47 protein-coding genes and 1 pseudogene (1 of these 48 running past the window's edge) are annotated in these 57146 nt (G+C 71.6%); 23 read left to right on the top strand and 25 right to left on the bottom strand.

Features of this window, described 5'->3' with window-relative positions; translation table 11 throughout:
- The 3 genes from ACFFRH_RS35330 to ACFFRH_RS35320 all read right to left on the bottom strand — a co-directional run.
- Positions 1-392: the beginning of a GNAT family N-acetyltransferase gene (locus ACFFRH_RS35330; RefSeq protein ID WP_386161812.1), read on the bottom strand. It extends 406 nt beyond the left edge of the window; the window shows 392 of its 798 coding nt (coding positions 1-392); it begins with the start codon at positions 390-392; the stop codon falls past the left edge of the window.
- 48 nt (positions 393-440) lie between these two features.
- Positions 441-1871, bottom strand: a complete 1431-nt coding sequence (gene purB, locus ACFFRH_RS35325; RefSeq protein ID WP_386161810.1) for an adenylosuccinate lyase — start codon at positions 1869-1871, stop codon at positions 441-443.
- A gap of 281 nt (positions 1872-2152) precedes the next feature.
- Positions 2153-5431 carry an efflux RND transporter permease subunit gene (locus tag ACFFRH_RS35320; protein WP_386161808.1) on the bottom strand — a complete coding sequence of 1093 codons (3279 nt, stop codon included), beginning with the start codon at positions 5429-5431 and terminating at the stop codon, positions 2153-2155.
- A 118-nt stretch (positions 5432-5549) separates the two neighbouring features.
- On the opposite strand from ACFFRH_RS35320, the gene ACFFRH_RS35315 reads away from it, so the two are divergent.
- The 3 genes from ACFFRH_RS35315 (at position 5550) to ACFFRH_RS35305 (ending at position 8102) form a co-directional block, all read left to right on the top strand.
- Positions 5550-6029 (top strand): MarR family winged helix-turn-helix transcriptional regulator, encoded by a 480-nt coding sequence (locus ACFFRH_RS35315; protein ID WP_386161806.1) that lies wholly within the window; start codon positions 5550-5552, stop codon positions 6027-6029.
- A gap of 14 nt (positions 6030-6043) precedes the next feature.
- Positions 6044-6817, top strand: coding sequence for an SDR family NAD(P)-dependent oxidoreductase (locus tag ACFFRH_RS35310; protein ID WP_386161804.1), 774 nt, complete (start codon positions 6044-6046; stop codon positions 6815-6817).
- A 124-nt stretch (positions 6818-6941) separates the two neighbouring features.
- On the top strand, positions 6942-8102 hold the full coding sequence (locus ACFFRH_RS35305) for an MFS transporter (RefSeq protein WP_386161802.1): 1161 nt from the start codon (positions 6942-6944) through the stop codon (positions 8100-8102).
- A gap of 133 nt (positions 8103-8235) precedes the next feature.
- On the opposite strand, the gene ACFFRH_RS35300 is transcribed toward ACFFRH_RS35305, so the two are convergent.
- Entirely contained in the window at positions 8236-8739 is a 504-nt protein-coding gene (locus tag ACFFRH_RS35300) for a MarR family winged helix-turn-helix transcriptional regulator (RefSeq protein ID WP_386161801.1), read from the bottom strand.
- A 38-nt stretch (positions 8740-8777) separates the two neighbouring features.
- Here ACFFRH_RS35300 and ACFFRH_RS35295 point away from each other — a divergent pair, with 38 nt between their 5' ends.
- Entirely contained in the window at positions 8778-9788 is a 1011-nt protein-coding gene (locus tag ACFFRH_RS35295; RefSeq protein WP_386161799.1) for an EamA family transporter, read from the top strand.
- Here the strand turns inward: ACFFRH_RS35295 and ACFFRH_RS35290 are convergent.
- Entirely contained in the window at positions 9721-11646 is a 1926-nt protein-coding gene (locus ACFFRH_RS35290; RefSeq protein ID WP_386161797.1) for an APC family permease, read from the bottom strand. The genes ACFFRH_RS35295 and ACFFRH_RS35290 overlap by 68 nt on opposite strands.
- A gap of 749 nt (positions 11647-12395) precedes the next feature.
- Between ACFFRH_RS35290 and trxA the strand changes: the two genes are divergently transcribed.
- From trxA to ACFFRH_RS35270, 4 genes are all read left to right on the top strand, one after another.
- The gene (gene trxA, locus ACFFRH_RS35285; RefSeq protein WP_386161795.1) at positions 12396-12839 is read left to right on the top strand and encodes a thioredoxin; all 444 of its coding nucleotides are present in this window, start codon (positions 12396-12398) and stop codon (positions 12837-12839) included.
- On the top strand, positions 12823-14493 hold the full coding sequence (locus tag ACFFRH_RS35280; protein ID WP_386161794.1) for an FAD-dependent oxidoreductase: 1671 nt from the start codon (positions 12823-12825) through the stop codon (positions 14491-14493). The genes trxA and ACFFRH_RS35280 overlap by 17 nt, the downstream gene beginning before the upstream one ends.
- Before the next feature lie 27 nt (positions 14494-14520).
- Complete coding sequence (locus ACFFRH_RS35275) at positions 14521-14970, top strand: DUF1931 family protein (protein ID WP_386161792.1); 450 nt, start codon at positions 14521-14523, stop codon at positions 14968-14970.
- 202 nt (positions 14971-15172) lie between these two features.
- Positions 15173-16324, top strand: a complete 1152-nt coding sequence (locus ACFFRH_RS35270) for a glutathione-independent formaldehyde dehydrogenase (protein WP_386161790.1) — start codon at positions 15173-15175, stop codon at positions 16322-16324.
- A gap of 232 nt (positions 16325-16556) precedes the next feature.
- Here the strand turns inward: ACFFRH_RS35270 and ACFFRH_RS35265 are convergent, their stop codons facing one another.
- From ACFFRH_RS35265 to ACFFRH_RS35255, 3 genes are all read right to left on the bottom strand, one after another.
- Positions 16557-17177, bottom strand: coding sequence for a methylated-DNA--[protein]-cysteine S-methyltransferase (locus ACFFRH_RS35265; RefSeq protein ID WP_386161788.1), 621 nt, complete (start codon positions 17175-17177; stop codon positions 16557-16559).
- Positions 17174-17665 carry an RNA polymerase sigma factor gene (locus tag ACFFRH_RS35260; RefSeq protein WP_386161787.1) on the bottom strand — a complete coding sequence of 164 codons (492 nt, stop codon included), beginning with the start codon at positions 17663-17665 and terminating at the stop codon, positions 17174-17176. Before ACFFRH_RS35260 ends, ACFFRH_RS35265 begins: the two co-directional genes overlap by 4 nt.
- A 123-nt stretch (positions 17666-17788) precedes the next feature.
- The gene (locus tag ACFFRH_RS35255) at positions 17789-18289 is read right to left on the bottom strand and encodes a methylated-DNA--[protein]-cysteine S-methyltransferase (RefSeq protein WP_386161786.1); all 501 of its coding nucleotides are present in this window, start codon (positions 18287-18289) and stop codon (positions 17789-17791) included.
- A gap of 428 nt (positions 18290-18717) precedes the next feature.
- On the opposite strand from ACFFRH_RS35255, the gene ACFFRH_RS35250 reads away from it, so the two are divergent.
- Entirely contained in the window at positions 18718-19122 is a 405-nt protein-coding gene (locus tag ACFFRH_RS35250) for an ATP-binding protein (protein ID WP_386161784.1), read from the top strand.
- 142 nt (positions 19123-19264) lie between these two features.
- On the opposite strand, the gene ACFFRH_RS35245 is transcribed toward ACFFRH_RS35250, so the two are convergent.
- The 3 genes from ACFFRH_RS35245 to ACFFRH_RS35235 form a co-directional block, all read right to left on the bottom strand.
- Positions 19265-20146, bottom strand: a complete 882-nt coding sequence (locus tag ACFFRH_RS35245; RefSeq protein ID WP_386161782.1) for a hypothetical protein — start codon at positions 20144-20146, stop codon at positions 19265-19267.
- A gap of 15 nt (positions 20147-20161) precedes the next feature.
- Positions 20162-20665 carry a hypothetical protein gene (locus tag ACFFRH_RS35240; protein WP_386161780.1) on the bottom strand — a complete coding sequence of 168 codons (504 nt, stop codon included), beginning with the start codon at positions 20663-20665 and terminating at the stop codon, positions 20162-20164.
- A 576-nt stretch (positions 20666-21241) separates the two neighbouring features.
- Positions 21242-22288, bottom strand: a complete 1047-nt coding sequence (locus ACFFRH_RS35235) for an LLM class flavin-dependent oxidoreductase (protein WP_446697429.1) — start codon at positions 22286-22288, stop codon at positions 21242-21244.
- A gap of 396 nt (positions 22289-22684) precedes the next feature.
- Here ACFFRH_RS35235 and ACFFRH_RS35230 point away from each other — a divergent pair, with 396 nt between their 5' ends.
- On the top strand, positions 22685-23614 hold the full coding sequence (locus ACFFRH_RS35230; protein WP_386161778.1) for an alpha/beta fold hydrolase: 930 nt from the start codon (positions 22685-22687) through the stop codon (positions 23612-23614).
- A 361-nt stretch (positions 23615-23975) separates the two neighbouring features.
- Complete coding sequence (locus ACFFRH_RS35225; protein ID WP_386161776.1) at positions 23976-24998, top strand: aldo/keto reductase; 1023 nt, start codon at positions 23976-23978, stop codon at positions 24996-24998.
- A 30-nt stretch (positions 24999-25028) separates the two neighbouring features.
- Here the strand turns inward: ACFFRH_RS35225 and ACFFRH_RS35220 are convergent, their stop codons facing one another.
- Together ACFFRH_RS35220 and ACFFRH_RS35215 are read right to left on the bottom strand one after the other, a co-directional pair.
- A complete protein-coding gene (locus ACFFRH_RS35220) occupies positions 25029-26213 on the bottom strand; it encodes a sensor histidine kinase (RefSeq protein ID WP_386161775.1) in 1185 nt (394 codons plus the stop codon).
- Positions 26210-26863 carry a response regulator transcription factor gene (locus ACFFRH_RS35215; RefSeq protein WP_386161773.1) on the bottom strand — a complete coding sequence of 218 codons (654 nt, stop codon included), beginning with the start codon at positions 26861-26863 and terminating at the stop codon, positions 26210-26212. Before ACFFRH_RS35215 ends, ACFFRH_RS35220 begins: the two co-directional genes overlap by 4 nt.
- 88 nt (positions 26864-26951) lie before the next feature.
- On the opposite strand from ACFFRH_RS35215, the gene ACFFRH_RS35210 reads away from it, so the two are divergent.
- Positions 26952-28319, top strand: a complete 1368-nt coding sequence (locus ACFFRH_RS35210; RefSeq protein ID WP_386161771.1) for a S41 family peptidase — start codon at positions 26952-26954, stop codon at positions 28317-28319.
- A gap of 145 nt (positions 28320-28464) precedes the next feature.
- Here ACFFRH_RS35210 and ACFFRH_RS35205 read toward each other — a convergent pair whose 3' ends face one another.
- Positions 28465-29433, bottom strand: a complete 969-nt coding sequence (locus ACFFRH_RS35205) for a LysR family transcriptional regulator (protein ID WP_386161769.1) — start codon at positions 29431-29433, stop codon at positions 28465-28467.
- 136 nt (positions 29434-29569) lie between these two features.
- On the opposite strand from ACFFRH_RS35205, the gene ACFFRH_RS35200 reads away from it, so the two are divergent.
- The 3 genes and pseudogenes from ACFFRH_RS35200 to ACFFRH_RS35190 all read left to right on the top strand — a co-directional run bounded on the left by ACFFRH_RS35200 (position 29570) and on the right by ACFFRH_RS35190 (position 33337).
- The gene (locus ACFFRH_RS35200) at positions 29570-31066 is read left to right on the top strand and encodes an MFS transporter (protein WP_386161767.1); all 1497 of its coding nucleotides are present in this window, start codon (positions 29570-29572) and stop codon (positions 31064-31066) included.
- Between the two features lie 243 nt (positions 31067-31309).
- Positions 31310-32533 carry an SfnB family sulfur acquisition oxidoreductase gene (locus tag ACFFRH_RS35195; RefSeq protein ID WP_386161765.1) on the top strand — a complete coding sequence of 408 codons (1224 nt, stop codon included), beginning with the start codon at positions 31310-31312 and terminating at the stop codon, positions 32531-32533.
- 52 nt (positions 32534-32585) lie between these two features.
- Positions 32586-33337: pseudogene (locus ACFFRH_RS35190) on the top strand (LLM class flavin-dependent oxidoreductase).
- 59 nt (positions 33338-33396) lie between these two features.
- On the opposite strand, the gene ACFFRH_RS35185 reads toward ACFFRH_RS35190, so the two are convergent.
- Entirely contained in the window at positions 33397-34197 is an 801-nt protein-coding gene (locus ACFFRH_RS35185; protein WP_386161763.1) for an MBL fold metallo-hydrolase, read from the bottom strand.
- Between the two features lie 88 nt (positions 34198-34285).
- On the opposite strand from ACFFRH_RS35185, the gene ACFFRH_RS35180 reads away from it, so the two are divergent.
- Complete coding sequence (locus tag ACFFRH_RS35180) at positions 34286-34885, top strand: CGNR zinc finger domain-containing protein (protein ID WP_386161761.1); 600 nt, start codon at positions 34286-34288, stop codon at positions 34883-34885.
- 160 nt (positions 34886-35045) lie between these two features.
- Here ACFFRH_RS35180 and ACFFRH_RS35175 read toward each other — a convergent pair whose 3' ends face one another.
- Positions 35046-36089 (bottom strand): helix-turn-helix transcriptional regulator, encoded by a 1044-nt coding sequence (locus tag ACFFRH_RS35175; protein ID WP_386161759.1) that lies wholly within the window; start codon positions 36087-36089, stop codon positions 35046-35048.
- A 134-nt stretch (positions 36090-36223) separates the two neighbouring features.
- Here ACFFRH_RS35175 and ACFFRH_RS35170 point away from each other — a divergent pair, with 134 nt between their 5' ends.
- Together ACFFRH_RS35170 and ACFFRH_RS35165 are read left to right on the top strand one after the other, a co-directional pair.
- Complete coding sequence (locus tag ACFFRH_RS35170; RefSeq protein ID WP_386161757.1) at positions 36224-36982, top strand: DeoR/GlpR family DNA-binding transcription regulator; 759 nt, start codon at positions 36224-36226, stop codon at positions 36980-36982.
- A gap of 15 nt (positions 36983-36997) precedes the next feature.
- Entirely contained in the window at positions 36998-38167 is a 1170-nt protein-coding gene (locus ACFFRH_RS35165) for an MFS transporter (protein WP_386161755.1), read from the top strand.
- Positions 38168-38427: 260 nt separating this feature from the next.
- Here the strand turns inward: ACFFRH_RS35165 and ACFFRH_RS35160 are convergent, their stop codons facing one another.
- The gene (locus ACFFRH_RS35160) at positions 38428-41964 is read right to left on the bottom strand and encodes an AAA family ATPase (RefSeq protein WP_386161753.1); all 3537 of its coding nucleotides are present in this window, start codon (positions 41962-41964) and stop codon (positions 38428-38430) included.
- On the opposite strand from ACFFRH_RS35160, the gene ACFFRH_RS35155 reads away from it, so the two are divergent.
- Entirely contained in the window at positions 41861-43141 is a 1281-nt protein-coding gene (locus tag ACFFRH_RS35155; RefSeq protein WP_386161752.1) for a GTPase family protein, read from the top strand. The genes ACFFRH_RS35160 and ACFFRH_RS35155 overlap by 104 nt on opposite strands.
- Positions 43142-43458: 317 nt before the next feature.
- Here ACFFRH_RS35155 and ACFFRH_RS35150 read toward each other — a convergent pair whose 3' ends face one another.
- From ACFFRH_RS35150 to ACFFRH_RS35130, 5 genes are all read right to left on the bottom strand, one after another.
- Positions 43459-45024, bottom strand: coding sequence for a glycoside hydrolase family 13 protein (locus ACFFRH_RS35150; RefSeq protein WP_386161750.1), 1566 nt, complete (start codon positions 45022-45024; stop codon positions 43459-43461).
- A gap of 40 nt (positions 45025-45064) precedes the next feature.
- Positions 45065-46045, bottom strand: coding sequence for a carbohydrate ABC transporter permease (locus ACFFRH_RS35145; RefSeq protein ID WP_386161748.1), 981 nt, complete (start codon positions 46043-46045; stop codon positions 45065-45067).
- A 16-nt stretch (positions 46046-46061) separates the two neighbouring features.
- Entirely contained in the window at positions 46062-46979 is a 918-nt protein-coding gene (locus ACFFRH_RS35140) for a carbohydrate ABC transporter permease (RefSeq protein ID WP_386161746.1), read from the bottom strand.
- A gap of 71 nt (positions 46980-47050) precedes the next feature.
- Positions 47051-48424: an ABC transporter substrate-binding protein gene (locus tag ACFFRH_RS35135; RefSeq protein WP_386161744.1), complete on the bottom strand. Its 1374-nt coding sequence runs from the start codon at positions 48422-48424 to the stop codon at positions 47051-47053.
- A 434-nt stretch (positions 48425-48858) separates the two neighbouring features.
- Complete coding sequence (locus tag ACFFRH_RS35130) at positions 48859-49881, bottom strand: LacI family DNA-binding transcriptional regulator (RefSeq protein WP_386161743.1); 1023 nt, start codon at positions 49879-49881, stop codon at positions 48859-48861.
- 604 nt (positions 49882-50485) lie between these two features.
- Here ACFFRH_RS35130 and ACFFRH_RS35125 point away from each other — a divergent pair.
- The 4 genes from ACFFRH_RS35125 (at position 50486) to ACFFRH_RS35110 (ending at position 54751) form a co-directional block, all read left to right on the top strand.
- On the top strand, positions 50486-50953 hold the full coding sequence (locus tag ACFFRH_RS35125) for a hypothetical protein (RefSeq protein WP_386161741.1): 468 nt from the start codon (positions 50486-50488) through the stop codon (positions 50951-50953).
- Entirely contained in the window at positions 50950-52491 is a 1542-nt protein-coding gene (locus tag ACFFRH_RS35120; protein WP_386161739.1) for a multicopper oxidase family protein, read from the top strand. The genes ACFFRH_RS35125 and ACFFRH_RS35120 overlap by 4 nt, the downstream gene beginning before the upstream one ends.
- A gap of 250 nt (positions 52492-52741) precedes the next feature.
- Positions 52742-54118 carry an FAD-dependent oxidoreductase gene (locus tag ACFFRH_RS35115; protein WP_386161737.1) on the top strand — a complete coding sequence of 459 codons (1377 nt, stop codon included), beginning with the start codon at positions 52742-52744 and terminating at the stop codon, positions 54116-54118.
- A 345-nt stretch (positions 54119-54463) separates the two neighbouring features.
- Positions 54464-54751, top strand: a complete 288-nt coding sequence (locus tag ACFFRH_RS35110; protein WP_386161735.1) for a Fe-S cluster assembly protein HesB — start codon at positions 54464-54466, stop codon at positions 54749-54751.
- A 108-nt stretch (positions 54752-54859) separates the two neighbouring features.
- On the opposite strand, the gene ACFFRH_RS35105 is transcribed toward ACFFRH_RS35110, so the two are convergent.
- The 3 genes from ACFFRH_RS35105 to ACFFRH_RS35095 all read right to left on the bottom strand — a co-directional run bounded on the left by ACFFRH_RS35105 (position 54860) and on the right by ACFFRH_RS35095 (position 56810).
- Complete coding sequence (locus ACFFRH_RS35105) at positions 54860-55333, bottom strand: hemerythrin domain-containing protein (protein WP_386161733.1); 474 nt, start codon at positions 55331-55333, stop codon at positions 54860-54862.
- Positions 55334-55500: 167 nt separating this feature from the next.
- Entirely contained in the window at positions 55501-56448 is a 948-nt protein-coding gene (locus ACFFRH_RS35100) for a TIGR03557 family F420-dependent LLM class oxidoreductase (RefSeq protein WP_386161731.1), read from the bottom strand.
- A gap of 56 nt (positions 56449-56504) precedes the next feature.
- Positions 56505-56810: an alpha/beta fold hydrolase gene (locus ACFFRH_RS35095; RefSeq protein ID WP_386161729.1), complete on the bottom strand. Its 306-nt coding sequence runs from the start codon at positions 56808-56810 to the stop codon at positions 56505-56507.
- Positions 56811-57146: the final 336 nt, after the last annotated feature.

The raw sequence follows: 57146 nt of genomic DNA, 5'->3' as shown, positions 1-57146 counted from the left end.
GGGCCGGGGGCGGTGAGCGCGTCCGGCGGGGCGCCGGGCGGGGTGTCCATCCACTCGAACGTGCCCAGCACCCGCAGCCGCGCGTCCCCGGCGGCCACCTCCTCGACCAGGGCCCGCTCCCCCGTCACCCGGTAGGAGGGGCCGATCTCCCGCAACGCGTGCCGGACCAGGGCGCGCACCGGGCCGGGCCGGCCGCGCACCGTGAGGCGGTCGCGGCGGTTGAGGTCGGGGCAGGCCACCGCCACCGCCTCCCCCAGCGCCCACGCCCGCACCCCGGGGCCCATCGCCTGGGCTCCCCACAGCACGAGCGCGTCACCGGCGCAGGCCTTCGCCACCTCGGCGGCGTCCTTCAGCCGCACCGGCGTGCCGTCCATGCCGTCCGTGATGTTCATACCGTCCGGGCCGTCCGTGAGGTCTCCGTGGCGTCCGTGCCGTTCAGATCAGAGGATCGCCCCGGGACGGTAGGCGGCCGCCTGCGGGTAGCGGGCCACGACCGCCTCCACCCGCGCCACGACCGCCTCCACCTGGGCCGAGGCCGCGCCGGTGAAGGAGAGCGGCTCGCCCAGCAGGGCCCGCAGCGCCGCCTCCTCCAGCGGGAAACGCTCGTCGGCCCCCAGCCGGGCGATCAGCTCGTTACCGCCCGCGCCCTCGCGCATCGCCAGCGCCGACGCCACCGCGTGCTCCTTGATCAGCTCATGGGCGCTCTCGCGGCCCACCCCGGCCCGCACCGCGGCCATCAGCATCTTCGTCGTGGCCAGGAACGGCAGGTAGCGGTCCAGCTCGGCGGCGATCACCGCGGGGAAGGCGCCGAACTCCTCCAGCACCGTCAGCATGGTCTCCACCAGCCCGTCGAAGGCGAAGAACGCGTCCGGCAGCGCCACCCGGCGCACCACCGAACACGACACGTCGCCCTCGTTCCACTGGTCCCCGGCCAGCTCCCCGGTCATCGCGGCATACCCGCGCAAGATGACCGCCAGGCCGTTGACCCGCTCGCACGAGCGGGTGTTCATCTTGTGCGGCATCGCCGAGGAGCCGACCTGCCCCTCGGCGAACCCCTCGGTGACCAGCTCGTGCCCGGCCATCAGCCGGATCGTCTTGGCCAGCGAGGAGGGGGCGGCGGCCAGCTGCACCAGCGCGGTGAGCGCCTCGTAGTCCAGCGACCGCGGATACACCTGCCCCACACTCGTCAGCCGGTGGGCGAACCCCAGGTGCGCGGCCACCTCGTCCTCCAGCGCCGCCAGCTTGGCCGCGTCGCCGCCCAGCAGGTCCAGCATGTCCTGGGCGGTGCCGACCGGCCCCTTGACGCCGCGCAGCGGGTAGCGGGCGATCAGCTCCTCCAGCCGGGCGAACGCCACCAGCAGCTCGTCGGCCGCCGAGGCGAACCGCTTGCCCAGCGTCGTCGACTGCGCGGCCACGTTGTGCGAGCGCCCGGCCATCACCAGCTGCGAGTGCTGCGCCGCCAGGCGCGCCAGCGCGGCCAGCAACGCCACGCACCGGTCGCGGACCACCACCAGGCTGTCGCGGATCTGCAGCTGCTCGACGTTCTCGGTCAGATCCCGCGAGGTCATGCCCTTGTGGACCTGCTCGTGGCCGGCCAGCGCGTTGAACTCCTCGATGCGGGCCTTGACGTCGTGGCGGGTGACGCGCTCGCGGGCCGCGATCGACTCCAGGTCGACGTGGTCGACCACCTTCTCGTAGTCGGCCTGCGCCCCGGGGGGAACCTCCACCCCCAGCCGCGCCTGCGCGGCCAGCACGGCCAGCCACAGGCGCCGCTCGGCCACCACCTTGTACTCGGAGGACCACAGATGGGCCAGCTGCGCGGAGGCGTAGCGGGCGGCAAGGACATTGGGGATACGCGGCTTGGCAGTCACGTTGCGTCAGTATATTCCGCCGTCCCCGCCCGCCCCGACCAGGGGCGGGCGGGGACGGCGAGGAACCCCGAAAAGCCCGGGAGACCCGAGCGGGCCGGGAACCCCGGGGACACGCCCCGGGGGTAGCCGGGTGTGTCCCGGGACGCGACAGGCGGTCACGGCAGGCGCGGCGAGACCGCCGGGGGGAGGTGTGGGAGCCGGTCGCCCGCGCGGGCGACCGGCTCCCACACCTCCCCTGCTCCCCTGCTCCCCCGCTCTCCCGGAACGACTCGCCGAACGGCCTACCGGGCCGTCGTCGGCGCCAGCTCGTCCTTGTCGTAGACCTTCAGCTGCGGCCGCTCACCGCCGTCCTTGGGCGTGCGCCGCATCCGCTCCTTGAGCCGCTCCACCATCACGTACAGGGTCGGCACCAGCACCAGCGTCAGCAGCGTCGACGACAGCAGCCCGCCGATCACCACGATCGCCAGCGGCTGGGAGATGAACCCGCCCGAGCCGGTCAGCCCCAGCGCCATCGGGATCAACGCGAAGATCGTCGCCACCGCGGTCATCAGGATCGGCCGCAGCCTGCGCCGGCCACCCTCGATCACCGCCTCCACCACGCCCATGCCCTGCTCGCGGTACTGGTTGATCAGGTCGATCAGCACGATCGCGTTGGTCACCACGATGCCGATCAGCATCAGCATGCCGATCAGGGCCGGAACCCCCATCGGCGTGCCCGTCGCCAGCAGCAGCCCGATCGCGCCGGTCGCCGCGAACGGCACCGACACCAGCAGGATCAGCGGCTGCACGAAACTCCGGAACGCCGCCACCATGATCATGAAGACGATCGCGATCGCCGCCAGCATCGCCAGCCCCAGCTGCCCGAACGCCTCGGCCTGGTCGGCGCTCACCCCGCCCACGGTGAAGCTCGCCCCCGCCGGCAACGCCAGGGCCTCCAGCTTCGAGGTCAGCTCCGTCGTCACCGCCCCCAGGTCACTGCCGGTCGCCGTACCCGACACCGTCGCGCTGCGCTCACCGTCGATCCGCGTCACCTGCGTGGGACCGGCCACCGTCGACACCTTCGCCACCTGCGACAGCTTCACCACGCCCGTCGCCGTCGGCAGCTTCAGCGCGCCCACGGCCTTGACGTCCTCGGGCGCGTCCGCGGTCCGCAGCACCACCGCGCCCGAGCGGCCGTCCAGCGTCAGCTCACCCAGCGGCGCCCCGCGGAACCGCTGCGCCACCAGCTGCCCGATCTGCGTCTCCGTCAGCCCCCTGGCCGCCGCCTTCTCCCGGTCGACGCGCACCTCGACCCGCTCGGCACCGGCCGCCAGGTTCGAGGTCACATCCCGCAGCCCGCCCAGGCCGGTCATCGCGGTGCGGACCGTCTCGGCCGCCGTCCGCAGCGTCGCCACATCCGGCGCCTGCACGATCACCTGCAACTGGTCGGTCGACCCGCCGGTGGGACCGCCCTGGCCGCCGCCCACGGTGACCTCACCGATCTCCGCCTCGGGCAGCTCCTTCAGCCGGGCGCGCAGCTCCTCCTCCAGCTCCGCGCTGTCGGTCTCCTCGGCGATCGTCACCGAGTACGAGGCCCGGTCACCGCCACCGCCGCCCGCGCCCAGGAAACCGCCGCCGCCGCCCACGTTCACCTGGTAGTCGCGCACACCCTTCAGCGACGCCAGGACCTCCTCGACCTTCTTGGCCGCCGCGTCCGTCGTCGCCAGGTCGGTACCGGCCGGCATCCGCTGGCTGATCGACACCGTGTCCTGGCCGGAGGAGTCGATGAAGTTGGTCTCCAGCCGCCCGGCCAGGCCCATCGTCGCGGCGAACACCACCACGCCGACCAGGACCGTCACCAGCCGCCGCCGCGTCGCGAACCGCAGCACCGGCAGGTACGCCCGCTGCAACGGGCTGCGCATCTCCTTGGCCTCGGCCTCCTCACGCACCACCCGCGCCTGCTCCGGCGTGAGCACCGGCGCCTTCAAGAACCAGTACGCCAGCACCGGCACCACCGTCAGCGACACCAGCAGCGACGCCAGCAACGCCACCGTCACCGTGATCGCGAACGGTGCGAACAGCTGTCCCACCATGCCGCCCACCACCGCGATCGGCGCGAACACCGCCACCGTCGTCAGCGTCGAGGCCGTCACCGCGCCGCTGACCTCGCGCACCCCGGCCAGCACCGCCTTGCGCTTGGCCTCCCCGTATCCCAGATGGCGCTTGATGTTCTCCAGGACCACGATCGAGTCGTCGACCACCCGGCCCACCGCGATCGTCAGCGCGCCCAGCGTCAGCAGGTTCAGCGAGTAGTCCCCCACCCACAGGGCGATCAGCGCGATGACCACCGACAGCGGGATCGACGCCGCCGTCACCAGCGTCGAGCGCACCGACAGCAGGAAGACCAGGATGACCAGCACAGCGAACGCCAGGCCCAGCAGCCCCTCGGTCGTCAGGTCCTCGATCGAGCGCTCCACGTACGGCGCCTGATCGAAGATCACCGTCATCTCCGAGGAGTCACCGATCGCCCGCACCAGCTCGGGGATCTTCTCCCGCACCTCGTGCGAGATCGTCACCGCGTTGCCGTCCGGCGTCATCGTCACCGACAACCCCAGGCTCGGCTGCCCGTTGGTCCGCGTCAGCGACGTCCCCTCGGCCAGCGTCCGCTCCACCGTCGCCACGTCCCCCAGCCGCACCGGCTTGGGAGCCGCCGGCGGACGCTGCGCCTGCGTCTGCGCCTGGGCTCGCTGCGCCTGCTGGATCTGCTGTGCCTGCTGGGCCGCCCCGCCGCCCGGCGCCTGCCGGGCCTGCGAAGGCACCTGCTGCTGCGCCGCCGGCGCGGCGGGCGTCAGGTACAGGTCCTTCAGCTCCTCCAGCGTCGAGATCCGCGACCCCACCTGGACCGTGAGCGACACCTTGTCCTCGGTCACGCTGCCCGCCGGAACCGGCTGCCCGTTGGCCCGCAGCACCTCGGCCACCGCCGTCGGCGACAACCCCAGCAACGCCAGCTTGCCGGCATCGGGGGTGATCGTCACCACCTCGTCGCGGGTGCCCGTCACCGTCGCCGAACGCACCCCCTCGATCGCCTGCAGCTCCGGCACCACCAGCCGCCCCAGCCGCTCGGCCATCACCCGCTGGTCACCGCCGTCGCCCACCGCCAGCTGCATCACCGGGATGTCGTCGGTGCCGCCCGACAGCACCTGCGGATCGACCCCCTCGGGCAGCTGCGCCTCGATCCGCGAGATCGCCTGCTGCATCTCCGCGACCGCCGCGTCGATGTCGGTGCCGTACTCGAACGCCACCTGGACCTGCGCCATCCCCTCCCGGGACGTCGAGGTCACCTCCGAGACCCCCTCCAGCCCCTGGAAACTGTTCTCGATCGGCTCGGTCACCTGCTCCTCGACGATCTCAGGAGAGGCACCCGGGTAGGAGGCCGCCACGAACGCCCCCGGAAACGACAGCGAGGGCAGCAGCTGCTGCTTCAGCGAGGGGATCGCGAACAGGCCGAACGCGCTCAACACCAGCGCGATCATTATCACGAGGCTGCGGTTGGCGAGGCTCAACCTGGCCAGGGAGGTCATGGGGGCGGGCTCCTCAAGGAGGGATGTCACAACAAGATTCGCCCTACACTAACACTTCGCCTCATACGAATATTTAACGATGCTTACCAATCCTGATAACCTTCTCAGGAAGCGAGAGGTGAGCGTGAACGACGACCGCGAACAGCTGATCGACCAGATCGGCGCCATGCAACGCGACCTGGGCCGGCTCATGGCCCAGCACCGCGCCCCATCCCCCCTCTTCGACTCCAACCTGACCATGCGCCAGCTCAAAGTCGTCATGATCCTCTCCGGCCAGGACTCCGCCTCGGGACAAGACCTCGCCGCCCACCTCGACGTCGGTCTCGGCACCGTCACCGGCCTCGTCGACCGCCTCGTCGCCCACGGCCTCGTCGCCCGCCGCGAAGACCCCCACGACCGCCGCATCCGCCGCGCCCAGCTCACCCCCGCCGGACGCGCCCTCATCGAACAGATCACCGACGCCGGCCTCACCGAGTTCCGGCGCCTGCTGCAACACCTCGACACCCCCACCCTGCACGACCTGTCCGCCGTCATGCACAAGATCCAGCAGGCCGCCCTCACCCTGCAGAACGACAACCCTCACAAAAAGGTGGGATGATAGGTTCTGTCGCTGTGACAACACCCACCGACACCCTCTTCTCCCTCACCGGCCGCACCGCCCTCGTCACCGGCGGCAGCTCCGGCATCGGACACGCCATCGCCCACGCCCTCGGCCACGCCGGCGCCTCCGTCGTCATCGCCGCCCGCCGCACCACCGAACTCACCCGCACCCTCACCCAACTCCACGACCACCACATCAGCGCCGCCGCCATCACCGCCGACCTCGCCGACCCCGACGACATCACCCGCCTGTGCCACCAGGCCCCCACCCACTTCGGCGACATCGACATCCTCGTCAACAGCGCCGCCAACAACATCCGCGCCCCCATGGCAGAACTCACCACCGACGACTACCAAAAGACCATGGCCGTCAACATCACCGCCCCCTACCTCCTCGGCCAGCACTTCGGCCCCCGCATGGCCCGGCGCGGCTGGGGCCGCATCATCAACATCGGCTCCCAGCAATCCCACAAAGCCTTCGGCGACAGCGGCGCCTACGGCATCTCCAAAGCCGCCATCACCGGCCTCACCCGCTCACAAGCCGAAGCCTGGTCCCCCCACGGCGTCTGCGCCAACACCATCATCCCCGGCTTCGTCCTCACCCCCCTCACCGAACCCGCCCAAGCCATCCCCGGCCGCGTCGAAGCACTCGCCGCCCGCACCATGACCGGCCGCAACGGCCTGCCCGCCGACTTCGCCGGCATCGCCGTCCTCCTCGCCGGCAACGCCAGCGCCTACATCACCGGCCAGGCCATCTGCGTCGACGGCGGCTTCTCCGTCCACTGAAACCCCACCGCACACCCCACCGCACACCCCACCAAAACCCCCACCAAAACCCCCACCACAAAACCCCCCCGCCACCACCCACCATGATTGAATACGCCCCGGATCCACCACACCCGGGGAGCCCATGACCACCACCCACCACCACCCCGCCGGCGCCCGCAAAGCCGTCGGCTACTTCTTCGTCCTCCTCGGCATCGTCTCCGGCACCTGGGCCGCCCGCATCCCCGCCGTCAAACACACCCTCCACCTCAGCGACGGCCAGCTCAGCTACGGCCTCCTCGCCGTCGCCATCGGACTCCTCACCGGCATGCGCTTCGCCGGACACCTCACCGACCGCCTCGGCAGCGCCCGCCTCACCACCCCCGCCGCCATCACCACCGCACTCGCCGTCATCCCCCCCGGCTACGCCACCACCCTGCCCGCCCTCATCGCCGCCCTCTTCCTCTTCGGCCTCACCAACGCCTTCCTCGACGTCTCCATGAACGCCCACGGCGTCGAGGTCGAACGTGCCTACCGCCGCCCCATCATGTCCTCCTTCCACGGCATGTTCAGCCTCGGCTGCTTCACCGGAGCCGGCATCGGCGCCCTCTTCGCCGCCCTCGACCTCAGCGCCGCCACCACCCTCACCGCCGTCGGCCTCCCCCTCGCCCTCATCTCCCTGTACGCCGGCCGCCACCTCCTCCCCGCCACCCCACCCCCCGCGACCCCCGCCCCACCCCGCCGACGCGCCCCCTGGACCGCCTGGATCATCCTCATGGGCGTCGTCTCCTTCGCGGGCCTCGTCGGCGAAGGCGCCGCCAACGACTGGACCGCCGTCTACCTCTTCCAGAACCTCGGCGCCCCCCAGGCCGTCGCCGCCGCCGGATTCGCCGCCTTCTCCATCGCCATGACCGCCGGCCGCTTCACCGCCGACCGCCTCGCCCAGCGCCTCGGACCGGTACGCCTGGTCCGCCACTCCGGCCTCGTCGCCGCCCTCGGCCTCGGCGCCGCCCTGCTCTCCGGCCAGATCCCCGTCGCCATCGCCGGATTCGCCCTCTTCGGCCTCGGCCTGGCCCCCATCGTCCCCCAGGTCTTCTCCGCCGCGGGCAACCACGACCCCGCCCGCGCCGGACAGGCCATCGCCCAGGTCGCCACCGTCGGCTACGCCGGCCTCGTCGCGGGCCCGGCCATCATCGGCGGCGCCGCCGAACTCGTCGGCCTGCCCGCCGCCCTGGGCATCCCGGCCCTGCTCGCCGCCTTCATGGCCGCCTCCGCCGGAGCGCTACGCCCCCAGAAAACCACATAACAACACATCGCCTCCCCCGGACGCCATATCACGGCGACCACCGGCCACGGCGCCCTTGTTTTTCGGTGACGAGTCTTCAGTCCGCTGTAAATGATCTTGAACTCGACCGATCGCCTCTACATTGTAGATTTATTTAATGAGGCGTCTCGAAGCGGGCCAGCCAGGTGGTGAGGAGCGACTCCAGCAGCGCCGCCTCCTCTGCGGACAGGTCCTGCAGGAGGCGGCGCTCGTTGCGCATGTGCTCGGCGAACGCCCGGTCGATCAGCTCCCTGCCCGCGGCGGTGAGCGCGACCACCCGCCCCCGGCCGTCGCTCTCGCTCGGACGGCGGGTGACGAGCCCGTCGCGTTCGAGCCGGTCGAGGCGCTTGGTCATCGCGCCGGTGGTGACCATCGTGAAGGCGGCCAGCTCCCCCGGAGCGCGCTCGAAGGGCGCTCCCCCGCGCCGCAGGGTGGCCAGGACGTCGAACTCCCCCTCCCCGAGCCCGTAGCGCCGGTAGACGACGCAGAGCTGCTCGGTGAGGTGCCCGGCCAGCCGGTGCAGGCGCCCGATCACCCCCTGCGGGCTCACGTCCAGATCCGGGCGCTCGCGAGCCCACTCCCACTGGATGCGGGCGACGTGGTCCAGAGGTTCGCTCATGCCCCGAGCATAGCTTCCCGAGAAGCTATATTCCTTCCATGGAAGCTACCTTTCGCTGGACACTGGTCACGGCGACGGCACCGATCGCGTGGGGGACCACCTACTTCGTCACCCACCAGTTCCTCCCGTCCGGCTACCCCCTGTACGGAGCGGCCATCAGGGCACTGCCCGCGGGCCTGCTGCTCCTCCTGCTGAGCGGCAGGCTCCCGCACGGGCCGTGGTGGTGGCGATCCCTCGTCCTCGGAACGCTCAACATGAGCGCGTTCTTCGCGCTCGTCTACCTGGCGGCCCAGCTGCTGCCCACGAGCGTCGCCTCGACGATCATGGCGACGTCGCCCGTGGTGATGATGCTCCTGGCCTGGCCGATGCTCGCCGAACGGCCACGGATCGCGCACCTGGCCGCGGCGGGCATCGGCATCGCGGGGGTGTGCCTCCTGCTGTTCACCGGCACGGCCGCCGCCGACCCCCTCGGCGTGCTCGCGTCCGTCGCGGCCATGGTGATGTCGTCGTTCGGCTACGTGCTGGCCAAGAGATGGACCACCGGCGCCGGCACGCTGGCCTCGACCTCGTGGCAGCTCGTCGCCGGGGGCCTGGTCCTGCTGCCCTTCGCCGTCGCGCTGGAGGGCCCGCCGCCGGCCCTGGACGGGCCCGCGATCCTCGGGTTCGGCTACGTCACCGTCGTCGCGACGGCCCTCGCCTTCGCCGCCTGGTTCGCGGGCCTGCGGCACCTGCCGGCCGCGACGGTGGGACTCGTCGGGTTGCTGAACCCGGTGACCGGGGTGCTGCTCGGCACGATGATCGCCGCGGAGGCCCTCACCGCGCGGCAGCTGTGCGGGCTGGCGCTGGTCCTCCTCGGAATCCTCCTCGGCCAGCCCGCCGCGGCCCGCCTCGCCGCCCTCACCCTCACCCGGGGCCGAGACCGGGGGCGGAGCTGGGTGAGGGGGCGGCCTTCGGAACCGGCGGGCGAGGACGGCTCCGGTCTCAGCCGACGTGGACCAGAGGACGGCGGGCGGTCTCCTGCTCGGCCTGGCGCAACACCTCGCGGGTGAGGGGCGGGATGTCACCACCCCCGAAGACGAGGTAGCGCAGCAACGCGCCGACCGGGTTGCCCTCGGCGGCCCAGTGGAAGTAGACGTGCGGGGTCTTGCCCGTCTGGTCACGCAGGTACAGCAGCAGGGCGGCGATGGCGTTGGCGATGGTCGGGCTCTCCATCCGCAGGATGCGGAACCCGTGACGCTCCTCGCCGACGACGTGCAGCTCACCGGCGAACTCCGAGGCGTCGGAGACGCTCACCTCCAAAAACAGCAGGCCCTCACCGGTACGCAGCCGGTGCAGCTCCCAGGCCTCGCGGGCCTTGTCGACGTACTCCTTGCAGTCACGCTCGTGCGGCTCGTTGGCGATCAGCCGGATCTCCCCCGACTCACTGACGTAGCGGCGGGCCAGGTCGTCCAGGGTGACCTTGGTGACGCGCAGCTCGGTGGAGCGGGTGGCCCGGGAGATCAGCGAGGTGATCACGATGGCCAGCACGAACAGCAGGGCGATCACCAGGCCGTCGGGACGTTCGATGACGTTGGCGACGGTGGCGTAGGCGAAGATCAGCGTGATGACCCCGAACGAGACCGCCGCGCGGGTACGGCCCTCGTTCCAGGCGGCCAGGGTGACCGCGACCGCGGCCGACAGGATCAGCGCGAGCACGCCGGTGGCGTAGGCGCCGCCCTGGGACTCCACGTCGGCGCCGAAGAACAGGGTGATGAGGAAGGAGATGGCGGTGAAGACCAGCACCATCGGCCGGGCGGCGCGAGACCAGTCGGGGGCCATGCCGTAGCGGGGAAGGTAGCGCGGCACGATGTTGAGCAGCCCGGCCAGCGCCGAGGCCCCGGCGAACCACAGGATCGCGATGGTCGACAGGTCGTAGACGGTGCCGAACCCGTCACCCAGATACTCGTGCGCCAGGTAGGCCAGGGCGCGCCCGTTGGCCGCGCCGCCCTCGGCGAACTCCTTCGCCGGGATGAGCACGGTGGTGGCGAAGCTGGAGGTGATCAAAAAGACGCTCATGATGACCGCCGCGGTGGTCAGCAGCTTCCTCGCGCCGCCGATCCGCCGGGCGAGGTCCCCCTTGACCAGCGGCATCACCGCCACGCCCGTCTCGAAACCCGACAGGCCGAGGGCGAGCTTGGGCATCACGTACAGCGAGACCGCGACCATCGCGAGCGGGCTGGAGTGCTCGGCCGTCAACGCCTCACCCCAGTCGCTGACCAGCGCGGGATCGGCGAGCACCCGGCGCAGGGCCGTGACCAGGACGACCACGTTCAGCACCAGGTAGAGGGCGACCAGGACGACGGCGATCGAGATGGCCTCGCTGAACCCGACCAGGAACACCCCGCCGAGCGCGGCGATCAGCGCCAGGGTGACCGGGACCTGCCAGCCCGACATGAACCGCGGCACGAACGGGTTGTGCAGGATGTGGGCGGTGGCGTCGGCCGCCGACAGGGTGATGGTCACGATGAACGCGGTGGCCACGAACCCGAGCAGGAACAGCACCAGCAGCTTGCCGCGCCAGCCCGGCAGCAGGCGCTCCAGCATCGACAGCGAGCCCAGCCCGTGCGGACTCTGCCCGGCCACCGCCCGGTAGGTCGGCAGCGCGCCGAACAGGGTCAGCGCCACCAGCAGCAACGTCGCCAGCGGGCTGAGGGCACCGGCGGCCAGCGCGGCGATGCCCGGCTGGTAGCCCAGGGTGGAGAAGTAGTCCACCCCCGTCAGGCACATCACCTGCCACCAGGAGTGCTGGCGCTCGGGCGGCTCCTCGTGGTGCGGGCCGCCGGCCCTGGGGTCGGAGCGTTGCAGCCCCTTCAGCAACCACCCGCGCATCCCCGAGTGCGCCCGTGCCGATGTCGACGTACCTGCCACTGTCTCTTTCTCCCTGCGCTCCACGTCGTCGCCCGGCTCCCGGCGGGGGTGTGCGGCGCGCTGTCGCGCCACCGGCCGCCGGGTGCCGATGTCCGCCCTGCCGCCGGTCACGTCCGGCGGCGGCGAGATGGAAGCGGGCGGACGAGGGACGTCCGGCGGGGACGAGGGTGGCGTGGCCGATGGCCACCGGCCGGCGAGGGGACGGCGGGACGTCCCGCACGACGCGGCGCGGCCACGAGGGGGCGCTGGAGAGGAACCGGGAGGGGGCGCCGGAGGAAAAGACGAGACACCCCATATTCCCTACCGGCCCGGCCGCCGGGAGCCTAGAAATTCATGCGGATCCATACGCGTTCTTGACGCCGGTTCGCCTTCGTCCGGTTTCGTGGAAGTTCGCCGTGCTTCAGGGGAAGTTCGCCGTACTTCACTCGGGCGCCGGCCGCCTGTCGCAGCGAACCGTCCCAGTCGGCATACGCCGCCGGCTCCCGGGAGACGGCCCGAACACGGCAGAAACGACAGAAAGGGATCACCGGCGGGGATAGCCGCTGGTCAGCGTCGGGGGGGTGCCGCAAAGCGCCTTTGGCGGCGGAGCTAGCGTGGGAATGTGGACGAGGCCGAGCAGCGGCTCGTCACCGAGCGGCCGCCGAGACCGGCGAACTGGACGCCGGCGACGCCCTCGACGGGGCAGTCATCCATGTCGCACCGACCGGCGGCACACCCTCGATGACGTAGGGGAATCCGGAGGTCTGACCATGCGGTCACAGACCAAGGACGCGAGCGTCGTCCAATGCTCGAAATGCGGGCGGAGGAACCGGCTGCCCAGGGCCACCTCGGGGATCCCGCGGTGCGGCGTCTGCCACCAGCCGCTTCCCTGGGTCACCGAGGCCGGGGACGACGACTTCGGCGAGGTCGTCGAGGCGGCCCGGATCCCGGTGGTCGTCGACTTCTGGGCCCCTTGGTGCGGCCCGTGCCGCATGGTCAGCCCGGCGCTGGAGCAGGTCGCGGCCGATCTTGCCGGTCGCCTGAAGCTGGTGAAGGTGAACGTGGACGAAGCGCCCCGGCTCTCGCAACGCTTCGCCGTACAGGCCGTCCCGACCCTTGTCGTGATCGATCAGGGCCGGGTCCTCACCCAGCGGTCGGGCGCGGCGCCGGCCCCCGTCCTGCGCGAATGGGTGGACGATGCGCTGGCCGCCTGAGCTTCACGAGACGCCGGACCCGCAGGGGGCCTACCCGCGGCTGAGCGACGCGCAGCTCCAGGCGCTGGCCCCGCACGGCGAGCGGCGCCGCGTCCGCCGGGACGAGATCCTGTACGCGGAGGGTCTTCCGTGCGCCGAGTTCTTCGCGGTCCTGGCCGGCAAGGTCGCCACGGTCGAGGGATTCGGAACGGACGACCAGGTGATCGGCGTCCACGGGGCAGGCCGGTTCCTGGGAGAGCTCAACGTGCTCACCGGCCAGGTGGGCTTCGTCACCGGCGTGGTGGCCGAGGACGGCGAGGTTCTCGCCGTGCCGGCGGACGCGCTCCGCCGCCTGGTCGCCGGGGATCCGGCACTCGGCGACCTCATCTTGCGGGCCTACCTCATCCGCCGCACGATGCTCATCGGGCTGGGGGCGGGCTTCCGCGTCATCGGCTCGCGCTTCTCGGCCGACTCCCGGCGGCTGCGGGAGTTCGCGGCACGCAACCGGCTGCCGCACCGGTGGATCGACCTGGAGCAGGACGAGGAGGCGGAGCGGTTCCTGCGGAGCATGGGCCTCACCCCGCAGGAGACCCCGGTCGTGATCTTGCGTGGCGAGAGGGTGCTTCGCAACCCGAGCAACGCGGAACTGGCCCGGGCGATCGGGCTCCTCGCACCACGGGTGCAGGAGACCCGATGCGACCTGCTCGTCATCGGGGCCGGGCCGGCGGGGCTGGCGGCGGCGGTCTACGGGGCGTCGGAGGGCCTCGCGACGACGGTCCTGGACGATGTCGCGACGGGCGGCCAGGCGGGCACCTCCTCGCGGATCGAGAACTACCTCGGCTTCCCGTCCGGGATCTCCGGCGGCGAACTGGCGGAGCGGGCGGCGATCCAGGCCGGCAAGTTCGGCGCGCGTTTCTGCGTCCCCGCACAGGCGTGCGGGCTGCGCCTGGACGCGGGCGATCACGTCGTCACCGTGGGCGAGGGCGGCACGATCCGCGCGCGCACCCTGATCGTCGCGACCGGCGTCCGCTACCGGAGGCTCGACGTCGGGAACCTGGAAAGGTTCGAGCCCACGAGCGTCTACTACGCGGCGACCATGTTCGAAGCCCAGATGTGCGAGCGGGATCCGATCGTCGTCGTGGGCGGAGGCAACTCGGCCGGCCAGGCCGCCCTCTTCCTGGCCCGGCACGCCGCCCGCGTCCGGCTGCTCGTGCGCGAGGACGCGCTGTCTGCGAACATGTCCCGCTACCTGGCCGTCGAGATCGAACGGCACCCCCAGATCCAGATCATGCTGAACACCGAGGTCCGGGAGCTGATGGGAGAAGAAAGGCTCGCCGCGGTCATCGCCGAGAACAACGTCACCGGCGAGCGTTCCACGATCGAGGCCCGCGCGATGTTCATCTTCATCGGCGCGGAGCCCTACACCGCCTGGCTGGCCGACGAGATCGCGCTCGATGCGCGGGGCTACATCCTGACGGGCGCGGACGCCACCCGGTCAGGCAGGGAAGGCACGCCCGACTCCGCCGGCCGGCCGTTTCCGCTGGAGACGAGCAGGGCGGGCGTGTTCGCGGCCGGGGACGTGCGGAGCGGGTCGATCAAGCGGGTGGCCGCGGCGGTCGGTGAGGGCGCCATGGCCGTACGACTGATCCACGACTACCTCCAGGCCGGAGAGTGACTCCGGGCCGGAAGGAAGGAGACCTCCATGGCTGTCATGGCGGTGCCGAGATTCGAACGCTTCTTCCGCAGCGCCGCAGGGATCGATGTCGACAAGGACGACCTCCGGCGCTACGGCGACTTCGTGAACGACAAGCTCTACGACCTTCTGGTGATCGGCCAGGCCCACGCCAAGGCGAACCGTCGCGACATCATCGAACCCTGGGATCTACCCGTCACCAAGGGCCTCCAGGAGAGCATCCACCGGTTCCGCCTCCTCGACGAGGACATCGAGCTGAAACCCGTCCTGGAGCAGCTCGCCACGCTGCCTCCGCTCGACCTGTCGGTCGGCGAGGAGACCGTCGGCCGCCTGCCCGAGATCGTCGGCGGCCTGTCGGTGGCACTGGCCCAGGCTTTCAAGATCGTGGATCCGGAGGTGAAGAACCCCGCGACCGAGCAGTGGGAACGCACGACACGTGTCTTCGACCTGCTGCTCTGAGGCGGCCGGGACGGTCTCGGCGATCAGCTCGGCAGGCCCGCCCCGGACGCCCGGTGAATCCGGCGCCGAGCCCGCCCAGGGGCGCGGCCGCGGCGAGCGAGGAAGGAGGAACGAACCGTTGACCTGCTGTACGGCGTAGAACTCTCGCCCCGTCGTCGACGGGTAAGGCGATCCTTCGCAATCAACCGCATGCGAGGAAATCATGAAAGCGATCGTGTACAACGGGCCTCGACAGGTAAACGTCGAGGAAGTCCCGGACGCGCGCATAGAGCGGCCCACCGATGTCCTGGTTCGCATCACCACGACCAACATCTGCGGGTCGGACCTGCACATGTACGAAGGCCGGACCGACTTCGAGACGGGCCGCGTCCTCGGTCACGAGAACCTCGGCGAAGTGGTCGAGGTCGGATCGGCCGTCGACCACGTCCGCGTCGGCGACGTGGTCTGCATCCCGTTCAACATCTCGTGCGGCTTCTGCGCGAACTGCGAAAAGGGCCTGACGGCCTACTGCCTCACCACCAATCCCGAGCCGGGCATGGCCGGGGCGGCCTACGGCTTCGCGGCCATGGGGCCCTACAGCGGCGGCCAGGCCGAGTTGTTGCGCGTGCCCTACGGCGACTTCAACTGCCTCGTCCTCCCGGACGACGCGAAGGAGAAGCAGAACGACTACGTGATGCTCGCCGACATCTGGCCGACCGGCTGGCACGCGACCCAACTCGCCCAGGTGGAGGCGGGCGACTCGGTCGTGATCTACGGAGCGGGACCCGTCGGGCTGATGGCCGCCTACTCCGCCACGCTCAAGAACGCGAGCAAGGTGATGATCGTCGACCGCCACCCCGACCGGCTCGCCAAAGCCGAGGAGATCGGCGCGATCGCGATCGACGACTCCCAGTCGCCACCGGTCGATCAGGTCATGGAGCTCACCAAGGGCCTGGGCGCCGACCGGGGCTGCGAGTGCGTGGGCTACCAGGCCCACGACCCACAGGGGCACGAGCACCCCAACATGACGCTCAACGACCTCGTCAAATCGGTCAAGTTCACCGGGACCATCGGCGTCGTCGGCGTCTTCATCCCGTCGGACCCCGGCAGCCCGGACGACCTCTTCAAGCAGGGCGAGATCGCCTTCGACTACGGGATGTTCTGGTTCAAGGGCCAGATGATCGGCAACGGCCAGTGCAACGTGAAGCGCTACAACCGGCAGCTCCGCACGCTCATCCACGAAGGGAAGGCCCGGCCGTCCTGGGTCGTCTCGCATGAGCTGAACCTGGACGACACACCGGACGGCTACGAGCACTTCGACCGCAGGGATCTCGGCTGGACCAAGGTCGTCATCCACCCCGGCGAGCTCAACTGACACACAGCGCCCGGACCGCCGCCGCGATCGCGCACGCCATCGCGGCGCCCGGCCCCGGGCGAAGGCCGGCCGCCGTGATGGCACGTCCATCGCCGGAAGGCCCCCCGTCGAGGAAGTGACGACCATGGGCGGCGCTCGCGCGCTCAAGGACGAGCGGCCCGAGGCCTTCGACGCCCACGACCTGAACCGTCTTCCTCGACGCCACGGCCGGGAGGGGGTCCTGGTGATCCCGTCACCCGGCCCCCTCCAGGGCGAGCAGGGCACGCTTGGCCTCGGCACCGCCCGCGTACCCCCCGGCGCCGCCGTCGGAGCGCACCACCCGGTGACAGGGCACCACGACGGGCAGCGGGTTGGTGGCGCAGGCGCTGCCCACCGCGCGGACCGCCCGGGGACTGCCCGCCGCGGCGGCGACCTGGGCGTAGCTCTCGGTACGGCCGTAGCCGATCTCCCCCAGGTGCCTGAGCACCTCGCGCCGGAACCCCTTCGACAACCGCCAGTCCAGCGGAAGGTCGAACCCGGTGCGCCGGCCGGCGAAGTACTCCTCCAGCTGCCGGCTCGTCTCCTCCAGGCGGGCCGGAGCGCACAGCACGCGCGGGCTGATCACCTCGGCGAGCTGCCGGAGCACGGCGTCGTGGTCCTGGACGGCGTAGGCGATCCGCACCAGCCCCTGAGCGGTCGCGGCCAGCAGCAGCGTCCCGACCGGTGTCTCCAGGGTGCGGTAGGCGACGTCGAGGACGCCCTCGCGCAGCGCCCGCTCGGCGAGCCGCCCGCGCAGCCGGGCCATCGCGGGGGCGTCCTGGACGGGAAGCGCCGCGAACAGCCGTTCGCCGCGGGGATCGGATGCGGTGCTCATCGGGCCACTTCCCTCTGCTCGGCCGGTCGCGGATAGGTGGTGCGCAGGGTCTTGATGCCGTCGGCCGCCGCCCTGCGGGCGGCGTCGGTACTCCCGCCGTGCAGGGCGGCGATCTCCTTGTACGGCAGTCCGGCCAGGTAGTGGTAGACCACCGCCTGGCGCTGCCGGACCGGCAACGCCCCGAGGGCCCGCCACAGATCGCCGTCCCACTCCTCCGGCCGGCCGACGCGGCTGGGACGCTCCGGCAGCGCCTCCACCGGGACGGGCCTGCGAGCGGAGGCGCGGGTGACGTCGATGGCCTTGCGGTGGGCGACCGTCACCAGCCACGCCTCGACGTTCGCCCCGGGCGGCAGGTCCGGGTACGCCTTCAGTGCCGCCAGGAAGGTCTCCGACCAGGCGTCCTCGGCGTCCTGAGGCCCCAGCACCGCCCGGCACACGCGCAGCACCATGGGCCCGTACTCGGTCACGATCTCCTCGAAGGGTCGCATGGTCCCACCTTGCCCGTCGACCGGCCGCGTCCCGGCGAGGCACGGCTTCCGGAACGGCCTCGCACGAAACAGCGTCCCCTGGAACAACCTCACGCAGAACAGCCCTGCTCAGAACAACCTCGCTCAGAACAACCTCGTCGCCTTCAGGGCGGCAGGCTCCTCCAGGTCCAGCAGGAACCGCTTGCGCTCCAGCCCCCCGGCGTAACCGGTCAGGCCGCCGTCCGCGCCCACCACCCGGTGACAGGGCACGATCACGCTCACCGGGTTGCGGGCGTTCGCGGCGCCGACCGCCTGGGCCAGTGACACGTTCCCCAGCCGCCGCGCCAGCTCCCCGTACGAGCGGGTCTCGCCGAAGGGGATCTCCGTCAGCAACCGCCACACCCGCTGCTGGAACGCATCCCCCCGGGGGGCCAGCGGGAGCTCGAAGCGGGTCCGCTCACCGGCGAAGTACTCCCCCAGCTGGCGGCGGACCTCCTCGAAGCCCGAATCGCGGTAGACGCCCCGCTCCTCCGGCCCGGGGCCGCGGAGGTGCCGCTCGAAGTACAGCCCGCTCAGCACGCCGTCCTCGGCGACCGCGGTCAGGTCACCCAGCGGCGACGCGATGACGGTGTGGGTCCTGGCCATCTCACTTCGTCCCTTCCAGCGCTGCGGGGCCGCCCGCGCGGCCCCCACTCTTCACCCTTGAAGACGTCCGGCGACCGGAAAACGTGAGAAACGCGGGAGGGACCCGCGTCCGGGTGGGGTCCCGCCCCGGGAACCCTCACGGAACACACTCCCCGCCACCGCCCCTGCCCGGGAACGGCGGACACCCGTCCGATACGTGGCCGAGTGCCGGCGCACACGCGGCGCCGCCGGGACTGATGTCCGGTTCACGAAGGATGTCGGACGGTTTCACCTGGGGCGGGAGCGCTCCCGCCCAGGATCGATGATTGAGCAGGTCAGAACGGGTAGTTCCTCTTGCACAACTTTCACAGCGACCGTTCTGATCATGGCAGACACGTCGGTAGCCCCCCGCTGAACGCCATGGACGGTAATCACGTAAGGGGACGCACATGCACACCGATCAGCGTGGCCACTGGCCGATCAGCACCGACCTGATCGGCCTGCGCCGGCATCTGCAGCGCTACATGAGCCAGGTGGGCCTCGCTGGGACACGACGCGACGACCTGCTGCTGGCGGCCAACGAGGCCGTCATCAACGTGCTGGAACACGGCGACGCGGCCGGGAGCGTGAGCGTCTGGCGCGACGAGGAGGACCTCGTCGTCGACGTCGTCGACGACGCCGGACGCCTCGCCCCCGACCAGGCCGACCGCCGCCGGCCGGGTCCCGGCGCGGTCCGCGGGTTCGGGCTGTGGCTGATGGGCCGCCTCTGCGACGAGTTCACCATCTGCCAGAGCGACGGCCGCTCTCACGTCCGGTTGCGGATGCACCTGCACGCCACCCCCGGCGCCGGATGACGGCGGCACGCCACCTCCGGCGCCGGGTGACGGCCGGTGGTGGTGACGCCCCCGCGCCTCCAGGCGCCTCCAGCGAGCCGGGCCCGCCCGGCGGCCTCGTGTCCGGCGGCGGCCCGCGCCCCCGGCGTGGCCGCCGCCGGACTCAGCCGGTGTGTGAACCGGGTTCCGCGAAGCGGCGGGCCGTGAGCATCAACGGGGTCTCGACCCCGTACCGGCAACTCGCCTCGGCGAGGAAGGCGGCCAGCCATCCCACGGCGTCCAGCGACCACTCGGCGAGGGTGCCGTGGAAGATGGCCCGGTGGCGAGCGGGACCGAGCCACACCTCGTCGATGACGGTGGGCTCCAGGACCACCTCGTCGCCGTCCGCCACGGAGACCGAATCGTCGTCATCTGTCACGGAGACCGCGTCACACGAGAAGACGTCCTGATCGAATTCCCGCATCCACCGGAGCATCCCCGGCGCCGCCGAGCGGACGGACGGATCCTGCCCGCCGTCCAGTGTCACCCGCACCCGTGTCCTCAGGCGCGGGTCGCCGTCGGCGAACCAGCCCGTCTCCTGGAGCAGGGGCATCACGGCGCCCACGCGCGACGACGCGCCCGCGGACGCGTCGAGGCTCTGCACGGGCAGCAGGAGCCGAACCGCCCGCAGACGAACGGTGCCGACCCGCGCCACGACGTCGTCCACGCACGACAGGAACGCCTGCACCGGCAACGGCCGGCCGGCCGGGACCGGCCTGGTCAGCGACACCTGAAACCACGCGACCCGGGCCGGCCGCGGTTCGCCGAAGGCCGCGGAGGCCGGGGCCCGCGAGGCCGGGACCGGGTCCTGCCCGGCGTCGTTCATCCCCCACAGGCCGCCTGACGCGTCCTCCTCGGCCTCGGTGAGCCATCCCATCGCGGACGACCTCGCGACGAACAGGCTGTAGGCGTCGGAGGAGGCGACGAGAGGATCCCGCCACGGATGCGGCTCCAGCTCACCGTACAGAGCCGCGAACATGGTGCCGCCGGGTCGTCTGATACTCACGTCGCCCCTCCCGCGTTACAGCCTGCAGTAGATGTTCTGCCCCGGCGTGTAGAGCTTGCCCGGGTCGTCGGCCAGGCCGACCAGGTCGACGTCGATGACGCTACGCCACCCCGTCAGGCTGCCGCTGGTGCAGACCCCGCGCCCGGTCGCGCGGTTGCCGGCCCCGCCGCCGGACCTCACCGTCGCGGTGCCCGCCGTACCGGCGTTTCTCCAGCTGCCGTCAGCGTAGTACTGCTGCAGCTGGACGGTGACGATCGCCAGCGTGGCGTTGCAGTTGCCGTTGACCCACCAGCCGTGCCCGGACGCCTCGAAGGCGGACCCGGAGATGTGGACGTAGTCGCCTCTGGTCTGGAAGACGCACACCGCGGCGGGCGCCCGGCCGTTGTCCGGGGAAGCCGAGTTTCTCGAACCGGCCTCACCTCCCGCGGGGGCGGGCGCGGGAACCGGGGCGGGCGCGGGCGGCGGGGCGGACCTCTCCGGAACCGCGATCGCCGAGGTCTGGGACATCGCGAGAAGCATCGCCCCCACGATGCCGGCCGTCGTGGAGATCCTACGAAAAGGGTTACGCATGACCGCACCTCCGAGCTGAGTCGAGCGGGATCAGGGGTTGCCGCGCACCCCCTGACGGGCGCGCCCCTGACGGCGGTTGAGAACGCGCGAGGCGCTGACCTGGATCGGCACGCCAAGCGTAAGTAAAAGTGTCATCGCCATTCCGCCGTGTCAAGAAAATTAAAATCGTTAAGCAGCGTTTTGTTGCGATATGGGTCGCGATTTCACTTACACACAGATAAGCGGTCAGAAAATCTTTCTAGTGGATATTTCGTTACAGCTTACAAAAAGCCCGAAATGTGGGAAGAAATGCCGGACGACAAACCCTTGTCGACCCAGGAGGGTTGTTTTGTGTTTGCGGGTTGTGGTTTGATCGACCAGCCGACCGGCTTTACAATGTAGATCAGATCAGTGCCGGACGATCCGGTCGATCAGCCGCCGGGCGCCCGGTCGAGCCGCATGGTGTCGCCCGAGACGCCCGGGACGCCCGAGACGTCGGCCGCGTTCCAGGCCGTCGAGGATCAGCGCCACCAGCGCCGTCAGGGGTCAGCCGCCGAGCCCGGGCAGCACCTCGGCGCCCAGCCGGCGGATGTTCTCCAGGGTGCGGGCGTGCTCACCCGTACCCTCGACCATGAGGATCAGGTGTTCGAGCCCGGTCACCTCGCGGGTGCGCCGGATCGTCTCCACACAGTGGTCGGCGTCACCCACCGGATGGACGCCGGTCAGGAAGTCGACGTACTCCCCCACGTCCCGCACGGGCCGCCGCCGGCCGTCCACCGGCACGTATCCCGCCAGGCCGGGCTCCAGCCAGCGGGGCATGGCGGCTTTCAGCTCCCGTACGGCCGCCCTCGTCGAGTCGGCCACGTGCCCGACGACGGCGGCCAGGTGCCGGACCGCATGCCGGGCCGTGTCCGTGCCGGATCCCATCCCGGCTCCCGTGCCCGCCTCCGTCGCGGGTGGGGACGCCGCGTCGTAGTCGGCGAGCATCGCGGCCTTGCCCGCGTCGTCCAGGTGCATGCCGAGCAGCATCGGCAGCCCCCGCCCGGCAGCCAGCCGCGTCGTCTCCGGCGAGGTGCACGCCACGACGGGCCGCATCGACGCCGCCGGGACCATCGCGACCTCGCGGAAACGGAAGAACTCCCCCTCGGCCGACACCGTGCGCCCCTCCATGGCCCGGCACAGCAGGTCGAGCGACTCGGCGAAGCCGTGCTCGAACCTCGCCAGGCCGGTGCCGAACACCTCCAGGTCGACCCAGGGACCGCCCCTGCCGACCCCCAGCGTGAAACGCCCCCCGGACAGGTGGTGCAACATCGCCGCCTGCTCCGCCAGCGCCACCGGGTGCCACGTGGACAGCACGCTCACGGCGGTCCCCACCCCGATCGTCCGCGTGCGCCCGAGCGCCACGGCCGCCAGCGTCGCCGCCGACGGGCAGACCCCGTACGACATGAAGTGGTGCTCGGCGATCCACGCGTCGTCGAATCCCGCCTCCTCCGCGACCTCGATCGCCTCCACGCAGTCACGCAGCACCCGTCCGTGCGGCCTGCCGGGAAACCCGGCCGCGACCAGGAAGATTCCGATCCGCACCCTGCTCACGACCTCCTACGCGCGCGCCGGGGACGACGCCGGGGACGGCACGGTGTGGACCCGCCCCCGGCACCTGCCCGTCCGGTGGTCCACGCCCCCCGCCGGGCGAAGGAGCCCCGGTCCCGCCCGCCTACCGGAGATACCGACATCTCACGCGCCTCCCTCTGAACCCGTCGCGGCGCCGAGAAGGCCGCGCGACTCCTTTTCCACGATCTTTCCCGGCCGGTCCCGCGGCAGGACGTCGACGAGGAGCACTCGCCCGGGGATCTCGTGTCCGGCCGGTCGCCTCGCGAGGCTAGAGATCACGCGCCGAATCCGTCAAGGTTTCGCGCTCGTTCTCGGCCGTGGCAAAGCACCACATCCTTGCTGTGAACACGGCTCGGCGTCCGCGAGTGCGCCGAGTCGATGCACCGGTTCCCCGACCGGTGGACGCACGCGCCGCACTGGTACGAGGTCTTCACCCTCGGCGTCGCGGCCGCCGCCCTTGTCTCCGCGAGGCCGGGGCGAGCCGCCGCCGCCGCGACCTGGCGGACGCCTGACGGCTCGGGCCTACTTCTGCGTCCTGTTCTGCGTGGCCGGGCCGGGGTCGCGCGACTTGGATGGAGAACACCGGGACAGGCGCCGGGCCTGTCCGTCCAGCCGCGGGAGCCGACCATGACCACCACCGGGAACATCGTGCTCGTGCACGGCGGCTTCGTGGACGGATCCGGCTGGCGGGGCGTCCACGACGAGCTGACCAGGGACGGACTCCGCGTCCACATCGCGCAGAACCCCACCCGGTCGCTGGAGGACGACGTCGCGGTGACCCGACGGGTCCTGGACGGCCTCGACGGCCCGGCCGTCCTGGTCGGCCACTCCTACGGCGGGGCCGTCATCAGCGAGGCCGGCACCCACCCCAACGTCGCGTCACTGGTCTACGTCGCCGCGTTCGCCCCCGACAGGGGCGAATCGGTCAGCACCCTCACCGCCGCCCCACCGCCCGGCGCGCCGGTACCGCCCGTCCTCCCTCCCGTGGAGGGCTTCCTCCTCCTCGACCGCGACAGGTTCGCCGCCTCGTTCGCCGCCGACCTGCCCGGCCAGGTGGCCGCGTTCATGGCCGACTCCCAGGTCCCCTGCGGCGTGGACGCCCTCGCCGGGGCGGTCACCGAACCGGCCTGGCGGCACAAGCCCAGCTGGTACCTCGTCGCGACCGAGGACCGGATGATCCCGCCGCCCGCCCAGCGCGCGATGGCCGAGCGCGCCCAAGCGACGGCCGTCGAGGTCATCGCCAGCCACGCCGTCCACATCTCCCAGCCCGCCGCGGTCGCCGACCTCATCCGCGAAGCCGCCGCCTAGGGGTTCCCGCCCGCCCCGCGCATGCGGGCGGCGCCGGGATGCGCGGGGCGGGTCGCGGAGCCGGGATCGTGGCCCTGTCAGGGCTGGTCTCACCGCGGCCTTCCCGGGCACGGTCCCGGCTGCCAGGCTCGGACCCGTGAGCGCGTTCACCGTCCGGGGTACGCGGAGACGTACACCGCGGGCGGGGAGCGGGCGGGCGGCCCCGGAGCCTCCAGGAGCGGCCCGAGGCGGCCCGGTTCGCGTCCCGCCCGGCCCGGTCCCGGCGAGACGGTTCCGGGCGGCCCGGTTCCGGCGGGACCCCGACGACACGGGGCCCGCGCGCGCGGTTCCCACGACCACCGACCACCGGAAAGGACCTTCCTTGCGTTACCGACCACTGGGCCGGACCGGGCTGCGGGTGTCCGAGCTGTTCTTCGGAGCGATGACCTTCTACAGGCGCGGCGGCCCCGACGTGCCGCAGGAGTACCGGGCCATGCTCGACACCTACGCCGACGCCGGGGGCAACGTCGTCGACACGGCCTCGGCGTACGGCGAGAGCGAGGAGATCCTCGGCGAGCTCCTCGCCGGCCGCCGGGACCGCTTCGTCGTCGCCACCAAGTACACGCTCTCCCGCGACCGCACCGACCCGAACGCCGCGGGCAACCACCGAAAGAACCTCACCCTGTCCCTGGAGCGCAGCCTGCGGCGGTTGCGGACCGACCACATCGACCTGTACTGGGTGCACCTGTGGGACCGCCACACCCCGGTGGAGGAGACGATGCGGGCGCTGGACGACGCCGTACGCGCCGGGAAGATCCTCTACGTGGGCGTCTCGAACGCCCCGGCGTGGCTGATCAGCCGCGCCGACACCCTGGCGGAGTGGCGGGACTGGACGCCGTTCGCGGGCCTGCAGGTGCCGTACAACCTGCTCAGGCGCGACGTGGAGCGGGAGCTGCTGCCGATGGCCGAGGCGTTCGGGATGAGCGTGGCCGCGTGGGGGCCGCTCGCCGGCGGCGTGCTGTCCGGGAAGTTCACCGGCCGGGCGGCCACGGAAGCGGGAGGGGACACCCGGGTCGATCCCGGCTCCCTCACCGCGCGGGACCACGCGGTCGCGGATGCCGTCCGGAAGGTCGCGGACGACCTGGGCGTCACGGCGGCCCAGGTGGCGATCGCCTGGACCCGCGCCCGCTCCCCCGCCGTCCACCCGATCGTCGGCGCGAGGAACGTCGGGCAGCTCACCGACAACCTGGGCGCGGCCGGCGTCGTCCTCCCCGGGGAGGCGGTCCGGCGCCTGGAAGCGGCGACGGAGTTCGAGGTGGGCTTTCCCGGCGACTTCATCGCCGAATGCGAGGCCGACCCGTGGGTGTTCGGCGAGGCGCCCACGGAGCCCCGCGTCCGGTCGTGACCCTCCGGGCCGCGCGTCTCCGGCGCGTCGTCAGGTCCACCAGGCCGTACGGCCGGTGAGTCCGGTCCGGTCCGGCGGGAAGCCCGGGGGCGTCGGCGGAGCGTCCCACCTCCGGTCCCGATGCCCGGCGAACGCCACGACGAGTTCCAGCCCGCCCCCCGGGTTGGGGCTCGCCCGTACGCCGGCCCCGTGCGCCTTCGCGATCGAGGCGACGATCGACAACCCGAGCCCGGCGCCCTGCTCCCGGGTCGTGTGCAGCCGCCGGAAGGGCTCGAAGAGGTCGCCGAAACGTTCCTCCGGCACCTCCGGGCCGGTGTTCCTGACGGTCAGGACCCCACCGGCGAGCGTCACCTCGGCGGTTCCGCCGGGATGGTTGTGGCGGACCGCGTTGTCGACGAGGTTGGTGACGAGCCGGTTCAGCAGGATCGGGTCGCCGTGGACGACGAACGGCTCGGTCCGTGCCGTCACGGTGACGTCGCCGGAGCCCTCCTCGGCCAGGACGAGGCGTACCACCTGGTCCAGGGCCACCGGTCGCCGCCTCTCCAGGCCGTGTTCCGCCTGGGCCAGGACGAGCAGGGCGTCGATGAGGTTCTCGGTGCGGCGGTTGTGGAACAGGAGCTTGTCGCGGATCTCGCCGACGTCCTCGGGGAGGCCGATCTCGATCGCCGCCCGCTGGACGGCGAGCGGGGTGCGCAGCTCGTGGGAGGCGTTCGCGACGAACCGCCGCTGCCCCTCGACCGAGCGTTCGAGCCGGTCGAGCATCGCGTCGAACGTGTCGGCCAGTTCCTTCAGCTCGTCCTTCGGCCCGGTGAGCGCGATCCGCTCGTGCAGGTTCGACAGCGACAACCGCCGCGCGGTCGCGGTGATCCGGTGGACGGGCCGCAGGATCCGCCCGGCGACCAGCCATCCGACGACCACCGACACCACCGCGAGGATCCCGACCGTCAGCGCGGTCACCTCCCACTGGTAGCCGATGACGTCGTCCACCAGGTCGGGCAGCGGCACCGGCAACGGCCGATCCGCCGGCATACCCGGCACATCCGGCATCCCCTGCACCGGTGCCACCGGCGCGGGGGGCGGCGGCACCGGGAACCGCGCGATCCGCGTGTGCAGCGCCCGGCTCAGCAGCAGGTTGACCGTGACGAGCAGGATGACCGAGGTCAGCAGGAACAGCCCGGAGTAGGCCAGGGTGAGCCGTACCCGGACCGTCGTCACAGCAGGTATCCCGCGCCGGGAATCGTCTGGACGCACGGCGGGTCGCCCAGTTTCGCCCGCAGGCGGCTGACCACGACCCGCACCACCGTCGTGAACGGGTCGGCGTTCTCGTCCCAGGCCTCCTCGAGCAGCCGTTCGGAGCTCACCACCGCGCCGTCCGCCCTCATCAGCACCTCCAGGACGGCGAACTCCTTGAGCGACAGGTGCAGGTGCCGCCCGTCCCGCGACGCCTGGAGCCGGTGGGTGTCGACCACGATCCCGTGCCGCGCCAGCACCGGCGGTACCGGCGACCGGCTGCGCCGCCCCAGCGCCTTCACCCGCGCGACCAGCTCGGCGTAGTCGAACGGCTTGGGCAGGTAGTCGTCGGCGCCCATCCCGAGGCCCTCGACCCGCTCGGGCACCGACGCCGCCGCCGTCATCATCAGGATCCGCGTACGGCTCCCGCGCGCCGCCAGCTCACGGCACACGAGGTCGCCGTGCGTCCCGGGCAGGTCCCGGTCCAGGACGAGGACGTCGTAGTCGTGCAGCGCCAGCCGTTCGGCCGCCGCGTCGCCGTCGTACACCACGTCGACGGCCATGGCGTGGCGGCGCAGTCCCATCGCCACGAGATCGGCCAGGTCGCGTTCGTCTTCGGCCACCAGAACCCGCATGCCGACGTTCCTACCCGAACAGAGGTAACAGCGGCGTTAACCGATCCGTTCACCGCCGCGAAACCCGCTTCCGGCCACGCTGACGGGCATGATCAGAACCCTCTGCGCGGCCGTCCTGGTGACGGCCTGCTCCGTGTCCGCGGCCGCCCCGGCATTCGCGGCGGATCCGTCGCCCCGGCCGAAGCCCTCGTCCTCACCGGCCGCCCCGGACGGGGGCTGCGCGCCCGTCACGGCCCCGCCGCCGGAATCGGCGCCGCCGACCTCGGTGAACACGCTCAGGCAGGCGTACTTCTGCGTGCTGGACAACTACTACGGCGCTCCCGTTCTGGATTCGAGGGAGCTGCTGAAGAACGCCCTGGCCGCCTACACCCAGGACCTGATGCGGCGCGGCGCCGACCGGCCCGGCCTCCAACTGCCCGCGCTCACCGGCGACCGCGACACCGACTGGGCCGCCTTCGCGAAGGTCCTGGGCACCGGCGACCCCGCCGCGCTGCGCGCCGCGATCACCGGCATGGTCGCCGGGCTGCACGACAACCACGCCCGCTGGGAGAGGCCGTCCCCGCCGCCGGAGGGCGGCCCCGTCGGAACGGGCATCGCGGGCGCGTCCGCCGTCCGGGGCCGGGAACTCGACCCGGCGGCCCGGCCACCGCTGTTCATCACCCGCGTCCTGCCCGGCAGCCCCGCCGCCAAGGCCGGTGTCAGGCCCGGCGACATCGTGCTCAAGGCCAACGGCATGCCGCCGTTCGTCGGGGGAAGGGCGAACCAGAGCTTCATCGAGGCCCTCGCCTCAGGCACGGTACGGGTCACTCTCAAGCGCCCCACGACGGGACGGATCCGCACCATCGACCTCAAGGAGGGGCCGATCACCCGGCAGCCTCCGGCGGTGACGTCGAAGACGCTTCCCGGCGACGTCGCGTACGTCCAGCTGCCCGGATTCCACGAGGGCGCCGCCGACCAGGTCATCGCCAAGCTGGGGGGCGAGCCCAAGGCGGTCATCCTCGACCTGCGCGGCAACGGCGGCGGATCGCCTCGCGAGGTGACGCGGCTGCTCGGCGCGTTCGCGCACGGCAAGGTCACCAGCTACTTCTGCCCGCCCAAGGGTGAGTGCGTGCCCAACAGGACCGACGACAGCGTCCCGCTGCTCGGCCTGCGCCTGGTCGTCCTCACCGACCGCGGGTGCGCCTCGGCCTGCGAGGACTTCAGCGCGGCCGTGAGGGGCAACGGCCTGGGCACCCTCGTGGGGACCCGCACCGCCGGAGCCGTCTCCGGTCCCGCCGCCGCGTTCCTCCTCGACGACGGCAGCGTCCTGCTGCTGCCCAAGGTCCGCCACCTCGGCCCCGACCGCGAGATCATCGACACGATCGGGGTGCCGGTCGACCACCACGCTCCCCTGACCGCCCTCGACCTGGCCACCGGGCGCGACCCGGGCGTGTCCAAGGCGCTCTCGCTCCTTTAGCTTCCACGGCTCCCGTGGTCCCTGGGTGGGCGCCCGCGCCCGCCCAGGGTGCCGTCAACGGCCTACCGCGGGGCGGGCCGGTACGAGGTGCGGCGGCCGGGGCGGCGAGGGAGGAGGCGGGGCGATCGCCGTCCCGCGCCCCTGGTCACGATGTCGCCTGAGCGGCCCCGGGGCCGGGCTCTTCCGGCTCGCGAGCCTGCCCGTCCGTGCCTTCCGTTCCGGTCTCCCGCAGACACACACCGATCACGCAGTCGCGCAGCCACCGGTGAGCCGGGTCCGCGTCGAGCCGGACGTGCCACAGCAACGACACCGTCACCTCGGGAGCGCGGAAGGGCAACTCGAAGGAGCACATCCCTCGCCGCAGGTTCGCGGTGTGACGCTCCGGAACCGTGGCGACCAGGTCCGAGGCCTTCGCCAGCGCCAGCGCGGCGCCGAAGCCGTCCACGACCGTCACGATCTCCCGCCGGCGGCCCGTCGGGCGAAGAGCCTCATCCACCAGCCCCTCCGTCAGACCGCGCCGCGAGACGTGCACGTGCCGCGAGGAGGCGTAGCGGGCCGGCGTGACCTTCCCGGTGCTCAGCGGGTGCTTCCTCCGCACCACCCCGATGAACCGGTCGGTGAACAGTGGCCTGCTCAAGACGTCCGGAGGCATGGCGTGCTCGACGACGCCCGTCTCCAGGTCGACACCGCCGTCTCGCAAGGGGCCGACGTCCTTCCTGGTCTTCCGCGTCAACCGGAGCCGCACGCCAGGCGCCTGTCTGCCGACCATGGCCACCAACGCGGGTCCGAACCTCTCCACGAACCCGTCGCTGCTGCGCAACGTGAAAGTCCTCTCCAGCGTCGCCAGGTCCAGCTTCTCGGCCGGCCTCAGAACCTCTTCGGCCTCCTGGACCAGGCCACGCACGCGAGCGCGCAGCTCCAGGGCGCGGGGCGTGGGCACCAATCCCCGGCCGGCCCGCACCAGCAGCGGATCACCCGTGGCCCGCCGCAACCGCGCGAGCGCGCGGCTCATCGCGGACGGGCTGAGCGCAAGCCGTTCCCCCGCCCGCGTCACGCTGCCCTCCTCAAGCAGGACGTCCAGTGTGACCAGCAGGTTCAGATCGGGCCGGGCCATACGCACATGCTCTCATGCACCAGGCCGGACATGGCGTTTCATGCACAAATGACTTTCCATCCTTGCGTCTTCCGCCAGGCCGGGACGAGACCTAGCGTCCATTGCGACCCCCTCGAATTCAGGAAGAGGCATCGTCTTGAGACCAGCAACACCCCCGGGTGCCGAGCGTGAGCGGACACCGCCCGCGCGCCGTCCGCCCCTGGCATGGGCGCTCACCGCGCTGTCGCTGTCCGTGCTTCTGCCCTCACTGGGCACGAGCATCGCCAACGTCGGCCTGCCGGCCATGGCCGTGGCCTTCGACGCCTCCTTCAACGAGGTCCAGTGGATCGTGATCGCCTATCTCCTGGCCCTCACGACCCTGATCGTCGGTGCCGGCCGAGCCGGTGACATCGCCGGCCGGCGTCGCCTCCTGCTCGGCGGCATCGCCGTGTTCACCCTCGCGACGCTGCTGTGCGGTCTCGCCCCGAACCTTCCCCTCCTGGTCGCCGCCCGGGCGCTCCAGGGAGCCGGCGCCGCGTGCATGATGGCACTGACCATGGCCTTCGTCGGCGAGATGGTGCCCAAGGAGCGCACCGGCGGCGTCATGGGGCTTCTGGGGACGATGTCGGCAGTCGGCACGGCGTTGGGGCCCTCCCTGGGTGGAGCCCTGATCGCGGTCTTCGGCTGGCGTGCGATCTTCCTCGTCGCCGTGCCGCTCGGCCTTCTCACGCTCACGCTCACATTTCGGGTGCTGCCCGCCTCCGCACCGGCGGTGAGCTCCGCACGCCGGCGTTTCGACACCGTGGGCACGGTGTTGCTGGCGATCACCCTGGGCGCTTACGCGCTGGCCATGACGATCGGAGGGAACTCGTTCGGCCCGTTCTCCATCGGATTGCTCATCGTCTCTGGGGCGGGCCTCGGCCTGTTCGTCATCGCCGAGAGCCGTGTCTCATCCCCGCTGCTCACCCTCTCGATGTTCCGCGATCCCGCCCTCGCCGCCGGCCTGACGACGAGCGCACTGGTCTCGACCGTCATGATGACCACTCTCGTCGTGGGGCCCTTTCACCTGGCCCGGGCACTGGACCTCACCCCGGCCCTCGTCGGCCTGGTGATGTCGGCCGGCCCCGCGGTGTCCGCCCTCACCGGCGTCCCGGCGGGCCGTGCCACCGAGCGCTTCGGAACCGAGGCGATGGTGGTCGTCGGGCTCGGCGGCATCGTCGGCGGTGCCGTGGTGCTCTCCTTGATGCCCACGGCGGCCGGTGTCATCGGATACGTCCTGCCCCTGGTCGCCGTCACCGCCTGCTACGCGCTGTTCCAGGCGGCCAACAACACCGCCGTCATGAAGGACGTGTCCCCGCACCAGCGTGGCCTGGTGTCGGGCATGCTGAACCTCTCCCGGAACCTCGGTCTCATGACCGGCGCGTCGGTCATGGGGACGGTCTTCGCCTTCGCCGCCGGCACGGGTGACGTCACCACAGCCGCGTCGGCGGAGGTGGCTCGCGGAACTCACCGGACTTTCGCTGTCGCGGCTCTCCTCGTGGCCCTGGGTCTGGCCGTGGTCCTGGTGAAGTTCCGCCGCTCCCGCCGGGCCGTCCCGGTCGCGCAGGCCGTCCTCGTCCCGCGAGCCTTCGAGGACGACCGCCGCTCAGGATGAGAAGGCTCGCGGGGAGAGCACCCGATCTCACGAGCGGGGCGCCGGTGTTCCGGCTGTCGATCGGCGGGAAGCCCGGGCCCGTCGAGGAGGCGATCCGGCGGCCGGACCGGTCCGGCGCGGCGCGGCGTCTCCGCGAGCGGCCACCCGATCATCCGGCCGTCACCCACCCACAAAGCGGATATTGCCTACCATTTATGCAGGAAATAGGGTGATCCCAACCTGACACGCAGAACGGACATCAGTATGAGTATCGACAGCACAACGCCCCAGGCTCCCGGCCTGCCGGGGGCACATGTGATCGCCGATGACGCGGAGGCGGTCGCCACGGCCCGCGCGCTGGCGGCCGAGTTCGCGCCCGGCGCCGCCGAACGCGACGCCGGGCGGCTGCTGCCCGTCGCGGAACTGGACCGGCTCTCCGCGAGCGGGCTGCTCGCGATCACCGTGCCACGCGAGCACGGCGGCGCGGACGTGGGCGCGCGGACCCTCGCCGAGGTGGTGCGCCTGCTGGCCGCCGCCGACCCGAACATCGCGCAGATCCCGCAGAGCCACTTCGTCTACCTCAACGTGCTCCGCCGCCAGGGCACCCCCGAGCAGCGGAAGTTCTTCTTCGGCGAGGTGCTCGCCGGTGCCAGGCTGGGCAACGCGCAGTCCGAGGCCGGCACCAGGAACGTGCAGGACTACCGCACACGGCTGGTGCCCGACGGCGAGGACGGCTTCCTGCTGCGAGGGGTGAAGCACTACAGCACCGGCGCGCTGTTCGCGCACTGGATCCCGGTACTGGCCCGGCGCGAGGACGAGACACTGCACGTGGCGTACGTGCCCAGGGACGCCGGTGGGCTGACGGTGATCGACGACTGGGCCGGGATGGGCCAGCGGACCACGGCCAGCGGAACCGTGCGCCTCGACGACGTGCGCGTGCCCGCGAACCGCGTGGTGCCGCACCACCTGACGTTCACCGGGCCGCAGCTGCACGGCGCGGTGGCCCAGCTCCTGCACGCCGCGATCGACGTGGGCATCGCCGGCGGCGCGCTCGCGGAGGCGCTGGAGTTCGTCCGCACCAAGGCGCGGCCCTGGTTCGAGAGCGGGCTGGACAGCGCCGCCGAAGACCCGCTCGTCATCCAGCGGGCGGGCGAGCTGACGATCAAGGTACGTGCCGCGGAGGCCCTCCTCGCCGCGGCCGCACGGGAGGTGGACGCCGCGGCGGCGGACCTGACGGAGGAGTCAGCCGCCGCCGCGTCCATCGCGGTGGCCACCGTGAAGGCGTACGTCGACCCGGTCGCGGTCGAGCTGGGCGGCGCGGTCTTCGAGCTGGGCGGCACCCGCGCCAGCCTGGACGGGCTCAACCTGCACCGCCACTGGCGCAACGCCAGGACGCACACGCTGCACGACCCGGCCCGCTGGAAGATCCAGCACATCGGCCGCTACGTGCTCAACGGGCGACTCCCGCCCCGCCACGGCCTGCTCTAGCCCCTCTCGACCCCATCTCGCCGGAAAGACGGTGACCGACGACGGAAGTGCCATGACAAACCTGACGTTCCACTGGTTCCTCCCCACCTACGGGGACAGCCGCGACATCGTCGGCGGAGGCCACGGCCTGCCCGCGGGAGCGGCCGGTGGCGCCCGCCCGGCCACGCTCGCCTACCTGCGGCAGATCGTGCACGCCGCCGAGCATCTCGGCTTCGTCGGCGCGCTGACACCGACCGGCGCGTGGTGCGAGGACGCCTGGCTGACCACGGCCATGCTCACCGAGACCACCGAACGGCTGAAGTTCCTCGTCGCCTTCCGGCCCGGCCTGGTCACGCCGACCCTGGCCGCGCAGATGGGCGCCACCTTCCAGCGGCACTCGGGCGGGCGTGAGCACAGGCCCGCAGGCTGCTGGACGGCATCGACCCGGCCACGATCGAGAAGGTGCAGGCGGGCCTGGCCCGCAGCGAGTCCGAGGGCCAGAGGCGGATGCTCGCCCTGCACGGCGGCAGCCGTGACGGCCTGGAGATCTCCCCCAACCTGTGGGCCGGGGTCGGGCTGGTCCGCGGCGGCGCGGGCACCGCGCTGGTCGGCAGCCACACCGAGGTGGCCGACCGGATCGAGGAGTGCGCCCGCCTGGGCGTCACCGAGTTCGTCGTGTCGGGCCATCCGCACGTGGAGGAGGCGTACTGGTTCGGCGAGGGAGTGCTGCCGATCCTGCGCGAGCGCGGGTTGTGGGAACACCCCGACGCGGCGCCCGCGCACGAGCCGGCCTCGATCCCGTTCGCGTCCACCGGATCGAGCTGAGTGCCGCTCCGCTTCTCTCCGGCCGCGTTTCGCCCGCTCCCCGGCCCCGGCGTCGCCGGTCAGCCCAGAGCGCCCGGATCACCCAGGTCCAGGTGGCCGGCCAGCCCGGCGGCGGCGAAGGCGGCCACCAGGTCGTCGCGGCCCTCGGTGAAGTGCGCCCAGCCGTCGTAGTGGACGGGAACCACCCGGCGGGCGCCGAGGAGCGCGGCGGCCTCGGCGGCCTGGACGCTGTCGAGGACGATCGGCGCGCCGTCGAACAGGGCGGGGAAGCGGGGAGCCCCCGCGAAGAGGACGGCGGTGTCCACCGGGCCGAAGCGGCCGGCGATCTCCTTCACCACGTCGAGTGAGGCGTTGTCGCCGCTGACGTAGACCGTGGGCAGGCCCTCCCCGGTCAGGACGAATCCGACGACCTGGCCGGTGATCGGTTCGACCTCCTCGCGTGCGCCGGGCCCGTGGACGGCGGGCACGCCCGTCACGGTGACCGTGCCGCCGCCGGGGCGGTCCAGTTCGACCGGCTCCCAGTCGGCCAGCCCCTTGGCCCCGCCTCCCAGGCGCCGCTCGCCCCCGGGCGTGGTGAGGGTGAGCGGGACGTCGGCGAGCAGAGCCCTGCCGGAGTCGTCGAGGTTGTCGGGGTGCTCGTCGTGGGAGAGCAGGACAACGTCGACGCGGCCGAGGTCTGCGGGGCCACCGGAGGAGGGCGCGGTCTTGGTCAGGATCCTGCGCCCCTCCCTCCGGTAGTCGCCGGGCGCATCGAAAGTGGGGTCGGTGAGAAACCTCAGACCTCCGTATTCGAAGAGGGCGGTCGGTCCGCCGAAGACGCGGACGGGAACCTGCTCCTGGGTCGTGCCGACAGCCGCCACGGAAAACTCCTCACGGATGAATGCTTGCCTATCCGTGAAGGACGGTAGTTGTTTCTCACGGATGAGTGCAAGTCGTACCATGAGAGCCATGAGCGAGCCCTTGATCGCCGAGTTCCTGCCTCCGCCCGCGCCAGGGGCGGAGCGCTATCTGGCCCTCGACTTCGTCAACAGCGCCCTCGCGCTGCCCGGCGGGCAGTTCATCGATCTTCTCGGCACCCCCGAGGCGGCGAGCCGGTGGCTCACGGGACACGGCCTCGCTCCGGCCGATATCGGACTACGAGAGATGTGCACGACGCAGCTGCGCTCGATGCGCGAACACCTCAGGGCGTTGTTCGCCGCCCGCGTCGACGGGCTTCCCGCCCTGCCCGCCGCCCTGTCCGCCGTCAACGACGCGCTGACCAGGGTTCCCACGGCCGGCCTGTTGCGCTGGGACGACGAGACCGGCCCCTACCGCGCGGCCCCGCACCCCATCGACCAGATCCTCGACCACACTCTGGCGACCCTCGCGGCCAACACGGCCGACCTCCTCACCAGCCCCGACGCCGAACGCCTCACCGCCTGCGGTTCCGCCCCCTGCAACCGCTACCTGCTGCGCCACGGCCGCCGCCACTGGTGCTCCACCCGCTGTGGCGACCGCGCCCGCGCCGCCCGCGCCTACGCCCGACGCACCCGGTCGAGGACGGACTGACGTACGCCCTGCCGGACACGACCGCGGCGGGCCGTGTGGGCTGCGGGGGCCGTAGCTCACGGCCCCCGCAGCCCCGGCGCCGGGCGGACCCCCGAACCGACAGCCGAGACGACCCGGGCCAGGAACGGTGGCAGGAGAGACCGGCGTGGGCCGGCCGGGATCAGCCGGTGCCTGCGTCCGTGCCCGTGCCTGTATCTGCGTCCGTGCCTGTATCTGCGTCCGTGCCCGTGCCTGTGCCGTACAGCGTGGCGAGGTCGGCGACGGTGGCGGCCATCCGCTCGCGCAGCTCGGGAGGCTCCAGCACCTCGATGTCGGCGCCCAGGCGCAGCAGCAGCCAGTGGGCGTGCGCGGTGGACTCGGTCGGCAGGCGCAGTACGACCCAGCCGCGCTCGTCGGGCGGCCCCGCCTCGGCGAGCGCGGCCTCGGCGACCTCGGCACCCACCGTGTAGCTCAGCATCCCCTCGATGCCGGGCGCCATCCGCACCACGGCCTCGCCGGTGTACATCCGCTCGCGGAAGTCGGCGGCGTAGGCCCGCCAGAAGGCGGGCAGGTCGAAGTCGGCGGGGCGCTCGAAGTGTCCCGCCGCGAGCTCGGCGCTCACGATCCGCGACACCCGGTAGGTGCGCGGCCCTCCCTCACCGGCGGTCGCCACCATGTACCACGCCCCGCCCTTGAGGACCAGCCCGTACGGGTGGGCCAGCCTCTCGACGTCGCGGGGGCCCCAGCGCCGGTAGGTCATGCGCAGCGGCCGCTGCTCCCACACCGCTTCGGCGACCTCCCCGAGGAAGGGGGCCGGGTCGGCGTCGCGGTACCAGCCGGGGACGTCCAGGTGGAAGCGCTCGCGCATCCGGGCGGCGTGGAAGCGCGGCTCGGGAGGAAGCGCGGCGAGCATCTTCAGCTCCGCGTTGGCCGCGACCTCGGCCAGCCCCAGATCGGCGGCGGGACCGGGCAGCCCGGCCAGGAACAGCGAGGACGCCTCGGCGGCGGTCAGGCCGTTGAGCCGGGTGCGGTAGCCGTCCAGCAGGCGGTATCCGCCGGCGGGACCGCGGTCGGCGTAGACCGGCACCCCGGCCGACGACAGCGCCTCCACGTCGCGGTAGACCGTGCGGACGGAGATCTCCAGCTCCTCCGCCAGCTCGGTGGCCGTCATCCGTCCCCGGGTCTGCAGGAGCAGCAGGAGTGAGAGCAGCCGGCTCGCGCGCATGACGGCCATTGTCCCGCACGTCCGTCCGCACTTCTGTCCCGCACGTCTGTTTCGCACCTCCGTCCCGCACGCCCGTCCTGCGCGGTCGTCCCGCCCGGTTGCCAATCTCACACATCTCATGTTCAAATGAACACGTGGAAAGCAACAATCGCATTCGCGCGATCATGTCGGCGCTGCGGGCCAGCGACGTCGTCTCGGTCGCGGAGCTGGCGGTCGAGCACGCGGTGTCGGAGATGACCATCCGCCGCGACCTCGACGAGCTCGCCCAGCAGGGCGTGGTCCGGCGGGTCAGGGGCGGCGCGGTGAGCCTGCTGCTGCGCGGCGACGAGCCGCCCTTCGGGGTGCGCGAGCGCGAGGCGGTGGAGGCCAAGCGGCGGATCGCGGCCGAGGTCGCCGCCCTGCTCGCCGACGGGGAGGCCGTGCTGCTCGACAGTGGCACCACCTCCCTGGAGATCGCGCGCGTGATCCGCGACCGCCGCCTCACGGTCCTGCCGCTCTGCCTGCAGTCGGCCACCGAGCTCAGTGCGGCCTCCCGGATCCGCCTGGTGCTCCCCGGGGGCGAGGTCCGTCCCGGCGAGCTGAGCTTCACCGGCCCGCTGACCGAGAGCGCCATCCGGTCCCTGCGCTTCGACACCGCGGTCATCGGCTGCTGCGGCCTGTCCGCCGAGCACGGCCTCACCGCCCACGACCTCTCCGACGTCGCCGTCAAACAGGCGGCGATCGCCTCGGCCCGGCGCGTCATCGTGGCCACCGACTCCGGCAAGTTCACCCGCACCGCGTTCGGCGCGGTCTGCCCGCTGGACCGCCTCGACATGGTCGTCACCGACACCGCACTGCCCCCCGCCGAGCACGACGCCATGATCGCGGCAGGCGTCGCCGTCCGCACCGTCTGACTGGAGCCCTCCCCCATGCACGTCACCACCCTCGACCGGGCCGTGCTGCTACGCGGCCGGGTCGCGGTCTACCTGCTCTTCCTGCTCTCGGGCATGGCCATCGGCACCTGGACGGCACGCATCCCGTCGATCAAACAAGGACTGGGGCTGAGCGAGGGCGAGCTCAGTCTCGGGCTGCTCGGCATCGCCGCGGGGGCGATCGCCGGCATGCAGGTGGTCGGCCGCCTGGTCGACCGCCACGGCAGCGTCAAGGTGATGCTGCCGATGGCCTTCGCCCAGGCCGTCGTGCTGATCCTGCCCGCCTTCATGCCGAACCTGGCCGGCCTCGCCGTCGCGCTGTTCGCCTTCGGCGCGGTGCACGGCACGCTGGACGTGGCGATGAACGCCAACGCCGTCGAGATCGAGCAGGCCGTCGGCCGTCCGATCATGTCGTCCTTCCACGCCGTTTTCAGCATCGGCGGCTTCCTCGGCGCCGCCACCGGAGGGCTGCTCGCCCAGGCCGCCCTCGACCCGGGGGCGACGTTCGCCGTGGTCGCCGCCGTGATCGTCGCGCTCGCGCTCTGGGCCGCCCGCTGGGCGCTGTCCCTGACCGCGCACTCCGCCCCCACCGGGAGCGGACCGGCGACCGGCGGGGGCGGCGGGGTGCTGCTGCTGGGCGTCCTGGCCTTCTGCTGCATGATCGGCGAAGGCGCCGCGGCCGACTGGAGCTCGGTCTACCTGAGCGAGAGCCTCAACAGTTCCGACGGGTTCGCCGCGGCCGCCTACGCCGCCTTCTCGATCATGATGACCGCGGGCCGCCTCGCCGGCGACAGGCTGGCCTCCCTGCTGGGGCCGGTCAACCTGGTGCGCGCGTGCGGGGCGCTGGCCGCCTCCGGGCTCGGCCTGGGCCTGCTCGCCGATCACCAGATCGCCGCGGTGATCGGTTTCGGCTGCTTCGGAGCGGGCCTGTCCTGCATCGTCCCGCAGGTCTTCTCCGCGGCCGGCAGGCGCGACCCGGCCCGGGCCGGGAAGGCGCTGGCCCGGGTCGCGAGCCTGGGCTACGTGGGATTCCTCAGCGGGCCCGTGCTGATCGGCGGTGCCGCCGAGCTGATCGGCCTGCCCCGCGCGCTCGCCATCCCCGCCCTGCTGGCTCTTTTCGTGGCCTTGGCGGCGAGGGCGCTCAAGACCCCGTCCTTTACAAAGTAGATCAAAAGCGGATCACCGCGGGCCGGGTCACGAAACGTCGATCACGAGATCACGAGATCACGAGATCACGAGATCACGAGATCACGAGATCACGAGATCACGAGATCACGAGATCACGAGATCACGAGATCACGAGATCACCGGAGCATGGATCTCGGTGATCCCAGTGGACCACCGAGACCTCAGTGGGTTTCAGCGGGTCTCGGTGAATCTCGGCGGGCCTCGGTGGATCTCAGCAGGTCACAGCGAATCACAGCGGATCACAGCAGTGCCAGCGCCTGGGCGGCGACCCCGGCCATGCCCAGGCGCTCGGCCAGGCGCAACGCACGGCGGAGCAGATGGGCGGCCTCCCCCCCGACCTCCCCCGCGCCCTCCCCTGAACCCTCCCCCGAAGCCTCCCTCGGGGCGGTCGCCGCGCCTCGCAGGCGAAGCGCCCTGGCGCGGTCGAGGTGGAGGTGCGCGATCAGCGGTGAGGCGACGCCGGCGAGCGGAAGCGCCTCGTCGAAGCACCGCAGCGCCTCCTCGGCGTCCCCCTCGGCCAGCGCGAGCAACCCGAGATAGCGGTCCGTCGGCCCCAGCAGGATCGTGGGCCACCCGGCGAGCGCGATCTGCCCCCGGTGGGCCGACAGCCGCTCCCGTACGAGGGCGGCGCAGCGCGACAGCTCGGGATCGCCGTGGCCCGCCTCGAGGAGGAGCGCGCACGACTCGGCCAGCAGGGCCAGCGTCGGGACCGACCACCCGTCGGGCGGCAGCGCGCCGAGGTCGGAGGTCTCGCGGAAGAACGCCCGGAGCCGGTCCCTCGCGTCCTCGTGCCCGCCGATCTCGCAGAGCGCCAGGACGAGCGCCGCGCGCCAGATCGGGAAGTACTCGTACTCGACCACCTGCCGGGCGAGCCCGGAGCCGAAGAGCTCCCCCAGCCGTCCCTGCTCGCGCAGCAGCCAGTAGTGCTGCCCGATCAGGGTCTGCCGCAGGGTGTCGGCGGACACCGACCCGCCCTCCCCCTCCTTCTCGAGCTGCCCCCACTCGGCCAGGACACGCTCCTCGGCGCGGCCGAACTCCCCGTGCCACACGTCCATCAGCGTGTCGAGGGTGGTCTGCAGCCAGGAGCCGAAGACCCGGTGGTTGCGCGCGACATGCCTGCGGTGACCGGCCACGGTGGCCGCGGCCTCCCTCAGGCGGCCCAGCCTGAGCTGGTCGATCGTGAGGGCGACCATGGCCTCGCTGCGGAAGTGCGCGGACGCCGCCTGGATGCTCGCCTCCTGGAGCCGCTCGGCGATGCCCAGCAGCTCCTGCGGGGGCGCGAAGTCGTACAGGCCCCATCTGCACTCGTTCAGCACCTCGCAGCGGATGAGCGGCCCCGCCCCGGACTCCTCCAGCTCGCGCAACGTCGCGCGGGCCAGCTCCACGCCGGGCCGCAGGCCGGCGTAGGTGGGGTCGAGGCGGTCGCTGACCGCCATCGTCAGCTTGTGGGCGAGATGCGCCTGTAGCTGCAGCCGTAGCGGGACCGCCTCGTCGCCGGTGTCGTCGCGGAGCGCCTCCAGGCTGCCGCTCAGCACGTGCAGCAGCTGCCGGTCGGCCTGTCCGGGGTCCGACCAGCGGCGCGCCAGCCTGATCGCCGCCACCGCCGCGAGCCTCGGCAGCCTCTCGCCGTCGCGGTGGGCCCGCAGGTAGGAAAGCTCGGCCTCCCGCAGGTCACCGGCGTCGTTGCGGGCGTCCCCCAGTGTGATCAGCAGGCTCACCCGGGTCTCGGCGTCGCACCGCAGCCCCAGCCCGGCCAGCGCCCACGTGATCGCCCCCTCGGTGGCGAAGCCACGCTGCTGCGCCCGCGCGGCGCCGAGGCAGGCCGCGGCGACCCGTTCCTGGGGCAGCCCGTTCCCCGAGGAGCGGGCGTGCTCGGCGACGCGGACCGGCAGCGCCGGGTTGATCCAGCCGTCCCCGGTCGTCCGCGCCAGGTGCTCGTCCAGGATCTCGAACGCCCGGCGGTGCAGCTCCATGGCGAGTGCCGGATGGCGTTTCAGCTCCTGGAGCAGGCTCTCCCTGGCCGTGTCGTGGCCGAAGCGCAGCCCCTGGTGGTCCAGGACCGTCCCGGCCGTCACGGCCACCGCGCGCCTGCGGTTCGCCTCCTGGGCGTCGAGGTCCAGCATCGCCGCGACGAGGTCGGGGTTGATCTCCCTGCCCAGGGCGGTGACGGCCGCCGCGGCGAGCCAGCGGAACATCGGGCTGGAGGCGGTGTCGTGCCGCGGCAGGTCTCGGGGGAGGTCACCGGTCTCGGTGATCCGGCACAGGTCCAGCGGCAGCCCTCCGGTCTCGTCCACGGCCCTGCCGGTCTCCGCGCGTGTCGGTTCGCGTCCCCACGTCGCGCCCAGCCACTCCGCCACCTCCTCGGTCCCCAGCCGGGACAGGGTCAGCACGTCCATCCGCCCGCGCCAGCGCGACGGCTCGGAGCGGTCGGTGAGCACGAAGCCGACGGGGGCGTCCCCCAGGGCCTCCCGCACGTTGTGCAGCAGTTCCTCGGCGTCGGAGCGGAGCAGGTGGGCGTCGTCGAAGGCGACCAGGAGACCGGAGCCGGCGGTCAGGCGCAGCAGGGAGACCAGGAGGGCGACCAGCCGCCTCGGGTCGCGTTCGTGGCCGGGCCCGCCGAGCGAGACGAACAGGCCCGCCGTCATCAGGCCCTCCAGCGTCTCGCGCTCCTCGGCGCCGATCGGGACGGCCGGGCCGGCCAGGTCGCGCCGCAGATCCTCCCAGAGGGTGCCGACCAGCAGCCGCCACGGCTGCAGGTCGCCGAGTTCCTGGCACGGTACGGTCACCATGCGCACCCTCGGGGGCAGCAGCACGGCCAGCTCCTCCACCAGCCTGGTCTTGCCGACTCCGGGGACGCCGCAGACGGCCAGGGCGACCGGCTCGCCGCGTTCGAGCCGCCCGGCCAGCGCGGAGAGCCGCAGGATCTCGTCCCTGCGGCCGATCAGGGACCGCGGGCCGCCGTGACCGTAGGCGTGCCCGTGGACGCGGGCGGCCGGGGGCGACGGCGGGCGGCCGAGGCCGTGCCCGCGCAGGGCGAGCAGGTCCTGTGCCCGGCTCACCGCGTCGTCACCGGGGGAGATCGCGCGGCGCCGCTCGATCAGCTCCCTCGCGGTGACCGCTCCCTCGTCGCGCAGGGTGATGAGGAAGCGCAGCAGCCACAGCGGGCCGCTGTCCTGCTGCCCCTCGGCGGCGACCTCGCCGGTGAGGAACGCCGCGTCGCCCAGCAGGTCGAGCCGGATGGCGACACGCGCGATGAGCCTGATCAGCTCCCGGCGCCGCTCCCGCAGCCCGGCGTGGTAGCTCTCGCAGACCCTGGGCGGGATCCATGCGCCCGCCAGCGACGCGAACGGGTCGCCGGACCACTCCCCGAGGGCCTCTCGCAGTGTCCGCAGGGACGCGGCGAGGTCGCCCCGTTCCAGCAGCGTCCGCCCGTCGCGCAGGTACGCCTCGAACCGCCGTGTGTCGACGGTGGCGGCGAGGCGGCCCGGCGCGTCCTCGACCAGTTCGTAGACGTGCGAGCGCCTGGCCCGCGGGATGTCCAGCCCGCTGCCGCGCAGCAGCCCGCGCAGCCGCGAGACGGGCGGCGCCACCTCCACGTGCCGGTCCGCGGAGGGTTCCGACAGCCCGGCGGCCAGGGCGGCCGGGGAGATCGGCCCGCGGGCGGAGACCAGCATGGCCAGCGTCTTCGCCAGCTGCGGGTTGATCTCCTGCGGCACCCCGTCGATCACGATGTCCACGGCACCGAACAACCTGATCTCGAAGCTCGCCACGTCCACCGTCCGGGAGGATCGATTCGTGTTTTTTCCGGCGACGGCTCCGGCTGCAAGGTCATCGCAAGGTTGTCCGCCCCATCGTGGAGACGAGCGTGGAAAGCAGCTCGAAGCGCTCGACAACGATGTCACAGGAGACGACCGCATGGCCAAGATCGAGGATTTTTCCGTCGGTCCGTTTCCCATCGGGCCGATGGGAAACGGACCGCGGAGAAAGGCGAGGGAGAATGTTCGGCGCGAGAGAAGTGCCGAATCAGATAAACCACTAAGTGTGGCAATAATGGGACAAACAGGAGTCGGGAAGACGTCGCTGCTGAATTGCCTGTTCGGCACCGATCTCGCCGTCGGCCACGTCCGGCCGGTCACCCGGAGGCCGGAGCCGGTCTCGGTGCCCGGCGACTCGGGCCACATGCTGACCTTCTGGGACATGCCGGGGATCGGGGAGTCCAGCGCGGCCGACGAGACCTACCTGGCCATGTACCTGGAGAAGATGATCCAGTGCGACGTCGTCGTCTGGGCCTTCCACGCCGACAGCCGCTCCACCGCCTACGACGGGCAGTGCCTGAGCGGGCTGCTGGACAGTGTCGCGGTCGAGACGCGGCGGCTCATCATGAGCAAGCTGACCTTCGTCCTCACCAAGGCCGACACCCTCACCCCGCCGCCGTGGATCTTCGACATGCGCGGGGAACGGGGCACCTTCGGCCCCGGCGGCGCGCTCCTGCGCCGCCTGGAGGAAAAGGCCGCCTACTACGAGAGCGTCTTTCTCGAACCCCGCGAGGACATTCTCCTCACGAGCACCTACGGCACCGGGGAGTTCACCGTCTCCGACGAAAGGCTCGGCTTCGACCGGCGCGGCGTCCACTATCGCGGCCATTTCTCGCAGGAGGTGTGCGACGCGTACTCGGAACGCCATCCGGCGCACCGGGAGGTCTTCTCCCGCCTGCGCGACAACCACCGCGTGCTGTCCTGCTCGGCGCTGTTCAGGTTCAATCTCACGCGGTTGATGACCGGTGTCGTGAACAGGCTCGGGCCCACGGCCGTCTTCCGTTTCCAGCGCCTTCTGCGAGACGTGGACGAGCTCACCGGCGTGCCGGTGGCCACGGCGCGCACGTACGGCAACCTGATGATCTGGGACGGCGAACGCGGCACCAAGGCGTTCGACCTCACCGAGATCCCCCTCTGAGGACTCACTGAGGACTCACTGAGGACTCAGCGGGCCCGGGCCCTTGGCAGGCGGCTCGCCGCAGCCTCGGAGGGGACCCGCGGACCGGATGGCGGGAAGCTTCCGGCACGCCGTTCCGGCATGTCGTTCCAGGGGGAGGGAGAAGGGGGGCGGCCGCACCGCGACGGCGTCCCGCCGGGAGGGGAGACCCGGCGGGACGAGAACCTCGCGGGTGGCCGGCGCCGCCTGACCGGCCGGACGGGGTCCGGCCGGTCAGGGGCGCCCAGGGCCGCCGGGACACCGGCGGCCCCGAGTCGGGAGTCCCGAGGGGTGAGGAGTCAGGCCGTACGGAGCCAGACGGCGGTGTCGGAGGGGAGCAGGTTCCCCTCCAGCGGGCCGCTGGCCAGCAGGACCGACTCGTGCTCGGGCAGGGAGGCCGGCTCCTGCCCGAGGTTGACCACGCAGACCAGACCCGACTCCCGGCGGAAGGCCAGCACCCCGTCCTGCGCGTCCAGCCAGGTCAGCGTGCCGTCACCGAGCAGTTCGCGGCGCAGGTGCAGCCCGGCGCGGTAGAGGGTGAACATGGACGTGGGGTTGGCGGCCTGCGCCTCGGCCGTCAACGCCTTCCACTCCAGCGGCTGCGGCAGCCACGTCGGCCCGGCGCCGAACCCGAACGGCGGCTCGTCGCCCGACCACGGCAGCGGCACCCGGCAGCCGTCGCGGCCGTGGTCGGTGCGGCCCGAGCGGATCCAGATCGGGTCCTGGCGCAGCTCGTCGGCGATGTCCTCGACCTCCGGCAGCCCCAGCTCCTCGCCCTGGTAGACGTAGAGGCCGCCGGGCAGCGCCATGGCCAGCAGCGCGGCCGCCCGCGCCCTGCGCTCGCCCAGCACCGGGTCGGAGGGCATGCCGTGCTTGCGGTCGGCGTGGCTGAAGGAGGTGTCGGCCCTGCCGTACTTGGTCACCGGGCGGGTGACGTCGTGGTTGGACAGCACCCAGGTGGGGGGCGCGCCCAGCGGGATGTGGGTGGCCAGGGTGAGGTCGATCGAATCGCGCAGCGCGGCCGCGTCCCAGGAGCACGCCAGGAAGTCGAAGTTGAAGGCGGTGTGCATCTCGTCGGGGCGCAGGTACTGGGCGAACCGCTCCTGGTCGGGCAGCCACACCTCGCCGATCAGGATCCGGTCGTCGTACTCCTCGGCCACCCGGCGCCAGCCGCGGTAGATCTCGTGGACGCCGTCGAGGTCGGTGTAGGCCTCCTCCCCTCCCAGGCTGTCCATGTCCTTGACCAGCAGGGCGGCCGAGTCGATCCGGATGCCGTCCACGCCCCGGTCGAACCAGAAGCGCAGCACGTCGTGGAACTCCTCGACGACCTCCGGGTTGTCCCAGTTGAAGTCGGGCTGCTCGGGGGCGAACAGGTGCAGGTACCACTCGCCGTCGGCGATCCGGGTCCACGCCGGGCCACCGAAGATCGACTTCCAGTCGTTGGGCGGCAGCTCGCCGTTCTCCCCCCGCCCCGCGCGGAAGTGGAAGCGCTCCCGCTCGGCGGAGCCCGGTCCGGCCTCCAGCGCCTGCAGGAACCACTTCTGCTGGTCGGAGCCGTGGTTGGGGACGATGTCGGTGATCGTCTTGATACCCAGGGCATGCGCCTCGGCGATGAACTCCTCCGCCTCGGCGAGCGTGCCGAACGATGGCTCGATGTCACGGTAATCGGCCACGTCGTACCCACCGTCGGCCATCGGCGACGGGTACCAGGGGTTGAGCCAGATCGCGCCGACGCCCAGGTCGGAGAGGTACGGCAGGCGCGCGCGGAGTCCCGCGAGGTCGCCGATGCCGTCGCCGTTGCCGTCGGCGAAGCTCCGGAGATAGACCTGGTAGATCGCGGCTCCCCGCCACCACGTTTCGGACATGCTGGAACAACTCCTTAGTAGTTGTGGGTGGGTGACGAGGTCAGCCCTTGAGGCTGCCGGCGGTGAGGCCGGCCATGATGCTGCGCTGGAAGATGAAGAAAACGATCATCGTCGGGATGCTCGCGATCACCAGCGCGGCGATCAGCACGTTCTGCGGCATCTGCGCCGAGAGCGAGGCGATGCCCACGCTGATCGTCATCTTCTCCCCGTCCGGCAGCACCAGCAGCGGCCAGACGAAGTCCTTCCAGACGTTCACCACGGAGAGGATGGACACCACCCCGAGGATCGGCCGGGAGACGGGCAGCACGATCGACCAGAGGATACGCGCGGGTGAGGCGCCGTCGATCTGGGCGGCCTCCAGCAGTTCCCTGGGGATCGAGTCGAAGAAACGCTTGAGCAGGAAGATGAAGAACCCGTTGGCGGCGGCGGGAAGCCAGATCACCCAGGGGGTGTTCAGCAGGTCCCAGCCGAAGATCGGCATGTCCTTGACCGTCAGGTAGGCGGGCAGCAGGATCACCATCGGCGGGATCATGAGCGTGGCCAGCATCAGGCCCAGGACCAGGTTGCCCAGCACCGGCCGCAGCTTCGACAGCGCGTAGGCGGCCGAGACGTCGATGGCGAGCGTGAACAGCCAGGCGCCGCCGGCGTAGATGACGGTGTTGGTGAGGAAGGTCCCCAGCTCCAGCTGGTCCCACGCCTCGGCGTACACCCCGAAGTCGAACGACGACGGGAAGAAGCTCGGCGGGATCTGGGCGAGCTCCTCGGAGGTCTTGAGCGCGCCGGTGACCATCCAGTAGAGGGGGAACACGAACACGGCGGTGAACAGGACCACCACCACGGTCAGCACGATGCGGTAGATCCACCGCCCGTGCGGGGTGGTGAGGGTGTGCGGGGAGACCAGGCTCCGGAACTCCCTGATCGGCTCCTTGGACCTGCGCGGCCGCCTGGGCTTCTTCGCGGAGCCCTGCTCCGGCGGCCGGGCGGGAGCCGGGCGGCTTGGTTGAACGGTGAGGTTCGACATCGGCTCAGCTGCCTCCTTAGCTCTGGTTGTCCCGCGACAGGCGCAGGTAGAAGGCCGAGAACACCATCAGCACGACCATGAGCATCAGCCCGAGCGCGCCTCCGGCGCCGAAGTCGCCGAAGTTGAAGGCGTACTGGTACATGAGGTAGGCGACGGTGAGCGTCGCGTTCTCCGGGCCGCCGCCGGTGAGCAGGTACGGCTCGATGAAGACCTGCATGGTCGCCACGATCTGGAGCAGCAGCATCACCAGCAGGATGAGCCTGGTCTGCGGGATCGTCACGTGCCAGACCCGCTTGAAGAGCCCGGCGCCGTCCAGTTCCGCGGCCTCGTACAGCTCGCTGGGGATGCTCTGCAGCGCGGCGAGGTAGATCAGCGTGCCGGTTCCCAGGTTCATCCAGGTGGAGACGATGACGAGGGAGATCAGCGCGGTGTCGGTGGAGTCGAGCCAGCTCAGGGCCGGCAGGTGCGCCAGCTCCAGGATCTGGTTGAACAGTCCGGCGCCCGGGTCGTAGAACCACTTGAACAGCAGCACCCCGACGGCGGGCGGCAGCATCACCGGGAGGTAGACGATGAACCTCAGGTAGGCCCGCGCGTGTCGCAGTTCGTTCAGGACGATCGCCGCGACGAACGGGACGACGTAGCCGAACACGAGCGCCAGGCCGGTGAAGGCGAGGGTGTTGAGCCACGCGTCGACGAACGCCGCGTCCTCCGTCACGGTACGGAAGTTGTCCAGGCCGACCCAGGTGGGGTCGTCGACGAAGTTCGTCTGCTGGAAGCTGAGCAGGACCTCCCTCACCATGGGGTACCAGGAGAAGAAGGCGAAACAGATCAGCGCCGCGCACAGGAACCCGTAGGCGGTCAGGTTGCGTCGCAGCCCTCGCCGGAACGCTCCCGGCTTTCGCCGCCGTGGACCTTTCACGGTCATAGTGGTCATCGGTTGACTCCCGATATCAACATGAGTGTCGGGGTGCCGGCCGACGGGCCGGCACCCCGGGTGTCAGAAGGTCAGCTCGACTTCGCCAGCACCTTGTTCGCCTTGGCCTCGGCGTCGGCGAGAAGCTTGTCGATGTCGGCGTCCTGCCTGGTCAGCACCGCCGACATGGGCACGTCGAGGATCGCGTAGAGCTCCTGCGACTTCGGCGGCTCAAGCTTGTTCTGGATGGCCGCGGAACCCTCCACGAAGGGGGCGAAGTTCTCCACGGGGACGGTGGCGTTCGCCTTGCGCAGCTCGGTGATCTCCTTGCCCGGCGCGGTGTCGCCGTACAGGTCGGGGATCGGCAGGCCGACGGGGCGGCCCTGCTGCTTGCTGCGGGCGTAGTTGAACTGGCCCTGGCCGGGGGTGAGCTCGTGGAACTCCAGCCACAGCATGGCGGCCTTGATCTTCTCGGGCGAGGCCTTGGGGTTGATCATGTAGCCGTCGCCGCCGCTGAGCGAGGCCTTGGCCTCGGGCAGGGCGGTGACCCCGTAGTCCTCGAACTTGCCCTTGAAGTCGTTGTTGACGGCCTGGACGACGTCGGGGGCGCCGATCATCATGCCGAGCTTGCCGCCGCCCATCATCCGCATCAGGTCCTCCCACTGGAGGAGCTGCTTGGCGCCCATGCTGTTGTTGGTCCAGCGCATGGTCTTGAGGTTCTCCAGAACGGCCTTGCCCTCGGGGCTGTTGAAGGCCGCGGTCTTGCCGTCGGGGGTGACCATCTCGCCGCCGCGCCCGTAGAGGGAGGCGGCGAAGTGCCAGCCGCCGGTGTTGCCGGCGCTGTACTCGCCGAAACCGACGTACCCGGGACCGAGGGCGCTGATCTTCTTGGCGGCCTCCTGCACCTCGGCCCAGGTCTTGGGCGGTGCGGCGGGGTCGAGACCGGCCTGGGTGAAGAGCTTGCGGTTGTAGACCAGGCCCATGGAGTAGTTGTTCCTGGGCAGGCCGTAGAGCTTCTCACCCTCCTTGAAGGTGGCCAGGACGTCGGGCCGGATGTCGTTCAGCAGCTTGACGCCGCCGACGTAGGGGGTGATGTCGGCGGCCTGGCCCGCGGCGATGATCTTCTTGATGTCGGTGAAGTAAACGTAGAAGACGTCCTCCATCGAGCCACCGGCCAGCTTCGCCTGGAAGGTGTCCGGGTTGATGCAGGGGAAGGCGTCCTTGCTGTCGATCGTGATGTGCGGGTGCAGCTTCTTGAACGCTGCCACGTCCTCGTCCCAGGCGGTCCGCTCCAGCGGGTTGCTCTTCGGCGGCTGGCAGCCGACGGAGATCGTGACCGGAGCGTCGGCCCCGGCGGCACTCGGCTTGGTTTCCGCGGCCTGTGATCCGCTGTCGTCGTTGCCGCACCCGGCGGCGGTGAGCGCGATGGCTGCGGCGAGCAGCATCGAGAGCTTGGGGGATTTCATCCGAGGCACTCCTTGGCGGGTCGGTTGCGAGAAACATATAGAGGCGTGCAGGAAGTAGCAAGAGCCCGTCAATTCAGATGCAAAAAAGTGACAGTGATCGATCGGCCATCTCCCGGAAACACCTCCGCCGCACGCGGGAACCCCTCCCCACCTGGGGCTACACGCACATGACACGGAGTGGAGTCATCCACTTGCAGGAAGATGCATGATGACGTCATCTTCCTGTCGAAATTTTTAGGGACGATCGCCACGGAGACAGGAGATGGGGCGCGGGGCGCGGGAAGGGCGCAGGAGGGCCGGGAGAGGCCGGCGAGGAGCACGAAGGGGCACCGGGGGGACACCGGGGGCACAGCGGCACGGCCGGGCCGGGAGCCGCCGGAGGACGTCCTGACCTGGGCAGACAGCGAGAACCCGGGAGAAACAGGGAGAACGGGTCAGGCCGGTACGGCCCTGGGCAGCGCCGGAGCGGTGGAGGCGCGGACCACGAGCTCGGGGTCGAACAACAGCTCGCCCCCCGGCGGGGCGGCGGTGTCGATCTGGGCGACCAGCAGGTCCACGGCCGCGCGGCCCATCGCCTCGATCGGCTGGCGCACCGTGGTCAGCGGCGGGTCGGTCCGGTTCATCATGGCCGAGTCGTCGTAGCCGATCACCGAGACGTCGCGCGGCACCGCCAGCCCCTCGCGCCGGGCGGCGCGCACCGCGCCGAGCGCGAGCAGGTCGCTGCCGCAGATCAGGCCGGTGACACCGCGCCGCACCAGCCGGGCGGCGGCGGCCTGGCCACCCTCCATCGAGAACATGGCGTGCTCGACGTGGCGTTCGCCGAAGTCCATGCCGTGCGCCCGCGCGTAGGCGGCGAACGTCTCCAGCTTGCGGCGCGACGGCATGTGGTCGGGAGGCCCGAGGAGCATGCCGACGCGCACGTGACCGAGGGCGCGCAGATGACCGGCCGCCATCTCGGCGGCGGTGACGTCGTCGCAGGAGACCTGGGAGAAACCGAGGTGCCCGGCCGAGGCGTTCACCAGCACGGCGGGCAGGCGCCGCTCCAGGATGCGCTCGTAGTGCTCGTGGGAGGCGTCCTCGTCGGCGTACGCGCCCCCGGCGAAGACCACGCCCGAGACGTGCTGCGCCAGCATCAGGTCGACGTAGTCGGCCTCCTGCAGCCCGCCCGAGGTGCGCGTGCACAGCACGGAGGTGAACCCCTGCTGGGCGAGCGCCCCGCCGACGACCTCGGCGAACGCGGGGAAGATCGGGTTGTGCAGGTCGGGGAAGACCAGGCCGATCAGGCGGGCGCGGTCGCGGTGCAGCCGGGTCGGGCGCTCGTAGCCGAGGGCGTCGAGCGCCGTCAGCACGGCGTTTCTGGTCGACTCGGAGACGCCGCGCCTGCCGTTGAGCACGCGACTGACCGTCGCCTCACTCATCCCGACCCTCTTGGCCACCTCAGCAAGCCTCCGCGTCATACCCGCAAGCATAAGGCGGCTTTCGCAAGTGTTTACATCGGATTTGCGGATCGGTGTCATACCGGCTCGCGGGGATGACGCGTTACGACGGTCCGAGATGCGGGCTTCATGCCCTGATAGAGGTGATTGACGGACCTCACTTCGCCGCCCGCGCGGCCTTGCCGCGCAGCTCAACCCGCCCTGCGACCTCGGAGGGCCCCACACGGCGTCACATCCACGACAACCGGAAGCTTACGGCGATTAATTCCTTGCGACATGTGGATGAAATATTGCGGCTATCTGTTCGTCATCTTATGATTTTTGTACCACCTGATACTGCCCTCTTGTCAAGCCGTCGGCCTCCCACCCCTCCGAGCGGATCTCCGCGGCCTCCGGGGAGCCCGTCGCACGCCGGCCTTCGCACACCTGCCTTCGCACACCTGCCTTCGCGCACCCGCCGGCATGCGCCCCTCCCACGCGTGGCGGCGCCTACTCCCCCGGTCGTACCCGCGACGCGACCGGGCTCCTCGTACACCAGGGGAAGTACGACCGGCCGCTTCGCCGGGGTGACGACGCCCGCGCCCCGGACCGGGAGCCTGGACACCGAAATCCGACGGAGGTGTCCATGAGTTCCCCACCCGCCCCGACCGGCCGGGCCCACGTACCCGGCTCGGCGGACCCGGCCGACGTGCCCGCCCGGACCGATCCGGCCCGCGTGCCCGCCTGGATCGTCTGGTCCCTGCGGGTCACCGCCACCCTGCACCTGGTGACCGTGCTCGGCCAGGCGGTGATCGCCGGCATGTTCGTCACCGGGGAGGTCGACATGCTGGCCCACCACAACCTCGGCGCCACCATCACCACGGTGCTGGTGGGCCTGCAGCTCATCGCCGCGATCACGCTGTGGCGGCCGGGACGCGGCCCGCTGTGGCCGCTCGGAGCGAGCGCCCTGCAACTGACACTGGTGAACATCCAGTTCGTGCTCGGCCAGGAGCGCCAGATCGCGATGCACATCCCGCTGGCGATGGTCATCTTCGGCCTGGCCGTGTCGATGACCGCCTGGACGTGGCGGGGACCGCGGAGGGCCGCGGCGTGATCTCCAGAAGACGTTTCCTGGGCGGCGCGCTCGGCGTGACGGGCCTGGCCGCCGCCGGATGCGGCGCGGTGTCGGCCGAGACCGCGGGACAGGTCCTGTCCAGCGCGCTGCCGCTGCCCAGGCCGTTCACCGTCCCGCTGCCGATCCCCGCCGTGGCGCGCCCCACGCGGCCGGGCCACTACGAGGTGGTCCAGCGTCCCGCGAAGGTGGAGATCGTCCCGGGGACGACCACCGAGGTGTGGGGGTTCGACGGCACCTTCCCCGGGCCGACCTTCCAGGTGCGGCGCGCGAGCCCCGTCACGGTCAGGATCCGCAACGAGCTGCCCGTGCCGACCTCCACGCACCTGCACGGCGGGGTGACCCCGGCCGGCTCCGACGGCTATCCCACCGACCTGGTGGTGGCCGAGGGCCGAGGCTTCCGGCCCCCGCCCGGCGGCCACTCCCACCACGGCATGCGCGTGGATCCGTCGCAGTGGACGCTGCACGCGGGGGCGAGGGACTACGCGTACCCGCTGGACCAGCGGGCCGCCACGCTCTGGTACCACGACCACCGGATGGACTTCACCGCCCCGCAGGTCTGGCGGGGGCTGGCCGGGTTCATGATCGTCGGGGACGACGAGGACGACGCTCTGCCGCTGCCCAGGGGCGAGCGGGACGTCCCGCTGATGATCTGCGACCGCGCGTTCGAGGAGGACGGCTCGTTCCGCTACCCGGCGGCCGATCCCAGCCTGCTGGTGAGCGCCGGGGTCGAGGCCGCCTACATGGAGGGGGTCGAAGGTGACGTGATCCTGGTCAACGGCGCCCCCTGGCCGGTGCTGGAGGTCTCCGGCACCCGCTACCGGCTGCGGCTGCTCAACGCCTCCAACGCCCGCCGCTACCGGCTGGAGCTCACCCCCGGCGGCAGGTTCGTCCAGGTCGGCAGCGACGCCGGGCTGCTGGCCGCCCCCGTCGCGCACGAGGCGATCACGATGGCCCCCGCCGAGCGGTTCGACGTGGTCGTCGACTTCTCCGCCTACCCGCCCGGCACCGAGGTGACGATGGTCAACACCCTCGGCACCGGCCCGGCGCGCGACGTGATGCGCTTTCGCGTCGCGCGCCGGGCCAGGGAGGACAGCGCGGTGCCGGGGCGCCTGGCGGTGGTCGAACCGGCCGTCAGGTCGTCGGCCGCCGCCTCGCGGCTCTTCGACTTCCGCAGGACCGGGCAGGGGCCGGAGGCCTCCTGGACGATCAACGGCCTGCCGTTCCGGCCCGGCAGCCCGCTGGCCCGTCCCCGGCTCGGCACCACCGAGGTCTGGCGCCTCACCAGCGACTTCCACCACCCCGTGCACGTGCACATGGCCCACTTCCAGGTGCTGTCACGCAACGGCCGGGCCCCGGCGGCGACGGACGGTGGCTGGAAGGACACCGTCGACGTCCGCCCGTACGAGGTGGTGGAGGTCCTGGTGCGCTTCGAGGGCTTCCGGGGGCGCTACATGATGCACTGCCACAACCTCGAACACGAGGACATGGCGATGATGGCCGACTTCGAGGTGGTCTAGGGACGTCCCGGGCCGTACGGGGGCCTGCCCGTACCCGGGGGAGGGCCACCCGGGAGCCGTCGGCGATGTGGCGCGCCGGTCGTTTGAGCGGGCAGGCCGCGCGGGCTCCGGGGTGTCCCTCCCCCGGGGTCCGCGCGGGAGCGTCCGCCCCCCCGGGGCCCGTGGGCGCACACGACGTGGCGTGCCGGCCGTTTGAGCGGGGCCCGTGGAGGAAGCCGTAGCATCGGCGGTCCACAGGGGGGCGGAAACGATGGCGGAACGACTGGTGGTGATCGGCGGCGACGCCGCGGGGATGAGCGCGGCCTCCCAGGCCAGGCGCCGGCGCGGGCCCGAGGACCTGCGGATCGTCGCCTTCGAGAAGGGCGCGCACGCCTCCTACTCGGCCTGCGGGATCCCCTATCTCGTGGGCGGGGAGGTCACCGACGTGGAGTCCCTGGTCAGCCGGCGCCCGGAGGTGTTCCGCGACGAGATGGACATCGACCTGCGGCTGCGCAGCGAGGTCGTCGAGATCGACCTGGACCGGCGCGCGGTGGCCGTGCGCGACGGGCGGGGCGGCGACCCGAGCTGGGAGCCGTTCGACCAGCTCGTGGTCGCCACCGGCGCCGTGCCCGGCCGCCCGGACCTGCCGGGGGCCGACGCCGAGGGGGTGTACGGCGTGCAGACCCTCGACGACGGCGTCGCGCTGCTGCGCGCCCTGGAGGACGAGCCGCGCAGGGCGGTGGTGGTCGGCGGGGGCTACATCGGCCTGGAGATGGCCGAGGCGCTGGTGCGGCGCGGGCTGGAGGTCTCCCTCGTCGACGCCGCCGAGCAGCCGATGAGCACGCTCGACCCCGACATGGGCGCCCTCGTCGCCGACGCCCTGCGCGACCTGGGCGTGGAGGTGCACCTCGGCGAGCGCATGGAGGGCTTCGAGGAGTCCGGCGGGCGGGTCACGGCGGTCCGCACCGCGAACCTGACCCTCCCCGCCGACCTGGTCGTCCTCGGGCTCGGTACCCGCCCGAACAGCGCGCTGGCCGAGGCCGCGGGCATCCCGGTCGGCGAGACCTCGGGGATCGTGACCGACCGGCGGATGCGGACCCCGGTGGAGGGGGTCTGGGCCGCCGGTGACTGTGTCGAGACCTTCCACCGGGTCTCCCGGCGGCCGGTCGCGATCGCGCTCGGCACCCACGCCAACAAGCAGGGGCGCGTCACGGGCATCAACATCGGCGGCGGGCACGCCTCCTTCCCCGGCGTCGTGGGCACCGCGGTGTCCAAGATCTGCGAGTACGAGGTGGCACGCACCGGCCTGACGACCGCGGCGGCGGAGCAGGCCGGGTTCGAGCCGGTCGGCGGGATCGTGGAGTCCACCACGCGCGCCGGTTACTACCCCGGCGCCCGCAAGATGAAGATCAAGACGATCGCCGACCGAGGGACGGGCCGCCTGCTGGGCGCCCAGATCGTCGGCCAGGAGGGCGCGGCCAAGCGGATCGACGCCCTGGCCGTCGCCATCTGGAACGAGATGACGGTGGAGGAGATGTCGGGGCTCGACCTGTCGTACGCTCCCCCGTTCGCCCCCGTGTGGGACCCCGTTCTGATCGCCGCGCGTAAGGCGGCCGAGCACATCGACCGGCTCGACGGGAAGGCCTGAGCCCCGGTGGGGCACGGAAACGCCCGAGCCCCCGGTTCGCGGGAAGGCCGTGGCCCTGGTTCGCGGGAAGGCCGTGGCCCGGCGGGTTCGCGGGGAGGTCTGAACCCGGTTCACGGTGCCGGGGCCCGGTTCACGGGCCCGGGACCCGCCGTCGGAGCCGTGCCGAGCCCCGCGGGTGAGGCCGTACGGCCCCAGGGACGAGGCCGTGCCGACACGCCGAGCCCCGCCTGGCCTCGGCGCGCCCGCATGATCGGCCGGTCGCGGGAAAATCCGCGGGGATGGTTGGGCCCGATGAGAGCGGGCAAGGGCGAAGAATCCAAGTCCCGATCCCGACAAGGAGTAGCAATGCTCACATTGACGGACACGGCAGCCCAGGTAATCCGGGATCTCAGCTCGCAGGTGACAGACTCCCCGGATACCGGGGTTCGCATTTCATCCCAGAGCGACGGAACCGGATCGCTCGTGCTCTCGATCGCGGAACACCCCGAGTCCGCCGACAGGGTGGTGGAGTCGGAAGGGGCACGAATCTTCCTCGACCCGCAGGTCGTGGACATGCTCGACGACAAGTCGCTGGACGCGGACATCGACGAGGGGGGCGGCGTCGCCTTCCTCGTCACCGAACAGCTTCACTGACCGCCGGGACAGACCCGGAACGCGGGCCCCGGCCCCTTGAAGGGACCGGGGCCCGTACGCGTTCTCCCCCGGCGGCGACGGCGGGGGCCGCGTGACCTTCGGAAGGGGTCAGGCGCGGGCGCTGCTCAGGGCGAGCGGGTCCTTCGGCGCCCCGGGCCTGGCCTTCTCCATCTCCTCACCGAGCTCCTGGAGCCTCTTGCGCCCCATGGCCTCCCGCACCTGCGGGAACCACTCCTGCTCCTCCTCCTCGACGTGGTGGCGGACGTTCTCGATCAGCACCGTGACCTTGGCGTCGAACCGCTCGTCCTGGGGGTCGAGCCCGGCCAGCTCGGAGAGCATCCAGACCACCACGTGGTGCTCCTCGACGCTCTCCAGGACGTGGTCGGACGTCTCGGGGACACTCTCGCGGGCGGCCGGGTAGAAGATCTGCTCCTCGATGTGGGCGTGGACGGTGAGCTCCTCGATGATCTGGTCGACGAGGTCCCGCTTCTTCTTGTACGCCCGCTCGCCCGCGCCCTCGAACTCCTTGAACAGCTTCTCGACGGTCTTGTGGTCGTCCTTCAACAGAACGATCGCGTCCATGCTTCTCCTTCTATCGACGTATCCGGTGTGTCAGGGGTTGAGCAGGACCTTGACGGCCCTGTCCCGTTTCTTCTGGAAGATCTCGTAACCGTGCGGCGCCCGGTCGGGCCAGGTCCATGACCTCAGGAGGACCTCAGGAGGGCTTCAAGCAGGCGGAGTCAGGGACGTCAGCGCAGTCGGGGCAGGACCTCTTTGGCGTAGAAGTCGAAGAAGGCGTCCTGCTCCTGGCCGATCTGGCTGATGTAGACCTCGTCGAAGCCCGCGTCCACGTACTCCTTGATCGCCTTGACGTGCACCTCGGGATCGGGGCCGCAGGGGGTGGCGATCTCGTCCTCGGTCACCATCTCGGCGAGCTCCTCGAAGTGGCGGGGCAGCGGCAGCAGCTGCGAGGCCTCGCCCTTGATGCCCTGGGTCGGCCAGATCCGGTGCGCCGTCCTGCGGCCGGTGGCCTCGTCGGCGGCGTGACAGACCTTCAGCCCGCCCTGGGAGGGCTTGCCCTCGCCGCCCGCCTTGTGGAACTTCTCCACCAGCTCGGCGCTCGGGGCGGTGCAGATGTAACCGTCGGCGATCTTCCCGGCCAGCTCCACGGCCTTGTCCCCGAAGGCGGACATGTAGACGGGCGGCGGCTCGTCCGGAAGGGTGTAGAGGCGGGCGGTGTCGACGCGGTAGTGCTCTCCCCGGTGGGTCACCAGCTCCCCGCTCCACAGTTTCCGCATGAGCTCGACCGCCTCCTCGAGCATCTCCAGCCGCTCGGAGGCCGGGGGCCAGCGCGAGTCGACGATGTGCTCGTTGAGCGCCTCACCGGTGCCGACGCCGAGCCGGAACCGGCCGCCGGACAGCGCCGCGCTGGTGGCGGCGGCCTGCGCGATGATCGCCGGGTGCGTGCGGACCAGCGGGCAGGTGACGGCGGTGGTGATGGGCAGCGAGGTCGCCTCGGCCACCGCCCCGATCACCGACCAGACGAACGGGCTCTGGCCCTGCACGTCCAGCCACGGGTGGAAGTGGTCGGAGATCCACAGGCCCTCGAACCCCGCCCGCTCGGCGAGCTTGGCCTGCCGTACGAGCTCCGCAGGCCCGTGTTCCTCACTCGACAGAAAGTATCCGAACGTGGTCATTTCCCTCCCCGATCGCCTGAGCTGCGACGACGTCTCCTTTACCCGGTCCGCGAAGGTCAAACGAGGGGATGTGAGGGGGCGGGCGGGATCTCCTGCCTGACCTCCCCGACGAAGCGGCGCAACTCGGCGGCGAGCTCGTCCGGGGCCTCCTCGGCGATGTGATGACCGGAGTCGACGGAGCCGCCGCGAAGATCGTCGGCCCGGTCTCGCGAGACCTCCAGCGGGTCGCCGTACAGATCCTCCATGTCGTCACGGGCGGCCCGCAGGAACAGGACCGGGCAGGCGATACGGCGGCCCGCGCGGCGGTCGGCGTCGTCGGCGCCCCTGCCGACGCCGAGCCCGGCCCGGTAGTCCTCGCACATGCGTGGACGGTGGCCGGGTCGTGACTCGATCCCCGGCTACGGCTTCCCGCGCCCGACCACCCCCGGGCCCGATCGGGCCGGGAGCCGGGTGCGCGTCCGGCCGAGGCCCCTGCCCCGCGATCGGGACAGGGAACCAGGGGGACCGGGGCGAGGGTCGTCACCGGTTCGGGAGCGGACCTGATCGGCGCGACCAGGCCGGTAGGGCCAGGTCAGTGGCCCGACCGTACGGACTGTTCAGTAGGGCCAGGTCCAGTCGCGGATCTCGGCGGGGTCCTCACCGTACTCGCGGGTATGAGCGCGAGCGTGCAGACGGGCATCGACCATACGCTGACGCAG

The organism is Streptosporangium vulgare (assembly GCF_042428775.1).
Classification (GTDB): Bacteria; Actinomycetota; Actinomycetes; order Streptosporangiales; family Streptosporangiaceae; genus Streptosporangium; species Streptosporangium vulgare.
Note: the sequence above shows the minus strand (reverse complement) of the source record. Positions and strands in the feature narration are given on the sequence as shown.

Coding starts and splice junctions, on each gene's coding strand:
- ACFFRH_RS35300 (WP_386161801.1), bottom strand. CDS start 8,739: ATGAGCGAACCTCTGGACCACGTCGCCCGCATCCAGTGGGAGTGGGCT.
- ACFFRH_RS35165 (WP_386161755.1), top strand. CDS start 36,998: ATGCACGTCACCACCCTCGACCGGGCCGTGCTGCTACGCGGCCGGGTC.
- ACFFRH_RS35125 (WP_386161741.1), top strand. CDS start 50,486: ATGAGTTCCCCACCCGCCCCGACCGGCCGGGCCCACGTACCCGGCTCG.
- ACFFRH_RS35305 (WP_386161802.1), top strand. CDS start 6,942: ATGACCACCACCCACCACCACCCCGCCGGCGCCCGCAAAGCCGTCGGC.
- ACFFRH_RS35145 (WP_386161748.1), bottom strand. CDS start 46,045: ATGTCGAACCTCACCGTTCAACCAAGCCGCCCGGCTCCCGCCCGGCCG.
- ACFFRH_RS35270 (WP_386161790.1), top strand. CDS start 15,173: ATGAAAGCGATCGTGTACAACGGGCCTCGACAGGTAAACGTCGAGGAA.
- ACFFRH_RS35130 (WP_386161743.1), bottom strand. CDS start 49,881: ATGACGCGGAGGCTTGCTGAGGTGGCCAAGAGGGTCGGGATGAGTGAG.
- ACFFRH_RS35320 (WP_386161808.1), bottom strand. CDS start 5,431: ATGACCTCCCTGGCCAGGTTGAGCCTCGCCAACCGCAGCCTCGTGATA.
- ACFFRH_RS35255 (WP_386161786.1), bottom strand. CDS start 18,289: ATGGCCAGGACCCACACCGTCATCGCGTCGCCGCTGGGTGACCTGACC.
- ACFFRH_RS35155 (WP_386161752.1), top strand. CDS start 41,861: ATGGCCAGCGTCTTCGCCAGCTGCGGGTTGATCTCCTGCGGCACCCCG.
- trxA (WP_386161795.1), top strand. CDS start 12,396: ATGCGGTCACAGACCAAGGACGCGAGCGTCGTCCAATGCTCGAAATGC.
- ACFFRH_RS35205 (WP_386161769.1), bottom strand. CDS start 29,433: ATGGCCCGGCCCGATCTGAACCTGCTGGTCACACTGGACGTCCTGCTT.
- ACFFRH_RS35250 (WP_386161784.1), top strand. CDS start 18,718: ATGCACACCGATCAGCGTGGCCACTGGCCGATCAGCACCGACCTGATC.
- ACFFRH_RS35260 (WP_386161787.1), bottom strand. CDS start 17,665: ATGCGACCCTTCGAGGAGATCGTGACCGAGTACGGGCCCATGGTGCTG.
- ACFFRH_RS35280 (WP_386161794.1), top strand. CDS start 12,823: ATGCGCTGGCCGCCTGAGCTTCACGAGACGCCGGACCCGCAGGGGGCC.
- ACFFRH_RS35275 (WP_386161792.1), top strand. CDS start 14,521: ATGGCTGTCATGGCGGTGCCGAGATTCGAACGCTTCTTCCGCAGCGCC.
- ACFFRH_RS35110 (WP_386161735.1), top strand. CDS start 54,464: ATGCTCACATTGACGGACACGGCAGCCCAGGTAATCCGGGATCTCAGC.
- ACFFRH_RS35135 (WP_386161744.1), bottom strand. CDS start 48,424: ATGAAATCCCCCAAGCTCTCGATGCTGCTCGCCGCAGCCATCGCGCTC.
- ACFFRH_RS35095 (WP_386161729.1), bottom strand. CDS start 56,810: ATGTGCGAGGACTACCGGGCCGGGCTCGGCGTCGGCAGGGGCGCCGAC.
- ACFFRH_RS35210 (WP_386161771.1), top strand. CDS start 26,952: ATGATCAGAACCCTCTGCGCGGCCGTCCTGGTGACGGCCTGCTCCGTG.
- ACFFRH_RS35100 (WP_386161731.1), bottom strand. CDS start 56,448: ATGACCACGTTCGGATACTTTCTGTCGAGTGAGGAACACGGGCCTGCG.
- ACFFRH_RS35295 (WP_386161799.1), top strand. CDS start 8,778: ATGGAAGCTACCTTTCGCTGGACACTGGTCACGGCGACGGCACCGATC.
- ACFFRH_RS35175 (WP_386161759.1), bottom strand. CDS start 36,089: ATGCGCGCGAGCCGGCTGCTCTCACTCCTGCTGCTCCTGCAGACCCGG.
- ACFFRH_RS35265 (WP_386161788.1), bottom strand. CDS start 17,177: ATGAGCACCGCATCCGATCCCCGCGGCGAACGGCTGTTCGCGGCGCTT.
- ACFFRH_RS35115 (WP_386161737.1), top strand. CDS start 52,742: ATGGCGGAACGACTGGTGGTGATCGGCGGCGACGCCGCGGGGATGAGC.
- ACFFRH_RS35215 (WP_386161773.1), bottom strand. CDS start 26,863: ATGCGGGTTCTGGTGGCCGAAGACGAACGCGACCTGGCCGATCTCGTG.
- ACFFRH_RS35195 (WP_386161765.1), top strand. CDS start 31,310: ATGAGTATCGACAGCACAACGCCCCAGGCTCCCGGCCTGCCGGGGGCA.
- ACFFRH_RS35150 (WP_386161750.1), bottom strand. CDS start 45,024: ATGTCCGAAACGTGGTGGCGGGGAGCCGCGATCTACCAGGTCTATCTC.
- ACFFRH_RS35140 (WP_386161746.1), bottom strand. CDS start 46,979: ATGACCACTATGACCGTGAAAGGTCCACGGCGGCGAAAGCCGGGAGCG.
- ACFFRH_RS35180 (WP_386161761.1), top strand. CDS start 34,286: ATGAGCGAGCCCTTGATCGCCGAGTTCCTGCCTCCGCCCGCGCCAGGG.
- ACFFRH_RS35105 (WP_386161733.1), bottom strand. CDS start 55,333: ATGGACGCGATCGTTCTGTTGAAGGACGACCACAAGACCGTCGAGAAG.
- ACFFRH_RS35240 (WP_386161780.1), bottom strand. CDS start 20,665: ATGCTTCTCGCGATGTCCCAGACCTCGGCGATCGCGGTTCCGGAGAGG.
- ACFFRH_RS35230 (WP_386161778.1), top strand. CDS start 22,685: ATGCACCGGTTCCCCGACCGGTGGACGCACGCGCCGCACTGGTACGAG.